54 protein-coding genes (2 of these 54 cut by a window edge) are annotated in these 55420 nt (G+C 63.2%); 26 read left to right on the top strand and 28 right to left on the bottom strand.

The window, feature by feature from the left end:
* On the bottom strand, positions 1–1300 hold the 5' portion of the coding sequence (locus tag NKH52_RS12120) for an anthranilate synthase (protein ID WP_352730091.1). Its footprint begins 890 nt before the window's first position; 1300 of the gene's 2190 nt are visible here — the first part of the coding sequence; the start codon lies at positions 1298–1300; its stop codon lies off the left edge, out of view.
* A 316-nt stretch (positions 1301–1616) separates the two neighbouring features.
* Here NKH52_RS12120 and NKH52_RS12115 point away from each other — a divergent pair, with 316 nt between their 5' ends.
* Complete coding sequence (locus NKH52_RS12115; protein WP_352730089.1) at positions 1617–2387, top strand: isocitrate lyase/PEP mutase family protein; 771 nt, start codon at positions 1617–1619, stop codon at positions 2385–2387.
* Between the two features lie 273 nt (positions 2388–2660).
* Here NKH52_RS12115 and NKH52_RS12110 read toward each other — a convergent pair whose 3' ends face one another.
* From NKH52_RS12110 to NKH52_RS12100, 3 genes are all read right to left on the bottom strand, one after another.
* Positions 2661–3716: a succinylglutamate desuccinylase/aspartoacylase family protein gene (locus tag NKH52_RS12110; protein WP_352730087.1), complete on the bottom strand. Its 1056-nt coding sequence runs from the start codon at positions 3714–3716 to the stop codon at positions 2661–2663.
* Between the two features lie 87 nt (positions 3717–3803).
* The gene (locus NKH52_RS12105; RefSeq protein ID WP_352553386.1) at positions 3804–4976 is read right to left on the bottom strand and encodes an MFS transporter; all 1173 of its coding nucleotides are present in this window, start codon (positions 4974–4976) and stop codon (positions 3804–3806) included.
* Between the two features lie 170 nt (positions 4977–5146).
* The gene (locus NKH52_RS12100) at positions 5147–7513 is read right to left on the bottom strand and encodes a membrane-bound PQQ-dependent dehydrogenase, glucose/quinate/shikimate family (protein ID WP_352730085.1); all 2367 of its coding nucleotides are present in this window, start codon (positions 7511–7513) and stop codon (positions 5147–5149) included.
* A gap of 160 nt (positions 7514–7673) precedes the next feature.
* Here NKH52_RS12100 and NKH52_RS12095 point away from each other — a divergent pair, with 160 nt between their 5' ends.
* Positions 7674–8117 (top strand): MarR family winged helix-turn-helix transcriptional regulator, encoded by a 444-nt coding sequence (locus tag NKH52_RS12095; RefSeq protein WP_352730083.1) that lies wholly within the window; start codon positions 7674–7676, stop codon positions 8115–8117.
* Positions 8118–8137: 20 nt separating this feature from the next.
* Here the strand turns inward: NKH52_RS12095 and NKH52_RS12090 are convergent, their stop codons facing one another.
* Together NKH52_RS12090 and NKH52_RS12085 are read right to left on the bottom strand one after the other, a co-directional pair.
* Positions 8138–9514, bottom strand: coding sequence for an FAD-containing oxidoreductase (locus NKH52_RS12090; protein WP_352730081.1), 1377 nt, complete (start codon positions 9512–9514; stop codon positions 8138–8140).
* The gene (locus tag NKH52_RS12085) at positions 9511–9972 is read right to left on the bottom strand and encodes a membrane protein (protein WP_023809876.1); all 462 of its coding nucleotides are present in this window, start codon (positions 9970–9972) and stop codon (positions 9511–9513) included. The genes NKH52_RS12090 and NKH52_RS12085 overlap by 4 nt, the downstream gene beginning before the upstream one ends.
* A gap of 142 nt (positions 9973–10114) precedes the next feature.
* Here NKH52_RS12085 and NKH52_RS12080 point away from each other — a divergent pair, with 142 nt between their 5' ends.
* Complete coding sequence (locus tag NKH52_RS12080) at positions 10115–10672, top strand: sugar O-acetyltransferase (RefSeq protein ID WP_352730079.1); 558 nt, start codon at positions 10115–10117, stop codon at positions 10670–10672.
* A gap of 5 nt (positions 10673–10677) precedes the next feature.
* Here the strand turns inward: NKH52_RS12080 and NKH52_RS12075 are convergent, their stop codons facing one another.
* The gene (locus NKH52_RS12075) at positions 10678–11673 is read right to left on the bottom strand and encodes a GlxA family transcriptional regulator (RefSeq protein WP_352730077.1); all 996 of its coding nucleotides are present in this window, start codon (positions 11671–11673) and stop codon (positions 10678–10680) included.
* Between the two features lie 127 nt (positions 11674–11800).
* On the opposite strand from NKH52_RS12075, the gene NKH52_RS12070 reads away from it, so the two are divergent.
* Entirely contained in the window at positions 11801–12445 is a 645-nt protein-coding gene (locus tag NKH52_RS12070) for a cysteine hydrolase family protein (protein WP_352730075.1), read from the top strand.
* A gap of 65 nt (positions 12446–12510) precedes the next feature.
* Here the strand turns inward: NKH52_RS12070 and NKH52_RS12065 are convergent, their stop codons facing one another.
* The 8 genes from NKH52_RS12065 to NKH52_RS12030 form a co-directional block, all read right to left on the bottom strand.
* Complete coding sequence (locus tag NKH52_RS12065) at positions 12511–14190, bottom strand: formate--tetrahydrofolate ligase (protein WP_352730073.1); 1680 nt, start codon at positions 14188–14190, stop codon at positions 12511–12513.
* A 312-nt stretch (positions 14191–14502) separates the two neighbouring features.
* On the bottom strand, positions 14503–15627 hold the full coding sequence (locus NKH52_RS12060; RefSeq protein ID WP_013529949.1) for a DUF2333 family protein: 1125 nt from the start codon (positions 15625–15627) through the stop codon (positions 14503–14505).
* Positions 15628–15834: 207 nt separating this feature from the next.
* The gene (locus NKH52_RS12055) at positions 15835–17145 is read right to left on the bottom strand and encodes a DUF6638 family protein (protein ID WP_352730071.1); all 1311 of its coding nucleotides are present in this window, start codon (positions 17143–17145) and stop codon (positions 15835–15837) included.
* A gap of 195 nt (positions 17146–17340) precedes the next feature.
* Positions 17341–19251 carry an AAA family ATPase gene (locus tag NKH52_RS12050; protein ID WP_352730069.1) on the bottom strand — a complete coding sequence of 637 codons (1911 nt, stop codon included), beginning with the start codon at positions 19249–19251 and terminating at the stop codon, positions 17341–17343.
* 24 nt (positions 19252–19275) lie between these two features.
* Positions 19276–20421 carry a hypothetical protein gene (locus NKH52_RS12045; protein ID WP_352730067.1) on the bottom strand — a complete coding sequence of 382 codons (1146 nt, stop codon included), beginning with the start codon at positions 20419–20421 and terminating at the stop codon, positions 19276–19278.
* 31 nt (positions 20422–20452) lie between these two features.
* On the bottom strand, positions 20453–21541 hold the full coding sequence (locus NKH52_RS12040) for a hypothetical protein (protein ID WP_127266549.1): 1089 nt from the start codon (positions 21539–21541) through the stop codon (positions 20453–20455).
* Positions 21542–21852: 311 nt separating this feature from the next.
* Positions 21853–22242, bottom strand: coding sequence for a c-type cytochrome (locus tag NKH52_RS12035; protein WP_352730065.1), 390 nt, complete (start codon positions 22240–22242; stop codon positions 21853–21855).
* Between the two features lie 89 nt (positions 22243–22331).
* Complete coding sequence (locus NKH52_RS12030) at positions 22332–22943, bottom strand: thymidine kinase (protein WP_024504537.1); 612 nt, start codon at positions 22941–22943, stop codon at positions 22332–22334.
* A gap of 258 nt (positions 22944–23201) precedes the next feature.
* On the opposite strand from NKH52_RS12030, the gene NKH52_RS12025 reads away from it, so the two are divergent.
* The 3 genes from NKH52_RS12025 (at position 23202) to choV (ending at position 26293) form a co-directional block, all read left to right on the top strand.
* Entirely contained in the window at positions 23202–24137 is a 936-nt protein-coding gene (locus tag NKH52_RS12025) for a choline ABC transporter substrate-binding protein (protein WP_023809863.1), read from the top strand.
* A gap of 123 nt (positions 24138–24260) precedes the next feature.
* On the top strand, positions 24261–25115 hold the full coding sequence (gene choW / locus NKH52_RS12020) for a choline ABC transporter permease subunit (protein WP_127266555.1): 855 nt from the start codon (positions 24261–24263) through the stop codon (positions 25113–25115).
* The gene (choV, locus tag NKH52_RS12015; protein ID WP_352730062.1) at positions 25112–26293 is read left to right on the top strand and encodes a choline ABC transporter ATP-binding protein; all 1182 of its coding nucleotides are present in this window, start codon (positions 25112–25114) and stop codon (positions 26291–26293) included. Before choW ends, choV begins: the two co-directional genes overlap by 4 nt.
* A 51-nt stretch (positions 26294–26344) precedes the next feature.
* On the opposite strand, the gene NKH52_RS12010 is transcribed toward choV, so the two are convergent.
* A complete protein-coding gene (locus NKH52_RS12010) occupies positions 26345–27751 on the bottom strand; it encodes an ATP-binding protein (RefSeq protein ID WP_352730060.1) in 1407 nt (468 codons plus the stop codon).
* Positions 27748–28464: a response regulator gene (locus NKH52_RS12005; protein WP_013529960.1), complete on the bottom strand. Its 717-nt coding sequence runs from the start codon at positions 28462–28464 to the stop codon at positions 27748–27750. Before NKH52_RS12005 ends, NKH52_RS12010 begins: the two co-directional genes overlap by 4 nt.
* A 252-nt stretch (positions 28465–28716) precedes the next feature.
* Here NKH52_RS12005 and NKH52_RS12000 point away from each other — a divergent pair, with 252 nt between their 5' ends.
* The 4 genes from NKH52_RS12000 (at position 28717) to clpS (ending at position 30305) form a co-directional block, all read left to right on the top strand.
* Positions 28717–29019, top strand: a complete 303-nt coding sequence (locus NKH52_RS12000; protein WP_023809859.1) for a hypothetical protein — start codon at positions 28717–28719, stop codon at positions 29017–29019.
* A gap of 38 nt (positions 29020–29057) precedes the next feature.
* Positions 29058–29291, top strand: a complete 234-nt coding sequence (locus tag NKH52_RS11995; protein WP_013529962.1) for a hypothetical protein — start codon at positions 29058–29060, stop codon at positions 29289–29291.
* Positions 29292–29506: 215 nt separating this feature from the next.
* Positions 29507–29872, top strand: a complete 366-nt coding sequence (locus tag NKH52_RS11990) for a hypothetical protein (RefSeq protein ID WP_352730058.1) — start codon at positions 29507–29509, stop codon at positions 29870–29872.
* A gap of 127 nt (positions 29873–29999) precedes the next feature.
* Positions 30000–30305, top strand: coding sequence for an ATP-dependent Clp protease adapter ClpS (gene clpS, locus NKH52_RS11985; RefSeq protein ID WP_023809857.1), 306 nt, complete (start codon positions 30000–30002; stop codon positions 30303–30305).
* Between the two features lie 2 nt (positions 30306–30307).
* Here the strand turns inward: clpS and NKH52_RS11980 are convergent, their stop codons facing one another.
* From NKH52_RS11980 to NKH52_RS11965, 4 genes are read right to left on the bottom strand one after another with little or no spacing between them, the layout of a single operon-like run.
* Positions 30308–32386, bottom strand: a complete 2079-nt coding sequence (locus NKH52_RS11980; protein WP_352730056.1) for a hypothetical protein — start codon at positions 32384–32386, stop codon at positions 30308–30310.
* A gap of 57 nt (positions 32387–32443) precedes the next feature.
* On the bottom strand, positions 32444–35266 hold the full coding sequence (locus NKH52_RS11975; RefSeq protein WP_352730054.1) for a DUF4159 domain-containing protein: 2823 nt from the start codon (positions 35264–35266) through the stop codon (positions 32444–32446).
* Positions 35263–36228 (bottom strand): DUF58 domain-containing protein, encoded by a 966-nt coding sequence (locus NKH52_RS11970; RefSeq protein ID WP_352730052.1) that lies wholly within the window; start codon positions 36226–36228, stop codon positions 35263–35265. Before NKH52_RS11970 ends, NKH52_RS11975 begins: the two co-directional genes overlap by 4 nt.
* Positions 36228–37232, bottom strand: coding sequence for an AAA family ATPase (locus tag NKH52_RS11965; protein WP_013529968.1), 1005 nt, complete (start codon positions 37230–37232; stop codon positions 36228–36230). Before NKH52_RS11965 ends, NKH52_RS11970 begins: the two co-directional genes overlap by 1 nt.
* A 154-nt stretch (positions 37233–37386) precedes the next feature.
* Here NKH52_RS11965 and NKH52_RS11960 point away from each other — a divergent pair, with 154 nt between their 5' ends.
* From NKH52_RS11960 to NKH52_RS11950, 3 genes are read left to right on the top strand one after another with little or no spacing between them, the layout of a single operon-like run.
* Entirely contained in the window at positions 37387–38016 is a 630-nt protein-coding gene (locus tag NKH52_RS11960) for a DUF1285 domain-containing protein (RefSeq protein WP_127290168.1), read from the top strand.
* Positions 38016–38648 (top strand): CoA pyrophosphatase, encoded by a 633-nt coding sequence (locus tag NKH52_RS11955; protein ID WP_352730050.1) that lies wholly within the window; start codon positions 38016–38018, stop codon positions 38646–38648. Before NKH52_RS11960 ends, NKH52_RS11955 begins: the two co-directional genes overlap by 1 nt.
* Positions 38645–39910 (top strand): CCA tRNA nucleotidyltransferase, encoded by a 1266-nt coding sequence (locus NKH52_RS11950; RefSeq protein WP_352730049.1) that lies wholly within the window; start codon positions 38645–38647, stop codon positions 39908–39910. The genes NKH52_RS11955 and NKH52_RS11950 overlap by 4 nt, the downstream gene beginning before the upstream one ends.
* Before the next feature lies 1 nt (position 39911).
* On the opposite strand, the gene NKH52_RS11945 is transcribed toward NKH52_RS11950, so the two are convergent.
* From NKH52_RS11945 to hemF, 3 genes are all read right to left on the bottom strand, one after another.
* Positions 39912–40097: a DUF1059 domain-containing protein gene (locus NKH52_RS11945; RefSeq protein ID WP_013529972.1), complete on the bottom strand. Its 186-nt coding sequence runs from the start codon at positions 40095–40097 to the stop codon at positions 39912–39914.
* Positions 40098–40324: 227 nt separating this feature from the next.
* The gene (locus tag NKH52_RS11940; protein WP_352730047.1) at positions 40325–40876 is read right to left on the bottom strand and encodes a DUF1344 domain-containing protein; all 552 of its coding nucleotides are present in this window, start codon (positions 40874–40876) and stop codon (positions 40325–40327) included.
* Between the two features lie 18 nt (positions 40877–40894).
* Positions 40895–41809, bottom strand: a complete 915-nt coding sequence (gene hemF, locus NKH52_RS11935; RefSeq protein WP_352730045.1) for an oxygen-dependent coproporphyrinogen oxidase — start codon at positions 41807–41809, stop codon at positions 40895–40897.
* 166 nt (positions 41810–41975) lie between these two features.
* On the opposite strand from hemF, the gene NKH52_RS11930 reads away from it, so the two are divergent.
* A complete protein-coding gene (locus NKH52_RS11930; RefSeq protein WP_127414312.1) occupies positions 41976–42233 on the top strand; it encodes a hypothetical protein in 258 nt (85 codons plus the stop codon).
* A gap of 12 nt (positions 42234–42245) precedes the next feature.
* On the opposite strand, the gene soxR is transcribed toward NKH52_RS11930, so the two are convergent.
* Both soxR and NKH52_RS11920 read right to left on the bottom strand, forming a co-directional pair.
* Complete coding sequence (gene soxR, locus NKH52_RS11925) at positions 42246–42689, bottom strand: redox-sensitive transcriptional activator SoxR (RefSeq protein WP_352627586.1); 444 nt, start codon at positions 42687–42689, stop codon at positions 42246–42248.
* Positions 42690–42829: 140 nt separating this feature from the next.
* The gene (locus NKH52_RS11920; protein ID WP_127290158.1) at positions 42830–43288 is read right to left on the bottom strand and encodes a tRNA (cytidine(34)-2'-O)-methyltransferase; all 459 of its coding nucleotides are present in this window, start codon (positions 43286–43288) and stop codon (positions 42830–42832) included.
* Positions 43289–43752: 464 nt separating this feature from the next.
* On the opposite strand from NKH52_RS11920, the gene NKH52_RS11915 reads away from it, so the two are divergent.
* From NKH52_RS11915 to NKH52_RS11895, 5 genes are read left to right on the top strand one after another with little or no spacing between them, the layout of a single operon-like run.
* Positions 43753–44148, top strand: a complete 396-nt coding sequence (locus NKH52_RS11915; RefSeq protein WP_352730042.1) for a hypothetical protein — start codon at positions 43753–43755, stop codon at positions 44146–44148.
* Between the two features lie 29 nt (positions 44149–44177).
* Positions 44178–46064 (top strand): ABC transporter ATP-binding protein, encoded by a 1887-nt coding sequence (locus NKH52_RS11910; RefSeq protein WP_352730040.1) that lies wholly within the window; start codon positions 44178–44180, stop codon positions 46062–46064.
* Between the two features lie 10 nt (positions 46065–46074).
* On the top strand, positions 46075–47958 hold the full coding sequence (locus NKH52_RS11905; protein ID WP_352730038.1) for an ABC transporter ATP-binding protein: 1884 nt from the start codon (positions 46075–46077) through the stop codon (positions 47956–47958).
* A 5-nt stretch (positions 47959–47963) separates the two neighbouring features.
* Positions 47964–48305 carry a DUF6984 family protein gene (locus NKH52_RS11900; RefSeq protein ID WP_128307478.1) on the top strand — a complete coding sequence of 114 codons (342 nt, stop codon included), beginning with the start codon at positions 47964–47966 and terminating at the stop codon, positions 48303–48305.
* Entirely contained in the window at positions 48306–48617 is a 312-nt protein-coding gene (locus tag NKH52_RS11895; protein ID WP_352730036.1) for a DUF6665 family protein, read from the top strand.
* Between the two features lie 62 nt (positions 48618–48679).
* On the opposite strand, the gene NKH52_RS11890 is transcribed toward NKH52_RS11895, so the two are convergent.
* Positions 48680–49024, bottom strand: coding sequence for a cupin domain-containing protein (locus tag NKH52_RS11890; RefSeq protein WP_127290148.1), 345 nt, complete (start codon positions 49022–49024; stop codon positions 48680–48682).
* Positions 49025–49338: 314 nt separating this feature from the next.
* On the opposite strand from NKH52_RS11890, the gene petA reads away from it, so the two are divergent.
* The 6 genes from petA (at position 49339) to NKH52_RS11860 (ending at position 54934) form a co-directional block, all read left to right on the top strand.
* Entirely contained in the window at positions 49339–49899 is a 561-nt protein-coding gene (gene petA, locus NKH52_RS11885) for a ubiquinol-cytochrome c reductase iron-sulfur subunit (RefSeq protein ID WP_023809838.1), read from the top strand.
* A 16-nt stretch (positions 49900–49915) separates the two neighbouring features.
* Positions 49916–51217, top strand: a complete 1302-nt coding sequence (locus tag NKH52_RS11880; RefSeq protein WP_013529985.1) for a cytochrome b — start codon at positions 49916–49918, stop codon at positions 51215–51217.
* Between the two features lie 28 nt (positions 51218–51245).
* Positions 51246–52118, top strand: a complete 873-nt coding sequence (locus NKH52_RS11875) for a cytochrome c1 (RefSeq protein ID WP_023809837.1) — start codon at positions 51246–51248, stop codon at positions 52116–52118.
* Positions 52119–52347: 229 nt separating this feature from the next.
* Positions 52348–53043, top strand: a complete 696-nt coding sequence (locus tag NKH52_RS11870) for an acid phosphatase (RefSeq protein ID WP_023809836.1) — start codon at positions 52348–52350, stop codon at positions 53041–53043.
* A 190-nt stretch (positions 53044–53233) separates the two neighbouring features.
* Positions 53234–54379 carry an alpha-hydroxy acid oxidase gene (locus NKH52_RS11865; protein ID WP_352730159.1) on the top strand — a complete coding sequence of 382 codons (1146 nt, stop codon included), beginning with the start codon at positions 53234–53236 and terminating at the stop codon, positions 54377–54379.
* Positions 54380–54388: 9 nt separating this feature from the next.
* Positions 54389–54934 (top strand): adenine phosphoribosyltransferase, encoded by a 546-nt coding sequence (locus tag NKH52_RS11860; RefSeq protein WP_013529989.1) that lies wholly within the window; start codon positions 54389–54391, stop codon positions 54932–54934.
* A gap of 45 nt (positions 54935–54979) precedes the next feature.
* Here the strand turns inward: NKH52_RS11860 and NKH52_RS11855 are convergent, their stop codons facing one another.
* Positions 54980–55420: the 3' portion of a MaoC family dehydratase gene (locus NKH52_RS11855; RefSeq protein WP_352730034.1), read on the bottom strand. It continues 30 nt past the right edge of the window; the window shows 441 of its 471 coding nt (coding positions 31–471); its start codon lies beyond the right edge, outside the window; the stop codon is at positions 54980–54982.

Here is a 55420-nt window from a genome sequence, read left to right as displayed (position 1 = left end):
AGCGCATGGCCCACAATTTCGGGGCGCCGGTCACGGTGACCGCCCAGGCGTGCGACAGGAAGGCATCGAAAGCATCCATGCCTTCGCGCAGCCGGCCTTCGATGTGGTCGACCGTGTGGATCAGACGCGAATACATTTCGATCTGCCGGCGGCCGATGACGCGCACCGAACCCGGCTCGCAGACCCGCGATTTGTCGTTGCGGTCGACGTCCGAGCACATGGTCAGCTCGGATTCGTCCTTCTTCGAGTTGAGCAGTTTCAGGATCTGCTCGGAGTCCGAAATGGCATCGTCGCCGCGCTTGATGGTGCCCGAGATCGGGCAGGTCTCGACGCGGCGGCCGTTGACGCGCACGAACATTTCCGGCGAGGCCCCGATCAGATATTCGCCTTCGCCCAGATTGATGAAGAAGGAATAGGGCGAGGGGTTGATTGCCTTCAGCTTGCGCGAAATCTCGGATGGCTGCGTTTCGCAGCGCTCGTAGAACATCTGGCCGGGCACGACCTCGAACAGGTCGCCGCGCTTGAACGAATCCATCGCCTTGCGCACCAGATCGGCGTATTCGCCGGGTTCATGATCGCCGCGCGGCGGGATGCGGTCGGGGCTCTTGAACGGCTCGGCGATTTCGTCGCGCGGCAGCCCTTCAGTCGAAAAACCCTCGCCGGCATAGTCATAGCGGTCAGTCCAGGCCTTGGCCGAATAATGGTCGACGACCAGGATCTCGTCGGGCAGGAAAAGCACCAGGTCGCGCTGACTCTCTTTGCGCTCGAGAGTGTGTTCGACCGGATCGAACTGGAAGGCGAGGTCGTAGCCGAAGGCGCCGTAGAGACCAAGATTGGCGTCTTCCTCGGTCTTGAACAGAGCGGTGATGGCGCGCAGTACGGTGAAGACTGAAGGGACGCGGCTGCGCTCCTCCTCGGTGAAGACACGGCCGGGCTTGGCGACATCGAGGCGGATGAGTGTCTTCGACGTCTCGGCGATGGTGACATCCGCCTGGCTGGCGAGCGCCTTGCCGATGACCGGCAGCAGCGCCTCGCCACGGCGGTTCAGCGCCTCGATGCGCATGGCACGGCCGCGCGCCGAGACGACCAGCGGCGGATCGATGATAGCGGTGTCCCAGCGCGTGTAGCGGCCGGGATATTCATAATTGGAGGAAAACACCGCACCGCGGCGCGAATTCAGGCCGTCGACATAGGCGTCAATCGCACCTGCATAGGGCCGGTCGTGGCGCGCGCGCGTGATGGTTATGCCACCCGCGGTCACGAAACTTTCCGCGCCGTTTTCCAGAACCTTCATCGTCATTGCCGTCTCCATCAGCTTCTTGGGCAACGGACCCGGGAATGGCTTGGAAAAAACAAATGGCCGCCCGGACTTTCCGTTGCGGCCACCCTCTCTTTTCACGCGCACGTGTTCGAACAGGCCGCTGTCAGCAGGCCCACCACCAAATGGTCTTGATCGAACGCATGTTCATGGCGAAATCCATAGCCGCGAAAAACCGGATGCGCAACTGATTTGAAAAGCCTGCGGTGGCTGTCGCTTCTGCGCCTCATGGTACATCGCCAGAGCCGGCTATGGCGCGTAGAATGTTCATCAACAGCAGGAAGACGAGAAAACAATCATGACCGAGCAGATCGAGCGTGCGCGGACGTTCCATTCCCTCCACGTCAAGGGAAACCCGATCGTTCTCTACAACGTCTGGGATCCGGGTTCGGCCAAGATCGTCGAGAAAGCGGGCGCCAAGGCGATCGCCACCGGAAGCTGGCCGGTGGCGGCCGCCTTCGGCTATGCCGATGGCGAGAAAATCCCGCTGGAGCTGGCGCTCGACAACATCAAGCGCATCGTCACTGCCGTCGACCTGCCGGTGACCATGGACCTCGAGGGCGGCTACGGCGTCGACCCGGAAATTGTTGCTCGCACGGTAACGTCGGCGCTGCAGGCCGGCGCTGTTGGGTTCAATTTCGAAGACCAGGTTGTCGGTGGCAGCGGCCTGCACGACATCGCTGTTCAGGTAAAACGCATCGAAGCCGCGGCGGCGGCCGTTAAGGAATCGGGTATACCGGCTTTTCTCAACGCCCGGACCGACATCTTTCTCAAGGCGAAGCCGGATGCGCATGACAAGGCGCTGCTCGATCAGGCGATCGAACGGGCGCAGGCCTATGAAAAGGCCGGAGCGAGCGGCTTTTTCGCGCCGGGTCTTGGCGATGAGGACCTGATCGAGACGCTTTGCAAGGCAATCGCGTTGCCGGTCAATATCATCGCGCTGGCGCATGTGCCGCCGCGTCAGCGACTGGCGGAACTGGGTGTCGCCCGCATCAGCCACGGCCCGGTGCCTTACCGGCAGATGGCCGAATGGCTGGAGGCGAAGGCTAGGCAGGCCATTTCGGGCTAGGCGGTGATGCTGCATGCAACGGGTTTGGGATTGGCCGAAGCCTCGCAACTTCGTCATCCACGGGCGGAGCAGGAGCGAAGCGACGTCGCGGAGACCCGAGGATCCATGCCGCGACCTCAGTTGAAGGGCGCAGCGGAACAGAATTCTGAACGTAGCGACGCTTTGAAGTCGCGGCATGGATTCTAGGGTCTGCGCCGCGTCGCTTCGCTCCTTGCTTCGCCCTAGAATGACGAAGCTATTGAGTGCTTCGGCAAACTACGAGGCAAAGCTTTCTCAATCTTCCAGCGTCCCCGACCGGGCGTCGGTGCTCTTCCTGTCGCCGACCAGCTTCAAGAGATCCTCGCCGGCGCGGATGATGCGGCGCGAGCGGCGGGTCAGGATGATGCCATCCTGCGGCGCAAACACTTCGGTGCGGCCATCGGTTTCACCCGGTGCATGGACGATGGTGGCTAGGCGCGCGCCCTTGGCGACGCGGTCGCCGGGTTTCACGTCGTAGAGCACGGCACCCGCCCGAGACGCCGGCATCATGTCGATGTTCTCCAATGGCGCCACGACGCCGGTGAAGGGGCCAGGTGCAGGCAGGGCGCTATCGGCGATCACGCCGCGTGCCGCCAGCAGCCGGTAGAGCCCGTCGGCGTCAGAGGCGGCAAGGGCGCCGTCGACATCGAGGATGCCGCGATATTCGACCGTGGTGGCGACGCGGCGGTCGAGCTTGGCTACATCAGCTGGGACATTCTGGTAGGGCATGATCGAGGCGCCCTCGAAGGTGCCGTCGGTGTCCTCGCTCCATAGCACGACCGCGTCGACGCCCATGGCCGCGGCGCAATCGGCCATATCAGGCCACAGGCTGGTGTGGACGTAGAGATAGGCGAGGCCCTCGTCATCGCAGTGCAGGTCGAGCACGATGTCATGGCCGAGCGACAGCTGCACCAGCCGCGTCTTCAGCCGCTGGTCGACGCTGCCAAGGGTGGTGTCGGGCAAGAGCGCTGTGTCGGGCGCGGCGAGCAGTGGAAAGCCGCGGTTGAAATTGGTGCGCGTGCCCAGATGGAAGCGGCCCTGATGCTCGCCGAAATGATATTGCGCCCGGCCGACAGGGTTGGCCCAGGGCACGACGGTGAGGTTGCCCTTGATGCGGCCTTCGGCCTCCGCCCTGGCAAGCATCGGCATCAGCGCGTCGATGGCGACGACGCCCGGCAACTCACCGGCATGGAGCGCCGCCTGCAGATAGGCCGAAGGAGCAGCCTTGTCGAAACCAGTGAAGCGGAACAGCGGGAATTCGTAGGAAACCCCTTCGCTTTCGCCGGCGATGCGCTCGATCGATTTCTGCATGACTTCCTCCATCAAGAACCAGAAGACATGCGATTTGAAAGCGCCTATGTCGATTGGTCCAGCCCGCCGCGCTATGGGCGCAAGAGGCTATTCAGCCGGAAGCGGGATGACCGGCGCGCGCCGGTCCAGCGCCTGCGACAGCACGGCGACGGTGACCGCCAACAAAGCGAGTGCTGCGCCGACCAGCGGCAAATTGGCATAGGAAACACCGGCGGAAAGGGCCACGCCGCCGATCCAGGCGCCGCTGGCATTGCCGACATTGAAGGCGCCCTGGTTCAGCGTGGCGGCGAGGTTCGGTCCCTCGGAGGCCGCCTCGACGACCCGGATCTGCAGCGGCGGCACGACGACGAAGATGAGCAGGCCCCACAGGAAGACGATGCCGACGGCAACGCTGGCGATTGCGCCGAACTGCCTGAAGCCAACGAAAAGCAGGGCCATCAGCAGCAGCGTGCCGATCACTGTCGGCATCAGTTTCCAGTCGGCCAGTCTGCCGCCGATAATGTTGCCGATGGTCATGCCCGCGCCGAACAGCAGCAGAACCCACGTGACTGCGGAGGTCGACAAGCCCGATACCTCGGTGAGGTAGGGCTTGATGTAGGTGAAGACGGTGAACAGGCTTGCGGAAGTCAGCGCCGCGATCAGCATGGCCAGCCAGACCTGTAGCTTGCCCAGCACGCGCAGCTCGCCGCGTAGGCCGCCACCGCTTGGCTGGGCGACATCGGACGGCACCAGCCAGGCGATCGCTGCCACCGAGATCAGGCCGATACCGACCACGGCAACGAAGGTGGAGCGCCAGCCGAATGCTTCGCCAAGTGCGGTTCCGGCGGGAACACCCAGGATGTTGGACAGCGTCAGCCCGGCGAACATCAGCGCGATGGCGCTGGCGCGTTTGTTGCGCGGCACCAGGCTGGCGGCAACGACCGAGCCGATGCCGAAGAAGGCGCCATGGCCGAACGCGGTGAAAACGCGCGCGGCCATCAGCGTCCAGTAGTTGGGCGAGATGGCGCAAAACAGATTGCCGACGACGAACAGCACGGCCAGCCCGACCAGCACCGGCTTGCGCGGCAAATGCGCGGTGGCCATGGCGATGATCGGGGCGCCGAAGACGACACCCAGCGCATAGCCGGTGACCAGCAGACCCGCCGAAGGGATCGACACGCCGAGGTCGGCCGCGACCTCGGGCAGCAGGCCCATGATGACGAATTCGGTGGTGCCGATGCAGAAGGACGCAATGGCAAGCGCAAGGATCGGCAAGGGCATGGGGCGTCCAGACTGAATCGGTTCAAATTGAGACTGCGCGAGGAGCTATCCCGCGCGCAACACACATTGCTGCAACGCAGCAATGCAGAAACCGTAGATCAATGGAAAACGGAGCACTCAAGCGCCCCGTTCTGCTGATCATCCGTCGAGGAAGAACAAATCTTCCAGGATCATGGCGCCTTCGGCAAGGCATAAGCGACGATGTAGTCGCCGCGATCGGGTGACTGGCGCGCCCCTCCGGCCGAGACGACGACGAACTGACGGCCGCTTTCGGGCGAAGTGTAGGTGATCGGCGTCGCCTGCGCGCCGACCGGCAGGCGGCCCTTCCACAGCTCCTCGCCGGTGGCGACGTCGATGGCGCGCAGATAATAGTCCTGCGTGCCGGCATAGAAGACGAGACCGCCCGCCGTCGTCACCGGACCGCCGAGCGACGGCATGCCGACCGGGATCTGCAGGCCGGTCTTCATGCCAAGTGGGCCTGTATCCTGCAGCGTGCCGGCCGGAACCTGCCAGACGAGCTGGCGCGACTTCAGGTCGATGGCGCTGATCGTGCCATAGGGCGGCTGATGGCAGGGCACGCCCAAAGGCGACATGAAGCCGTTCTTGAGCGCACCATAGGGCGTGCCGAGCTGAGTGCCGAGACCATCATGCGCCGCCGAGGGTCCGTAATTGTCGGCCTCGGCGCGCGGCAGCAGGACTACGAATTGCGGCATGCGGATGTCGTTGACGACCAGGTAGCCATTGGCCTCGTCGATCGAGGCGCTGCCCCAGTTCATGCCGCCATAATAGCCGGGAAATTGCAGCGAGCGCGTCAAGCCGGGAGGTGTGAATTCGCCCTCGTAGCGCAGCTTCTTGAATCCGATACGGCAAAAGAGCTGGTCGAGCGGGGTGGCACCCCACATGCTTGCCTCGGTGAACGGCTTGTCGCCGATCGAAGGCATGCCGACCGAATAGGGCTGGGTCGGCGACAGGAAGTCCTCCTTGGCACCGCCGTCCTGTGGCACCGGCTTTTCCTGCACCTCGGCGATCGGCTTGCCGTCGCGGCGGTCGAGCATGAAGATCTGGCCGCGCTTGGTCACCTGGATCAGCGCCGGCACCTTGCCGCCCTTGCCGTCCGGCACATCATAGAGCGCCGGCTGCGAGGGAAGGTCGTAGTCCCAGAGGTCGTGATGCACGGTCTGGAACTTCCAGCGCTCGCGGCCGGTGGCGATGTCGAGCGCCACGACCGAAGCGGTGTAGTCTTCCGCCGCCTTGCTGCGTTCGGCGCCGAAGAAGTCCGGCGTGGCGTTGCCGGTCGGCAGATAGACGAGACCGAGCGCGTTGTCATAGCTCGGCGTCGACCAGACGTTGGGCGTGCCGCGCGTATAGCTCTGGCCTTCGGGCGGCAGCTTGGTGATATCAGGATTGCCGAGGTCCCATGCCCACATCAACTCGCCTGTCTTGGCGCTGAACGCACGAACGGCGCCGGAAGGCTCGCCAGTCTCGACATTGTCCCAGACCCAGCCGCCGATCATGATCAGATCGCGCATGACGGTCGGAGCCGAGGTCTGGAAATAGAAGCCGGGCTTGACCTCGCCCATGCCTTGCTTGAGGTCGACGGTGCCGCCCTGGCCGAAATCCGCGCAGGGTTGGCCGGTCCTGGCGTCGATCTCGATCAGCCGCGCGTCGATGGTGGTCATGACGATGCGCCCGGCGCAGGCAGCCGCGTTGACACCAGCCGCTGGCGCGGTGGCGTCGGCCGTGGGCTCGTAGTAGCTGACGCCACGGCAGCGCTGCCACAGCGGCGCCGAGGCTTTCGGGTCGAATTTCCAGCGCGGCTCGCCGGTCTCGGCGTTGAGCGCGTTGATGACATTTGTCGACGAGCAGGTGTAGACCGTGTCGCCGACCTGCAGCGGCGTGTTCTGGTCCTCGGCGCCCTTGACCGGGACATCGCCGGTGCGGAAGGTCCAGGCGACTTTCAAATCCTTGACATTGTCCCTGGTGATCTGGTCGATCGGCGCATAGCGCGTGCCGGCCGGCGTGCGGCCATAGTGGCGCCAGTCGGTGCTGGAGGCTGCCGCGGCCGGCGTCGGCGCTTCAGTGGCGGCGACCGTGTTGCGGATCACACCATGCGGCTGGAAGGCATAGGCGGCGGTGGCGATCAGGCCGATCACGAGAACACCGGCAAGGGCGAAGGGCCCCCGCTTGCTACTGCGCGATGACGGGAACAGCGGCGCCAGCAGAAGAGCGATCACGGCGAGCACTGCCGGGGCCACCAGTCTCGGCACCAGCGGCCAGAAATTGAGGCCGGCCTCCCAGAGTGCCCATGGAACCGTGGCGACGAAAATGAGAATGTACAGCCAGAAACCCGCGCGCCGACGCAAGGCAAAGAGGAAGCCGGAAACGATGATGCCGGCACCGGCGAGCGCGTAATACCAGGAGCCGCCGAGGCCGATAAGCTGGACGCCGCCATAGAGCAGCGGCAGGCCTATGACCATCAGCACCAGGCCGAAAAGAACGAGCAGCCAGACGCCGCCGGAGGTGTTGGTATCTGACATGTTGATCCTCACACTTGCCCGGATGGCGAGGTCTCGTGGTCGCGGTGGCCAGAAGGCCGTAGGGCGATCAATGGAGGCCGGCTTCCGGTTCGGCGACGGGGGCTTCGCCAGGGAAAAGAATTTATCGCATCCTAATAGATAGCATGTTATCTTTTTCGCCATGCCCAGGCAAGACCCGGATCGCGCCAGATTTGGCCAACTCGTTATATCAGTCGCGAGGCTGTGGCGGCGCGCAGCCGACAAGGCGTTGGACGACTGCGGCCTGTCGCACGCCACCGCCATGCCGCTGGTGATGCTGTCGCGGCTCGGCGACAATCTCCGCCAGGGCGTGCTTGCCGATCATCTCGGCTTCGAGGGGCCGTCGCTGGTCCGCATCGTCGACCTGCTGGTCGAAGAGGGTCTGGTGACGCGTGCCGAGGACGCCGCCGACAGGCGGGCGAAAATCCTGTCGCTGACCGATGCCGGGCGAAAGCGGGTGACCGAGATCGAGCGCCTGCTGTCGGTGCTGCGGGCCGATCTGCTCAAGGACGTTGGCGAGAGCGAATTGAAAGGGGCCGTGCTTTTGCTGAGCCGGCTGGAGACGAAATTGACCGGGCTCGGTTGATCGGGGCCGGAAGCTGGGTCTCAAGCCAGCGGCTTCAGTTCCTGGGCGATCGTGGGCAGCAGTTCCGAGACATTCGGGTGGATATGCACGGCACGCGCGAGCGTGTCGACGGGCGCCTTGGCGTACATCAGGTCGAGCACGCAATGGATAGCCTCGTCGCCGCCGGGGCCGAGCACCGAGCAGCCGAGGATCTCCCTCGTGTCAGCGTCGACCAGGATCTTCATGAAGCCCTGCGTCTCGCCTTTTTCGATAGCGCGGCCGACGCGGGTCATCGGCCGCTGGCCGACCAGCGCGCGACGGCCGGATTTCTTCACCGCGGCCTCGGTCATGCCGCAGCGGCCAAGTGGCGGGTCGATGTAGAGCGCATAGGCCTCGATACGGTCGCTGACCTTGCGCGGATCATTGTCCAGCAGGTTGGCGGCGACGATCTCGTAGTCGTTATAGGAGGTGTGGGTGAAGGCGCCCCTGCCGTTGCAGTCGCCCATCGCCCAGATGCCGGGCACGCTGCTGTGCAACTGGTCGTCTACAGAGACGAAGCCGCGCTTGTCGACCTCGACGCCGGCCTTTTCCAGGCCGAGGTCATCGGTGTTGGGCGTCCGCCCCAGAGCCAGCAGCACGTGCGATCCGACCGCCGGCGGTTTGCCGGCGGAGAAGGTCACGGCAATGTCCTGGCCCTGTCTGGCGAAAGCGATGTCGTCGGCGCCGAGATGGACCGTGATGCCTTCGTTTTCGAGGATCGACAGGATGGCGGCAGAGACGTCCTCGTCCTCGCGGCCGGTCAGGCGTGGGCTCTTTTCGATGACTGTGACCTCCGAGCCGAAGCGGCGGAACATCTGTGCGAATTCGAGCGAGATGTAACTGCCACCGACGACGATGAGATGGCGCGGCAGCACGTCGAGATTCATCATCGAGGAATTGGTCAGATAGTCGATGTCGTGGATGCCGGGCAGGTCTGGGACCGAGGCGCGGCCGCCGGTGTTGAGGAAGATATTTTCGGCGGTCAGCAGATCGTCGCCGACGCGCACCGTGTTGGCGGATTCGAAACGCGCATGGCCGCGATAGAGGGTGCATTTGTCCATGCCGGCAATCCAGGTCTCGAGATTGGTGCGAGCGTCGATCGTCACCTTGTCCTTGCGCGCCTTGATCCTGGCATAGTCGACTCCGACGGGGCCACTGAGCGTCACGCCGTAGTCGGCGGCGCGGCGCGCCAGATGCGCGGCATAGGCGCTGGCGACCATGGTCTTGGTCGGCATGCAGCCGGTGTTGACGCAAGTGCCGCCGACCAGCTTGCGCTCGATCAGTGCGACGCTCCTGCCGGCGGCCGTCAGCCGGCCGGCCAGCGGAGGGCCAGCCTGTCCGGCACCGATGATGATGGCGTCGAAGGTTTTCGTCGTCATGCCACCGCAGCCACGATCAGCAGACCGCCGATGATCGCCACCGCGTCCTCGATGAAGGCGGCGGGCGGATCCTTGCCGAAGGCGGCTGCGAGCCGGCCGCGAGCTTCAGCGCCGCCCAGCGTGCCGATGACAGCGCCGATGGCGCCGGCAATCAAGCCGCCGATGGTGGCACCGCCTGTCGCGCCGATCACCGCGCCGGTGAAGGCGCCCATGACGATGCGGGCGCCGAATTGCTGCGGCACTTTACGGCTCGGCGTCGACGGCAACTGGTCGGTGACCAGTTCGACGATGGCCAGGATGGTGAAGATGCCGACAGCCGCCCAGTGACTCATGAAGCTCGCCCAGGTGCCGGCAACCGGCAGCCAGCCGAGATAAGCGCCCCAGGCAACGGCAGCCGGCGCCGTCATGGCGCGAAGACCGGCAATGACGCCGATCAGCAGTGCGAGAATGTAGAGCATGGTCGATCCCCCTCGATGACCGGGCCAGGACGGCCTTTGAGACGGCAGGCTACCATAGGTCCAATATTTGACCAGTACTTGCATCGGCGCTTTTCTGTTGGCCGCACTTGTGCTTTGCAAGGACGTGAACTGGAGACGCGTCATGGTCGAAAGCGAGCGCGTGAAGATGGCGGCCGGCGAATGGTACACCTGCCTCGATGATGAGCTGGAGTCCTTGCGTGTTGTCGCGCGTGACGCGGTGTTCGAGCACAATTGCCTGCCGCCGCGGCAGCGCGGCAATCTCGGGCCGGGCTTGAAAACTTTGCTCGGCAACGCCGGTGAGGGCGCCCGCATCGAGGCGCCGTTCCACTGCGCCTATGGCTTCAACATCTTTCTCGGCGACGGCGTCTTTCTCAATGCCGGCTGCACCATCCTCGACACAGCGAGTGTGCGCATCGGCAAGGGAACGCTGCTCGGTCCCAATGTGCAGATCTATTGCGCCGAGCATCACAAGGAGGCCAGTGGGCGGCAAGCTGGACTGGAGATCGCCAAGCTAGTCGAGATCGGCGCCAATGCCTGGATCGGCGGCAGCGCAATCATCCTTGGCGGCGTCAGCATCGGTGAGGGCGCCATAGTCGGCGCCGGTGCGGTGGTGACGCGCGACGTGGCGGCGAACACCACGGTGCTCGGCAATCCGGCGCGGGCGATCAAGCGAGGCTGAACAGATCAGGACGATAGGACGTACGCCATGCGCTCGTCCTGACCGGCCCGCCTGGAGAATTCGCGCCGATATTGCGCCGGCGATGTTCTAAGTCTTGCGGCGAAATGCTGGCGCAGCGAGGTGGCGCTGCCGAAGCCGGCTTCGAACGCCACCATGTCCATCGATTTCTCCGTCGCCTCCAGCAGCCGTTGAGCCAGTTCTATCCGTTGGCTGGTCAGCCAATCGCCGAAACTGGTGCCGATCGATTTCTGGAAGCGGCGGGTAAAGGTGCGCCGGGTCAGGCCGGCGGCCTCGGCGACGCTGTCGAGGCTATGCGTCTCGCCAAGCGTCGCGCGAACCAAGTCCAGGGCCTGGGTGAAGCGGTCAGCATCGGCGCTTCTTGCCACCGGATGCTCGATGAATTGCGCCTGCCCGCCTTGCCGATGCGGAGACAGCACGATCTGGCGGGCGAGTCGGAGTGCCGCTTCCGCGCCATAGCGGGCGCGCACGATGTGGAGACAGCAGTCCAGACCGGCGGCGACGCCGGCCGAAGTCACGATGTCGCCATTGTCGACATAGAGCACCGAAGCGTCGACGGCGACGTCGGGATGGAGTTTCTGCAACTGTTCGGAATAGGCCCAGTGCGTCGCGGCACGACGGCCCGAAAGCAGCCCGGCCGCGGCAATGGCGAAGGTTCCAAGGCACAGGCCGACGATCAAGGCGCCGCGTTGGTGCGCCCGGCGCAGCGCCTCCATCAGAGGCGGCGATGCCGGCTCGCCGAGATGATGCCAGCTCGGAATGATGACGATATCGGCGCCGTCGAGGCCTTCGAGTCCATGCGGCGCGGCAATTGTCAGTCCGGCCTCGATGTGGATCGGGCCGGGCTTGACCGCGCAGATGCGGAAGTCGAAGCGCGGCAGGCCAAGCGCCGTCCTGTCCTCTGCGAAGACCAGGCACGGTACGGAAAGGTGGAACGGGCTGATGCCGTCGAAGGCGAGTACGGCAATGATCGGGTCGGTCATGGGTGCTTCCGGCAGTTGAATTCGGATTGTCCCAATTCTTTCGAATGATGTCAATCGGGCCACTTTCGACTGGCGGGGAGTCCGCCTATTTTCGGTCCATCGCATTCAAGCCGGAAAGGAAAACACCATGTCTGACCCAGCCCACGCCACGCCACGCCGGGCGCTGATCGTCGTCGATGTGCAGAACGACTATGATGGCGGCAGTCTTGCCATCCAGCATCCGCCGTTCCGCGACAGCGTCGTCCATGTGGCGCGGGCGATGGATGCAGCGACTGCTGCTGGCATCAAGGTGGTGGTCGTCAAGCAGATGGCGCCCGAGACATCGCCGATCTTCGCCAGGGGAAGCCATGGCGGCGAACTGCATCCCGAAATCGCCAAGCGTGAGCGCGACCATTATGTCGAAAAGAACCTGCCCTCCGCCTTCACCGGCACCGACCTCGAGGACTGGCTGCGCGCCAACGCCATCGATACGATCACGGTGGTCGGCTACATGACGCATAATTGCGACCTGTCGACCATTATCCACGCCGTGCATATGGGCTTTGCCGTCGAGTTCCTGTCGGATGCGACCGGCTCGGTGCCTTACGCCAACAGCGCCGGCTACGCCTCGGCCGAGGAGATCCACCGCGTGGTCACGATCATCCTGCAGTCGCGCTTCGCCGCCGTGCTCAAGACCGCCGAATGGGTCGAGTGCCTGAAGACCGGCGCGCTGCCGGAACGCGACACCATCTTCGGCTCCAACCAGCGGGCGCTGTCGCGCAGCGCTGCTTAGGGCTATCCGAAAACAGAAGGGCGCCGCATCGCTGCGGCGCCCTTTGCGGTTTGAACTGAAGGATTTTAGAACAGGCCTTCGATCTGGCCCATCTCGTTGAGGAAGATCTTTTCCGAGGACGGCGCCTTGGGCAGGCCGGGCATGGTCATGACCTCGCCGCAGATGATGACGACGAAGCCGGCACCGGCCGACAGCCTGACCTCGCGCACCGGCACCGTGTGGCCGGTCGGCGCGCCGCGCAGGTTCGGGTCGGTCGAGAACGAGTACTGCGTCTTGGCCATGCACACCGGCAAGTGGCCGTATCCGGCGTCTTCCCAGGCCTTGAGCTGGTCGCGCACCGACTTGTCGGCGATCGCTTCCGAGCCGCGATAGATGCGCTGGACGATGGTGTTGATCTTCTCGAACAGCGGCATGGCATCGGGATAGAGCGGCGCGAACTGCGAAGCACCGGATTCGGCCAGTGCCACCACCTTGTTGGCGAGATCCTCGATGCCGGCCGAGCCGTGCGCCCAGTGCTTGCACAGGATCGCCTCTTCGCCCATCGAGGCGACATAGCCCTTCATCGCCTGGATCTCGGCGTCGGTGTCGGAGTAGAAGTGGTTGATGGCAACCACCGCCGGCACGCCGAACTGGCGGATGTTCTCGATGTGGCGGCCGAGATTGGCGCAGCCCTTCTTCACCGCTTCGACGTTTTCCTTGCCGAGGTCTTCCTTCTTGACGCCGCCATTCATTTTCATGGCGCGCACGGTGGCGACAATGACGGCCGCCGCCGGCTTGAGGCCCGCCTTGCGGCACTTGATGTCGAAGAACTTTTCAGCACCGAGGTCGGCGCCGAAGCCGGCTTCGGTGACGACGTAGTCGGCGAGCTTGAGCGCCGTCGTGGTGGCGACGACCGAGTTGCAGCCATGCGCGATGTTGGCGAACGGGCCGCCATGCACGAAGGCCGGGTTGTTCTCCAGCGTCTGCACCAGGTTCGGCTGCATGGCGTCCTTCAACAGCACGGCCATGGCGCCGTCGGCCTTGAGGTCGCGGGCATAGACCGGCGACTTGTCGCGGCGATAGGCGACGATGATGTCGCCGAGGCGCTTTTCGAGGTCCTTCAGGTCGGTCGACAGGCACAGGATGGCCATGACTTCCGAGGCGACGGTGATATCGAAACCGCCCTCGCGCGGGAATCCGTTGGCGACGCCGCCGAGCGAGCAGATGATTTCGCGCAGCGCGCGGTCGTTCATGTCCATGACGCGGCGCCAGACGACGCGGCGGGTGTCGATGCCGAGCTCATTGCCCCAGTAGATGTGGTTGTCGATCAGCGCCGAAAGCAGGTTGTGCGCCGTGGTGATGGCATGGAAGTCGCCGGTGAAGTGGAGGTTCATGTCCTCCATCGGCACGACTTGCGCATAGCCGCCGCCGGCGGCACCGCCCTTGACGCCGAAGTTCGGGCCCAGCGAGGCCTCGCGGATGCAGATGATCGCCTTCTTGCCGATGCGGTTCAGGCCGTCGCCGAGACCGACCGTGGTCGTGGTCTTGCCTTCGCCGGCCGGCGTCGGGTTGATGGCGGTGACGAGGATCAGCTTACCGTCCTTGTTGCCCTTCACCGATTTGATGAATTCAGCTGAGATCTTGGCCTTGTCGTGGCCATAGGGCAGCAAATGTTCGGTCGGGATACCGATCTTCTGGCCGATCTCCTGGATCTGCTTTTTCCTGGCGCCGCGCGCGATCTCGATGTCGGACTTCACTTCGGCCATGACGGCTTTCCTCTGGATTGGACGATGGAGGGGACGGGTTGATCTTACTCGCAGGCAGGTTGGACCCGGGCGCGGGCATGTTCTAACCCTGTCGCTGCCGCGGCGTCAACTTTCATGCAACTATGTTTCCTATAGAGAAAATTCCTCTGCGGACCGGCCGACCTGTCATCGGTTCTTCCTGGCTCCGTTGCCGCGCCGTATAGAAGCCAGAGGACACGCCGCGCCGCCGTCTCAAAACAGCCGCACAATGCACGGAATGCGACAGAGGCGACGGCGCAAATTCGCCATCGCCTGGGCCCTAATGGAACAGCGCTACTGCGTCAGAACGTTGCTGATTTCGACCATGTTGGAGCGCACCCGGAGCACATAGAAGCCCATCGTCGTCAGATGCGTCGGCAACAGCCAGCCATCCTCGCGGCCATTGGCGATGATGAAAGGCTGGATCTTCAGCGCCGAAACGAACTGCGAGTCCATTGTGTCCCACAGGTTCTGCAGATGCTTTTCCTTGATGACGTCCTCGAAGTCGGCCTGGGCGCCCTTCATCAGGCCGTAATAGCCATAGAGCTGGCCATAGGCGAACCAGTAGCGGTCGTCGGCGCGGAAGTCGAACCAGCCATTGTTGTGGTTCTCGGCGCGTTCCTTGAGGATCGCCGAGGTCGAGCCGATGTCGGACGAGATGCGGTCGATATACTGTTTCAGATTGTCGGCGCGGGCGTCGAATGTCGCCTGGCAGGTGGCAAGGCGGGCGTTGAAGGAACGCAGCATGCGCACGGCGTCGCGATAGTAGCTCGGTGTCGGCGTCTTGGGGCCGAACGGGTTCAGGCCGAAATACCAGGTCTCCTCGTCGAACTGCAGGTTGCCGCGGGCATTCTGCAGATCGCTGTCGATCTGCGAGGTGGTGCGGACTCGGCCGAGATTGTCAGCGAGTTCGGTCGCGGTGCGCCGCACCGCCTGGTTGATGCCGCGCTGGAAGGAGGCCTTGTTGTCCATCCACGGCGTGTTGTCCCAGTCGATGCCGAACAGGCCAAGCTTGTAGAGGATCATCGACGAGATCCAGGCATTCTGGTTGACGTTGAAGTCGGTCAGGTCGGCGGCGATCTGGGCAATGCCGGAGTTGCCGCAGGTCTTGGCGGTGTCGGTGCCGGCGCCGGCGGAGACCTGTTCGCCGGCGGAGACATTGCGCTTCTCGAACGTGTAGGTGTCGGGATAGTTCGGGTTGAAATTGTTCCACCATTGGGTGGCGTAGAAGAAATTGGCGTAGAGGCCGATCAGCACCAGCAGGGCAAGGCCGACCGCCGCCTTGAGGATCCAGCCGCGCTGCGTGTACCAGCGTCCGGCCCACAGGAAGGGCCACAGGATGACGCCGATCAAAAGGCCGATGCCGCGGCCAATCCACTGGAAAATGCGGGTGAAGAAATTCACGATCGGATCGAGCATGGCTGTGTCACCCCCTCAAAGCATGATGCCAAAAATTGCAGACTTTTTGGATAGCACCATGCGCTAAAAACAATAGGTTAGAACGAAATGACGGTTCATTTCGTTTTAAAGCGCGTCGCGTCGAAACGGATTCATGCGACGCGCTTTAGGTCTGTGGTTTATGCATGTCCTTCTCCCAAAACCGAGGTCACTTTTGGGCGACATGCATTAGTCAGTCAGGCCGTAGAGGCGTGTGCGAAACGCCACCTTGTCCTTCAAATATGTGGTTTTGAGAACGTCCACAACATGCGATCGCCACGCGTCGCTGAAGCCGCCATAGTCCTCATAAAAGCCGTCCTTGTTGAAGATGTAGCGCGAGACGAAGTCCGACGGTACGAAATCCGAGATCAGCCGGTTGGTCAGCCAGGCGTCGGGGTGGTCAGGCTTGGCGCGGATGACAAGGAAACGTTGCTGCGGGAAGACATCCTCGATCTTGAGGTGGCCGAGTTGGGCGATCTCGCGCTTGGCGGCGTTGAGGAACGGAAAATTGCCGTCTCTGGTGATCAGGTCGGCATGGCTCTGGATCCAGGTCTGCAGCCAGACCTTGTCGACATCGGTCAAATTGCGGTTCGGCTCGGCATCGCGGATCAGCGCGCGCACCACCATCTCGGCGCGGTGCTCGAGATAGCCCGAGGTCTCCACCCAGGAGGCACGCGGCAGCTCGATGCGGCCGGTGGTGGCGAGGAACTTGAACACCTTGTCGGCGTCGTTGATGGAGAGATAGCTGACCTGCCACGGCCGCGAGCGGCGGAAACCGGGGGCGGCCGGATCGCTGATCACCGTCGTTATATCCGGATCGACGAACACGTAGAGGCCGCCGAAGTGGCTGGTCCAGTAGGCGTTGTGGCGGAAGATGACCTGGTCGGGCACCAGCGCGTTCTCGCGGATGTCGCCGCAGATCTTGGCGAGCTCCACCATGCGGTTCAGCATGGCGCTGTCGCGCCAGGCATCTGGCTCCTGCTTCAGCCGGTCGACGAGCTTGCCGAGTTCGGCGGCCTTGCCCAGCACATCCTCAGCCGACAGCACCTTGAATTCGACCTGGCTGATCGACAGCAAATCCTCGATGTCGTTGACCTTGGGAATGGAATCCTCGATCTCGCCGTAGATGACGTCCTTGATCGTCAGCGCATCGATGGCGCGCCGGTTCCTGGACATGAACTCGAACATGAGTTGCGAGGTGTTGGAGAAGGCGGTGTGCACCACCGGCAGGTCGATCTGCGACGGCGTCAGGATGATGAAACGGCGGTTGACCTCATTGGGATCGAGATAGTCATAATCGTCGCATTCCTCGGCCACTTCGGGCGAGAAGCCGGTGCGGTCGATCTGGAAGCTCTTCAGTTTGGTCGGCTTCAAGCCGAATGCGGCCAGCGCCTTGTTGTAGCGCTGGATCAAATGCGGCTCGTCGACCGTCAGCAGCCGGCCATAGATCAGCTCGTTGTCGCGCAGGAGATCGGGTTTCTTGGCGGGTTTTGTGGTCAAGGTGCATCGCTCCCGAGGAGCGCGCCAGCACCCCCCTCTGGCCTGCCGGCAATCTCCCCCTCAAGGGGGGAGATTGGCAGCGTCGTCCATGCCGCTCTTCCAGATACGTTGAAGATTGGCGAAAGCGATGGTGAAAGTCGATCTCCCCCCTTGAGGGGGAGATGGCCGGCAGGCCAGAGGGGGGTAGGCGCGCACTCACGCATTCCACAGCCCCTTCTTCTTCATCTCCTCCATCTCGCGCGCGGCCCGCTCGCGCAGACGGGCGTCGCGCAGCAGTTTTTCCACCGCGGAGTCGTCGGACTTGTCGGAATAGCGGAACTCCGAGTCGGCGTAGCGGTTGATCTCCTGCATGACCATGTCCATCGAAAAGGGGCCGCGCAGTTCCTCGATCATCGCTTTCTTCTCGTCATAACCCTTGTGCATGAAGACTTCCGGCTTCTCGAACCAGTCGTCGGGAAGCTCGATGTCCATGGCGCGCATCTTGATGGCGTCGGTGACGTTCTTGATGGCGCGGCCGGTGAAGCGGGGTTCGGCATCCTTGATCAGGTGCAGATAGGTGCCGATGTCGGCCATCGTTTTCGGCGCGCCGTTCTCCTTCATGTAGCGCTCGTAGACCTTCATCAGCCCGTCTTCTTGCGGCCTCTCGTGCTCCTCATAGGCTTCGGTCACGGCGCGCTGGATTTCCTGCGCGGCGTAGAGATCGTGGTCGCCGAGCGGGATCTTGTGGTTTTTTCCCGCCAGCAGGACAAAAATGTCGATGTAGTCGTCGCGGCTCTGCGGCCCGTCGACCAGCCAGCGGGCGCCGGCGCGCTGGCGCAGCGCATCGTCGACATTTTCGGGGTAGTTGGAGAACATGCCGAACGAGCAATTGCCGCGCACCACGGTGGCGGCACCGGCGAAGGCGTCCATCAACACGCCGGTGATTTCCTGCTGGCCGGCCGAGGCGCGGTCGTCTGAGCGGCGCGCAGCCACCTGGTCGATGTCGTCGATGGTGCCGAATCCGATGACGCGCGGGTTCAGCACATTGTTGATGAACTGGCGGCAGTTCTGGCCTGATTTGCCCTGATAGGACGAGATCTGGTCGACGCCGAAATTCTCGTAGGCGAAGGGATAGCCGGCGACCTGGCAGTAGCCGTTGACGAGGCCGGCGATCATCTGGATCAGGGTCGTCTTGCCGGTGCCGGGGGCGCCGTCGCCGATGAAGGTGAACAGGAAGCCGCCGAGTTCGACGAACGGATTGAGTTCGCGCTCGAAGTCGTAGGCCATCAGCATCTTGGCGAGCTTGACCGACTGGTATTTGGCGATGTGATTGCCGACGACCTCTTCCGGCTTCTTGAATGTCATCACCAGCGGTTTTGAACGCTTGCCCGGCGCGACGTCGAAACCATCGAGGGTGAAATCGTCGGCATCGATACGGATATGGGCGTTCTCGAAGGGGCCGATGCCGTCGAAGCGGCCCTTGCGGGCCAGAAGCCCGTCGATGGCGACGCGGGCGAAGGCACGCGCCCTTGTCATCAGGTCGGCGTCGTTGGACGATCCCGAGATCGCTTTGTCGAGGCCGGCCAGGATAGACTTCACTGCATCCTGCGGCGTGTCGAACAGGAAGTCCGGTTCGGGACTGTCGTTGGGCGCCTCGCCGTCGCTGTCGATCAGCTGGAACAGGTAGGAGGCGAGGCTGAAGGCCGAAATGTAAGCCGAGGCCGACAGAAGCTTCTTGAAGGTAGACGCCTCGTCGCCTTCGAGCGGCGCGCGGGTGTTCTTGGCCTGCAGACTTTCAAGGTCCGAGCCCTCGGCAAAGACGTCCGATATTGCCAGCGCGATCGCCGTGCCGCGCCGGGCGCGAAACAGGAGCGTGTGCTGCGGGATGGTCAGCAGCTGATCATCGGGATGAACGGCGCCGACGGTCTTCGACAGCTCGACCTCGCGCGTGCGGCGCACCGAACCGACCGAGACGGTCGAGACGAAGCGGCGGTTGGTGCCGGCAAGTGCTGTGCCGGACTCGCGTGACGGGTCCTCCAGCACGACGACACGGGTGATGAAGCTCTGCGCGGTAGCGCGGTGCTTCTCGATGGCGGCTTCCGGGATGGTGGTCAGGCCGGTATCCATGAAGGGTGCTCCGTGGTGTGACGGTCAGACGTCTGAGATGACCTGTCCGTTGGACAGGATGTGAACCTTGTAGCCGGCAAAGACCTTTTGCGCCTCGCCGGCGGCGTAGAGCGCCTGATAGGCCTCGTGCGGGATCAGCGCGTGGTTTTCATAGCTCGACACGCCCTGGCGCGCGGCTTCCAGATCGTCGGTGTTGATGAAGAATTCCTGCGTCGTCTTCTCGCTGGAAAACAGGCCCTTGCGGCCGGGCTTTTCGGCCTTGGAATAGACCTCCTGGATGGTCCAGGTCAAAAGCCAGGCATTTTCGGGCTTGCGCACCTTGGCCAAAACCTCGGTCACCGTCGAATTGTTGTCGGTGATGCCAGCCGAATAGAACGGGCCGAGCACAACGCGGCGCAGCTGCTTGGGGTGCAGCGGCTCGAAATCCTTGTCGAGATTGACCGCGATGGTCGCCGGCGACAGCGTGTAGGCGGAGTTCTTCTCGGTGAAATCGTCGAAACGGTGGGCAAGCTCGGGATTGAGCAGGCCATCGATAGGCAGCGGAATATCGATCGTCTCGTTCAGCTTGCCGTTTCTGTCGACGAGCTGGCGGATCATCGTTTCGGACGAATCTTCCACCGTCACCATGTAGACCAGAGGCAGGTTGGCGCTGCCGTCGAACGTCGCCCAGTGGACGAGATAATAAGGCCGCCCCGTCTTCGGATTGACCGAGACCTTGGCCGTTTGCGCCAGGGTGAACGGGCCGAAAGTGTTCTCGCTTTTCACGTCCTCGAGATAAAGCCGCTCGGCCATCGACTTCTGCAGCGCCTCGGGGAATTCCTTGTGGCGCAGGATGAAGTCGGCCATTTCCTCGCGCAACTCGCCGGCGAGCGGGATGTTGGCAAGCCGCGCGTCGGCCTGGCGGCGGTCGTTTTCCAGTTCGAGCAGGTTCTGGAACACCGGAAATCCGCTTTCGGCGCGCGAAATACGGAACGTGTCCATGAAGCCCAGCCGGTTGCGCCAGCAGGAAAACGACTTGTCGAGCCGGGCGATATATTCGGCGACGATCTTGGCGACGATGCCATGCCGGTAAAGCGGCGAGCGATCGTCGCGCATGAACACTTCAAGGCCGCTCAGCGCGGCCGTGATGGCGGAGAAATATCGTGCAGCCGCTTCGTTTTCGGGGGTCATGCCTGTGCGCTCGCGGGCAGTCCTGTCACCCCTAAGACTGCACGTAGTTTGCCGAATTGTGCTTCTTCAGCACCTCGTCGAAGCGGCGGGCAAAGGCATCGTCGGCCAGCTTCTTGCGGCGCTGGATGTCTGCGGTGGCGACCATGTTCTTCTCGTGCATCTCGAGCAGGTCGCCGATGTGCTTTTGCGAAGCGGCACCGATGCCGGCCATGGTTTCCTCGGCGGTGTTGTCGACCTGGCTGCCCAGCGTGTTGATCTTGTGGGCGACGTCCTGTTGGGCGGCGGTCTTCAGCGAATCCTCCAGCGCCTTGTAGAGCACGATGCGCTGCTCGGTATCGATGGTCAGCTTGTTGATCAGCGTCGATTGCGCGGCTATCTGGTTGTTGAGCGAATCGACGAAGGTCTGGAACATTGAGGTGTAGCGCTCGAGCGTCTGGCTCTCGGCCAGCAGCTCCTGCTCCTTGGCCTGCTTTTCGTTGTATTCCGTCGCCAGCTTGGAGCGTTCGCCTTCGAGCTGCGTGCGATCCTTCTGGCTGGTCGAAGCGGCGATCTTGTTTTCGATGTCGAGCAGCATCGGGTTGAGCTCCTCGATGCGCTTCTGCACGGCTTCGAGGTTGGTCATGGTGGTCTTACGGCGCTCGATCACCTGCGACAGGCTGGTTTCCGAGGTCTTGTAGCGTTGGTCGAGGACCTCTTTCTGCGCCTTCAATATGCCGACGATGGTGTCGGATTTGACCAGCAGTTCCTGCAGATTGCCGGCCAGCGACATGTTGCGGACGCGGTCGGTGCGCATGCGCTGCTTGCTCTGGCTGGAGAAGATGCCGATGAATTTTTCCCAGCCGGTGTAGTTCTTCATGCTCTCGAACTCGGCGCCGAAGACGTTGGTGGCGTCCTCCAGTCCGATGATCAGGTCGGCAATGTTGCCTTCCATCACCTTCTGCTGCTTCAGCACATCCTCGATGCGGGCGTTCTCGAGGTCGAAATTGGCGTCGCCGATCTTCTTGTCTGATGTGGCGAGCGTATCAAGCATGGTGCCGGACTGCTCGATCTTGGAGCGCATGTCCTGCACGACCTGCTTGGTCTTGGCAATTTCGGCGTCGAAATTCTGCAATGTCGCCATTGGGGCCTCCCGCTTCGGCATGACGTCGCTGGTCGCGAACAGCGGCGAATATATGTGGGGCATCAGGGGATTGAAAGACGTGAAGATAAGGGCGGCGTGAAAACAAAAAAATTCGTCAGGATCTTGAAAGCCAGTGAAGGCGTGGGCTTAGCGTGATTAGCTTCCCGACCAGCCATAGTTCAGCTGTCATTGAACTTTCATGCGGCAAGGCGAAGGCGCACGGATGCCTTTGTATTGGGCAAACCACCGAAGCAATCGCGGCCGCGATATGCGAGGAGAAAGCCGGCTTTACAGAGCTGACGAACAGCGGATCAGGGCTTGGGATCGGCCTTCAGATAGGCAATGACGTTGGCGATGTCGTCGTCTTTGGCCAGGCCGGCAAACGCCATCTTGTTGCCGGGCACTTTCAGCTTGGGTGCTCTGAGATACTCGGCGAGATTGGCTTCATCCCAGACCAGGCCGGCGGCGCCGGCACTCTTCATCGCCTCGGAATAGCGGCCAAGAAAACTCTCCGCACTTCCGGCGGTGCGACCAACGACGCCCAACAGATGCGGACCGACCTTGTCGCGGTCGGTGGCTGGTTCATGGCAGGCCATGCACCGGTTGAAGGCCTTCTTGCCCAGGGCCGGGTCGCCGCCGGCATGGGCCACAAGCGAGCTGGCAAGGAGAAGGATGCTGGCGGACGAAGCGGCTCGAAACATGCTGCCCCCGGAGAGTTCTGGCTGGCGGCCTTATAGTACCGAGGCTTTAACAAACGCTGCATCGGCCAAGGTCAAGGCCGCCGGGGCCGTCAGCCCTTGATAAAACCGATGAAGTCGTCGGGTGCGGCGCGGCCCATTTCTTCTTCCCAATGACGGCGGCAGAGCGAGACATAGACGTCCTTGCCGATCGCCACCTGCTCGCCCTGGCGCGCCACTTTGCCATCGGGGCCGAGGCGCACGACCATCGTCGCCTTGCGGCCGCAGCGGCAGATGGTGCGCACTTCGCGCAAATCGTCGGCGATGGCCAGCAGCGCGCGCGAGCCGGAAAACAGCTTGCCCTGGAAATCGGTGCGCAGGCCGTAGCACATGACCGGAATGTTCAGGCGGTCGGCGATGCGGGCGAGCTGCCAGACCTGCTCCTCCTCGAGGAACTGCGCCTCGTCGACGAAGACGCAATGCACCGATGTATGCGCGTGGTGATCGGCGACGCGGGCGAACAGATCGTCACCGTCGCGGAACATCTCGGCTTCCGTCTCCAGGCCGATGCGCGACGAGATCAGGCCGGTGTCGCCCTTGCGGTAGTGGCCGGCGACGAACAGCATCGTGCCCATGCCGCGCTCGCGATAATTGTAAGAGGCCTGCAAGAGCATTGTCGTCTTGCCGGCGTTCATAGTCGCGTAGTGGAAGTAAAGCTTGGCCATGCCGCTCTTTTAAGCCGACTTGCCCTGATACGGGGAGGGGCGGTCGCCCGCATTCCCCTGAAAAAGCCGGCCCGTCTTCGAAAAAACCGTCAGGCATGGCAAAAGCGCCTGATGTGTCGCTGATTGGCCAGCCCGCGCCGTTGATCGTGATTGTCTTAATGCTTGAAACCACACCAGAATGGTGTTTGGCTGACGAAACAAGGCGGGCAGAGAAACCGTAACTACGCTTCGCCCAAGAATCACAATGGGAGACTGTCTATGTCGCGCATGAACTCTTTCGTCGCCGGCCTCGGCCTGGCGGCTTTTCTGTCCACGAGCGCTGCCTTCGCCGGCGATCCGGCGAGCTGCAAGGCGGTGCGCCTTTCTGATGTCGGCTGGACCGACATCCAGGCGACGACCGGCGTCGCATCGGTACTGCTCACCGCGCTCGGCTACGAACCGCAGACGATCCAGCTGTCGGTGCCGGTGACCATGGCGTCGCTGAAGAACAAGGATCTTGATGTCTTCCTCGGCAACTGGATGCCGTCGATGACCAACGACATCAAGGACTATACCGCCGATGGTTCGGTCGAGACCATCAGCGAAAACCTCAGTGGCGCCGGCTACGGTATCGTCGTGCCGACCTATGTCGCGGACGCCGGCGTCAAGACGCTGACCGACCTCGGCAAGTTCAAGGACAAGTTCGACGGCAAGATCTACGGCATCGAGGCCGGCAATGATGGTAACCGCATCATCCTCGACATGATCAAGAACCCGAAGGACAATCTCGAAGGCTTCGAGCTGGTCGAATCCTCGGAGGCTGGCATGCTCACGCAGGCCGAGCAGTCGATCAAGAGCAATGAGTGGATCGCGTTCCTCGGCTGGACGCCGCATCCGGTGATGGGTGCCATGAAGATCACCTATCTCGATGGCATGGGCGACAGCGGCTTTGGCGCAGCCACCGTGCATACCAATGTGCGCAAGGGTTACACCACCGAGTGCCCGAATGCCGGCAAATTCATCGCCAACCTGAAGTTCAATCTCGACATGGAAGGCGAGATAATGGACGCGATCCTCAAGGGCGCCGATGCCAATACGGCTGCGACCGACTGGCTCAAGAAGCATCCGGACGCGGTTGCTCCATGGATTGCCGGCGTGACCACTTTCGATGGCGGCGACGCGGCTGCAGCCGTGAAGACTGCGCTCGGAAGCTGAGCAGGTCTTGCGTTCGGCGTGACCGATCAAGAAGGGCAGTCACTGTAGAAAGGGCTGCCCTTTTTCATATCCTGTGACAAGATGACCGTCCGGCAAGGACGGCGACTGTCAAAGAGGGGCAAGATGGATCCGATTTCAAAATTCTTTGTCAGTTATAAGATCCCCATAGGCGAATGGGGCAAAGCGTTCTTCACCTTCCTTACCGACAATTTCAACACCTTCTTCCGCGGTCTCTCCGGCGGTTTGAATTTCCTGCTCGACGGAGTGGTCGACACGCTGCTGCTGGTACCGCCGGTCCTTCTCATCGCGCTGATTGCACTGCTTGCCTATTATCTGCAGCGATCGAGAGGCTTGGCCGTGGCTGTCTTTCTCGGGTTGCTGTTCATCCTTAACCAGAACCTCTGGAAGCAGACGGTAGAGACGCTGGTGCTGGTGGTTGCCGCCGCCGCCGCCTCGATGGCCATCGGTGTGCCACTCGGTATCTGGGCGGCGCACAAGCCGAAGGTCTATCGCGTCATGCTGCCGGTGCTCGATTTGATGCAGACGCTGCCGACCTTCGTCTACCTGATCCCGGTGCTGACGCTGTTCGGCCTCGGCAATGCGCCCGGCCTCATCGTCACCATCATCTTCGTCATCCCGACCGCGGTTCGTCTCACGCATCTCGGCGTCGTCTCGGTGCCGAAGTCGATCGTCGAGGCCGGCGAGGCGTTCGGCGCCACCAAGAGCCAGTTGCTGTGGAAGGTGGAGCTGCCCTCGGCGCTGCCCACCATCATGGCCGGTCTGACGCAGTGCATCATGCTGTCGCTGTCGATGGTGGTGTTTGCCGCACTGATCGGCGCCGGCGGCCTCGGCACCGAAATCAACCGGGCGCTGGGTTCGCGCAAGATCGACCTCGGGCTTGAGGCGGGCCTCGCCATCGTCGTCTTGGCCATCGTGCTCGACCGGATGACCCGCATCGCCGTTGGAGGCAAGAAATGACCGTCGCCGTCGATTTCCGGAACGTCGATATCGTCTTCGGCGCCGACCAGGCCGGATCGCTGAAGATGATCGACGCCGGAGCCAGCCGCGCCGAGATCCTCGACAAGACCGGCAATGTACTGGGTTGCGCCGGCGCCAGCCTGACCGTGAACGAGGGCGAAATCTCCGTGCTGATGGGTCTCTCCGGTTCGGGCAAGTCGACATTGCTGCGGGCGGTCAACCGGCTCAACGTGGTGTCGCGCGGCCAGGTGCTGGTCAAGGATGGCGACAAAACCGTCGACGTCGTCACCTGCGACGAGGCGACCCTGCGGCGCCTGCGCCAGAAACAGGTGGCGATGGTGTTCCAGCAGTTCGGCCTTTTGCCCTGGCGTACGGTGGAGGAGAATGTCGGTCTCGGCCTCGAACTCGCCGGCGTACCGGAAGCCGAGCGCAAGGAGCGCGTGCAACGCCAGCTCAAGCTGGTCAATCTCGACCAGTGGTCGAAGAAATACGCGCATGAGCTGTCGGGCGGCATGCAGCAGCGCGTCGGCCTGGCGCGGGCCTTCGCCACCGAGGCGCCGATCCTGCTGATGGACGAGCCGTTCTCGGCGCTCGACCCGCTGATCCGCACCAAGCTGCAGGACGAATTGCTGCAACTGCAGGCCGAGTTGAAGAAGACCATCATCTTCGTCAGCCACGACCTCGAGGAGGCGCTGAAGATTGGCTCCCACATCACCATCATGGAGGGTGGGCGCATCGTGCAAACCGGCGCGCCGGAGGACATCGTGCTGCGGCCCGCCAACGACTATGTCCGCGACTTCATCGCTAATGTGAACCCGCTGTCGGTGCTGACCGCCTGGAACGTGATGCGCGACCGCCGCGATCTGGAGCATGGCGACAATGGCTGGGTGTGGCTCGACCGCCGCAAGACGACGCGCTTCAAGATCGATGATCACGGGCTGGTGGCGGCGGCCGAGCGCGACGGCAAGCCGGCGGTGTGGGTGTCGTGCGCCGACGTCGAAGGCCAGCCCGAGGAAGTAGCGCAGGTGTTCTGGGCCAATCCGGGCACCTCGCTGAAAACCGTCATGCTGGCCATGCACCGCTCGCAGACAGCACCCGTGGCGCTGTTCGACGACCAGTCGCGCTTCGTCGGCGCCATCGGCATCCGCGATGTGCTGAGCGCGGTGCTGCGGCGGTAACGCCAAATTCGTGAACGCCGCCGCGGGCAGCGGAGGCTGCTTGAATGCTTTTTAAGCCGCCAGCGGCAGGCGCAGTTGGGTCAGCAGGCCACCGCCCGGGTTGTTGGACAGTCGGATCTCGCCACCTGCGGCGCGCGCGATGTTGCGGGCAATGGTCAGGCCGAGGCCCAGACCGCCGGTCTGGCGGTTGCGCGATTGTTCGAGGCGCACGAACGAGCCGAACACGGCGTCGATCTGGGCCTGCGGTATCCCAGGCCCTTCATCGCGGATGGTGAGCAGGATCATGTCTTCCGACCGGCGCAGCGAAAGATGCGCCTTCTTGCCGTAGGTGACCGCGTTCTGCACCAGATTGGTGACGCAGCGCTTGAGCGCGACCGGCCGCGCCATGCAGATCAGCCCGCGCGAACGGGTCTCGTCGTCGAACGACACGTCGTCATAGCCGTCGGCGATCGATTCCACGAGCGACCAGAAATCGATGCGTTCGTTCTTCTCCTCCGTTACCTCGAAGGTGGCGAAGTCGATCACCGAGCTGGCGATGCTCTCGACATCGGCGAGGTCGTGCGCCAGCGCCTCGCGAACCGCCGATTTGCGCAACAGCTCCAGGCGCAGGCGCATCCTGGTCATCGGCGTGCGCAGATCATGCGCCAGTGCCGCCGCCAGATGTTCGCGGTCCTCGACATATTCGCGCAACCTTGCCTGCATGGCATTGATCGCCTTGGCGGCGGCTCGCACTTCGCGGCTGCCGCTCTCGGCGATCGGCGGGCTCTTCAGATCCTTGCCGATCCGGTTCACGGCGGTCTCCATCATCCGGTAGGGCGCCGTCAGCCGGCGCAGCGACCAGATCGACATGATCACCACCAGCCCTGCGATCAGCGAATAAAGCGGCAGGCTGTCGAAGCTCAGGATCGGGCCGACGGGCGTGATCGGTTCGGTGAAGTTCAGCCATTGGCCGTCGGCGAAGCGCAGCGAGGCCGTCAGCTTGTCGCTCTGGGCAAAGTCGGCGGCCAATACCAGAAGGTCGCGCTCCACCTGGCCGATGTCGGCCCCCGGCGTCGTGCCGTCCGCGTCGTCGGCCTCGCGCGTCGCCGGATCGCGGCGTACGCGTGCATCGGTGATGCCGAATTTCGACAGCCGGCCGACGAGGATGTCTTCGAGTTCGGCCAGTTCGTCGTCGCCGGCGATCGACGAAGTGACCGCCGGCGTGTCCGAAACGGTGAGCGCGTAGGTGGAGTTGAAGAGGCCGGTCGCCGTCGCCTTGCGCTCGTCCGGACTGGCGTCATGCATGAGCTGAACCAGCGAGAAGGCACGGTCGTTGAGCCGGTAGAGGTCGACGACGTCGTTGGCGGCGGCGCGGTCGCGCGATACGATGTAAAGGGTCGCGACCTGGCTGATCAGCAGGCCGGCAATGACGATCAGCAGCACCCAGACAGGCAAGGTCTGCGGCAGGAAACGTCTCATTCGGAGGTCGTCTCGGGCAGGAACTGGTAGCCGCCGCTGCGCACGGTCAGGATCAGCTTGGGCGTCTTGGGGTCGTCTTCCATCTTGCGCCGCAGCCGGCTGACCAGGATGTCGATGCTGCGGTCGAAGGAATAGTCGCTGTCGCCGCCGGACAGCTCGATGAGCTGGTCGCGGGTCAGCACGCGCTGCGCGCTCTTGACGAAGGTCTGCAGCAGGTTGAATTCGGCCATGGTCAGTTCGACCCTGACATCGTCGGGTGCGATCAGCCGGCGCCGAGCACAATCCATCGTCCAGCCGGCGAAGCGGTAGATCTGCTTGGTTGTGGCGCGCTTCGGCTCGGCGGCGCCATTGCGCCTGAGCACGGCGCGGATACGCGCCAAAAGCTCGCGCGGGTCGAAGGGTTTGGGCACATAGTCGTCGGCGCCCATTTCCAGGCCGACGACGCGGTCGGTCGTCTCGGTGACGGCGGTCAGCATGATGATCGGCGTCGAATACTGGGCGCGCAGGTCGCGGCACAGCTCCAGCCCGCTTTTGCCGGGCAGCATCACGTCGAGGACGATGAGGTCCACCTGGACGCGCCGCAGGATGGTCTCCATCTCGATGCCGTCGGCGGCAACCGAGGTGTGCAGGCCCCGCTTCTGGAAGAATTCCTGCAGCAGGTCGCGGATACCCTTGTCGTCGTCGACGATCAGTATGTGTGCGTCGGATTTCACAGCAGCCCTGTCATTGTTGCCAAGCCCTTCTGTCTTTGATTGCCAAGCCCTTCTGTCGCAACCCACACGATAGAATTCAGGCCATATGTTGGCCAGTGGCTATGACGGGTTCACACCGGCTTTCTCAGACACAATCCAGAAACAAAATTCTACAGTTCAGAAAAACTCCTGAAAAATTTCAAGGGCATAACTGATCTCGTGGCGGTCAGGTCATCGGCTGCGACGCTAGTCTCCGGGTTTACGGGTAAACCAATGCCAAGATTGTCGATCAGTTTGTTGGGTGCGTTGCTGGGCTTCTGCCTGGTCACTGCCGCTGTCGGACAATCGGACGCAAAGGTGACGCTCACAACCCGGAGCGAACGGTGCGCCAATCTTAGCCACCAATTTGATGAAGCCCTCGAAACCCATGCCACGGCAACGCAGGTCACCGCGGCAAAGGCTCTTCAGAGAAAGGGCAACCGGTACTGCGCCGCCAAGAAACAGGCGCAGGGCATCCGGATGCTCGCCAGTGCTTTGAAGCTGCTTGGAGTGACGCCGAACGACCCGGTTCAGTAACACTCCGAACTTGACCCGCATAAAAAGGAAACGAAGCCATGAAAAAGTCCATCCTCTCCGCAACCGGTCTCGCCGTCGCTCTCGCCTTCGCGATGCCGGCTCTCGGCAACGCCGCCGCCACCACGACCGCTGCTCCGGCTGCTTCGACGACCACCGCTCCGGCTACTGCCGCTCCTGCCAAGGCTGCTCCGAAGAAGGTCGTGAAGAAGACCGTCAAGAAGCACAAGAAGGCTGCGGAGAAGGCCGTCAAGAAGGACGCCCCGAAGACGTAATCAGGTCCGGCATAAAATGCCAGCCTGTTGACCAAGGCCGCTCCAGCTGGTTTCGGCTGGAGCGGCCTTCTTCCTGTCCGAACGCTGAAGGCCTGACGTTGGCGATGAAGCGGGTCGATGGGTTCAACTGATCTTTGGCGAAGTCTGGCACCGGCAGCTTCCGCCTCGACTGACACTTAACCCGTTTGCAACGCCGGCCGTGTAGGACAATCCGCATGAAGAAGCGGCTTTCGTCCATTGTGCGCTCGATGGTGATCGGCGGCCTGGTTGCCACCGGCGTCGCCAGGGTGCTGATCCTGTTCACCGCCAGCCCGGTGCCCGATCCGGCCAGCGGACGCACCGAGCCTTCGTTGTTCGCGCCGGCGATTTCCACCAACTGGGACTACATCACGCCGGCACAGACCTGGCTGCTGGTCGTGCTGACAGGCGCGACGCTGATCTGCGTCGCCGCGTGGCCGATCACGGCGTGGATGGAACGCCGGGCGGATGCCGGTGGAAACCGCTTTCGCCCCGATATACCGTCCGCCACGACCGCGCGGCAGATTCCCAGCCGTCGCATGTTCGGCCGCCAGGACCGTTGAACGGCAACCGACATTTTCCCACATAGGTGTGAATAGCCGCGCCCGGCTTGCGGCGTTGATCAAAATAGACGGCTGCTTTCGCTGGTGCCAGAATGGCGAAGGTCGCTTACGCAAATGGTCGGTTCTGATGCCTGAAATCACCACAAAACCGCGCGTCCAGGTCAAGCCGCAGGTCGAACGGCCAAAGCTCTACAAGGTCATCCTCATCAATGACGATTTCACGCCGCGCGAATTCGTGGTGACGGTGCTGAAGGGCGAGTTCAAGCTCAGCGAAGACCAGGCGCACCGGGTGATGATCACCGCGCATCGGCGTGGCGTCTGCGTCGTCGCCGTGTTCACCAGGGATGTCGCCGAGACCAAGGCGACGCGTGCCACCGATGCCGGCAAGGCCAAGGGCTATCCGCTGATGTTCACGACGGAGCCGGAAGAGTAGCCCTACCGTCCTTCGCGGTACCACATCGAACCCATTGCCAAAAGCAGCAGGCCGAGGCCGAGGAAGCCGCCGAACAGCGGCACGCGCGAGACGGCCTTGAGCACGCTGTCGTCCGTGGTGCGCAGTCCGATCCAGTCGTTGCCGGACGCGGCACCAGCCGAGCGCACCGGCACGATGGAGGGCAGCGTCACGTCGTTGCCAAGGGCTGTGGACGACGCCAGCCGGCGCACGCTGCCGCCGGTTGCTTCCGCCGGCGCCTTCAGCCGGTTTTCGGTGGAAATAACGTCGGCGAATTCCGGTGCGTTGACCGGCCCGACATGGGCGAGCGCGGTGAGGTCGCCATTGGCGACCTGATAGAGGCCGATCTCGCTGGTCTCGACGCTGCCGAGGAAGACGCCGGGCTCGGATTTCTCGAGCTTGACGGTCAAGGTCTTGCCGGACGGGGTGATGATCTGCGCGGGGCCGGGATCGTCGGCCATCGTCTGGCGGCGGATTTCCAGCACCATGCCGCGGCCGTCGGCGGTCAGCCGCTCTTCCTCGAGCTCAGGCTCCTTCATCAGCCAGTGGGCGATGCGCCGGTAGAGCTGGACATGCGGGCCGCCGCCCTCGAAGCCGCGCGCCCACAGCCAGCCCTGATCGGACAGCAGCATGCCGACGCGGCCTTCGCCCTTGCGGTCGAGCAACAGCAGCGGCCGGTTGTCGGCGCCCTTCATCACCACTGCGCCTTCGGGATTCTGCACGCCGATGGTGCGGAACCAGCGGCTCCAGTGCGGCGGCTCGGTGGCAGAGCCATCCAGCCCACGCGTCACCGGGTGGCGCTGGCCGAGTTCGGTGAGGCGCGGATAGAAGGCCTTGTCGACCACCTCGCCGGTCGGCATCGCCGGCAGGGCGGACATCAGCGGCGTGCGCGCGATCGAGCTTTCGCCGGCATATTCGGGGCCGGCCGCGATCAGCAGCGCGCCGCCCTTTTCGACATATTCGGAGATGTAGTCGTAATAGAGGATCGGCAGCACGTCGCGGTGCTGGTAGCGGTCGAAAATGATGAGGTCGAAATCCTTGATCTTCTCGACGAACAGTTCGCGGGTCGGGAAGGCGATCAGCGACAATTCGTTGATCGGCGTGCCGTCCTGCTTTTCCGGCGGCCGCAGGATGGTGAAATGGACGAGATCGACCGAAGCGTCGGATTTCAGCAGGTTGCGCCAGGTGCGTTCGCCGGCATGCGGCTCGCCGGAGACGAGCAGCACGCGCAAGTTCTCGCGAATGCCGTCTATGAGCGCGATGGCGCGGTTGTTGGTGTCGGTCAGTTCGCCCGGTTCGCGGTCGATGGCGAGTTCGACGATGTTGCGCCCGGCACCCGGAATGGTCACCTGCAGCGGCATCGCCTGGCCAACGGTGGCGTGCTCGACCGCGACCTGTTCGCCATTGACCGAGACGCGCACATCGACCGGGCCGGTCTCGTTTTCGGTCGAGATGACGCGGTAGGTCATGTCGAGCGGCTTGCCGACAAGGCCGAAGCGCGGCGCGTTCTCGAAACGTATGCGGCGATCCTTTTCGTGGTCGTTGCCGGTGATCAAAGCATGCAGTGGGGCGTTGAAATCGGGCGCACCGGGGGGCGCGTCATGGACCTCGCCATCGGTGATCATGATGGCGCCGCCGATGCGTGACGGCGGCACGTCGCGGAAGGCGCCTTCAAGCGCGCCGAACAGCCGTGTCTCGGTGCGCTCTTCGGCGGCCTCGGATTTCCCGGCCTCGACGACGCGCACGTCGAACTGCTTGAATCGGCCAAGCCGCTGCTGCAGCCCGGCCAGCGCTTCGTCGGTCTGTTTGGTGCGGTCGCCGATATCCTGGCTCTGGCTGCGGTCGACAATGAGAGCAACGACGCTTTTCAGCGGCTCACGCTCCTCGTTGAGGAACACCGGGTTGAACAAAGCGGCGGCGAGCGCCAGAAGGGCGATGAAGCGGAAAACCGAACCGCGCTGGCGAAACCACAGGCCGACCAGCGCAAGCAGCGCCAGCGGCACCAGCGCCAAGGCCAGCAGTGGCCAGGAGATCAGCGGTTCGAAGGAGATCGACCAGTTCATTCCTTACCCTCCCATTTGGGAGGGTCGATCCGCGGAGGTGCAATAAAAGACATCATCTTACTGCCCCAGCCGTTCGAGCAGTATGGGCACGTGCACCTGGTCGGATTTGTAATTGCCGGTCAGCATGTACATCATGATGTTGACGCCGGCGCGCAGCGCGTAGATGCGCTGCATCGGGTCTGCCGGCACGGTCGGAAGCAGCGCATCGCCGTTCTCGTCGACCGCCCAGGCGCCAGCGAAATCATTGGCGGTGATCATGATCGGCGAGACGCCGTCGCCGGTGCGCACCGGCCGGTTCTCGGCATTGCTGGCGTCGAGCGACGCCTCGACCCACAGTGGGCTGCCGGCGAAGCGGCCGGGGAATTCGGGCAGGATGAAGAAGGATTTGGTCAGCACGTGGTCGGAGGGCACCGGCTCCAGCGGCGGCACGTTGAGGTTGCCCAGGATGTCGCGCAGCCGCTCCGTCGCCGGACTGGTCGAATCGGCGCCGATACCGTTGGCGAACTGGTCGCGGGTGTCGAACAGCACCGTGCCGCCCTGCTGCATATAGGCGTCGATGCGGGCGATGGCGGCCTGGCTCGGCATCGGGGCGGCCGGATCGATCGGCCAATAGATCAAGGGATAGAACGACAGCTCGTCCTTCGAAATGTCGACGCCGGCCGGCGCGCCCGGTTCTAGTGCCGTCTTTTCGACCAGGAAGCGGGTCAGGCCCTCGAGCCCGGCGCGGCTGATCGAATCGTCGCCCGGCACGCCGGTCAGCACATAGGCGATGCGGGTCTTCGAAATCGCCTCTATTGCCACCTCGTCACCCGGCTTGGCGTCGTCGGCGCGGGCAAGGTCGGCATGACCGAACAGGCTACCCAGCGCAATAAGGACCGCGGCGGTGGTTGCCACGGCACCGGCGCGACGCGGCCGGCGTGAAAACAGGCCGCCCATCCAGAACACCGCCAGCGTATCAAGCAGCATCAGCACCAGGGCGGCCGCGACCAGCGCGCCTTTCAAATTGCGCGATTCGTCAAAGGCATACTGGATCGAGGTGATGGGAACAGTGATTTGCGGGCGCGCCAGCGGAGCCAGCGTGCTGTCGGCTTCAAGCAAATTATGGGCAAATACACCTGTCTCGGAACCATAGAGACCGGGCGGGTTTTCAAAAGTCACCGGCAGCGCGCCGGCGCCCGGTACAAGCGGCCGCGCGTCCGGCGTCGGCGGCACCAGCGAGCCGTCGGCTGCAATCATGCGATAGGGCGCCAGCGACGCCGCGGCGGCTTCGGCATTGGCGATGGCCGCGCCCTGGTTGCGCGACAGCTGCACGATGCGGCGCAGCATCTCGACGAAGCTGCCAGAGATCGGCAGGTTCGACCAGGTTGCCTCAGGGGTGACGTGGAACAGCACCAGCGTGCCCTTGCCTTTCTTCAGTCCGGTGACCAGCGGCGTGCCGTCGGCAAGGGCCGCCCAGGTGCGCTCGACGATATCGGGTGTCGGCTCGGCCAGCACCTGCCTGCTGACGGTGACCTCGGTCGGGGGCGCCAGATCGGCGAACGGGCCGGCCTTGGGGAATTCGGTGACAGGCTGCGGCGACGTCCATGACAACGCGCCGCCGAGCGAACGCTCGCCGGTGCGAAGGCGGACCGGCAGCAGATCGTCGTCATCGCCCGCAGTAGCCAGCCGCGAACCGGCGAAACGTACCAGCGTGCCGCCATTGTCGACCCAATCGACGAGCCTCTGCCGGACCTGTCCGGGAATGGTGCCGATATCGGCCATGACGATCATCGCGGGCTTCTGGTCGAGGATCTGCGGGATGGCGTCGGCGAGGTCGGCGCTGGAGGGTTCGACCAGATCGGCGAAGGGCTGCAGCGCCCGCCTGATGTAGTAGAGCGGCGACAACAGCGGCTGCGCCTGGTCGGCCTCCGCCTGCGACAGCAGCCCGACGCGGCGGCGCTTGGAGCTTTCGTCGAGCACGCGGACCGCACCGGCCTGGCGCTCGCCGTCGAGCGCGATCGAAGCGAAGTCGTTGCGCAGCTCGAACGGCACCGCCATGGTGCCGATGGCGGTGGTTTCGCCAGGCGAAAAGGTCAGCGTCGCATCGGCGATGCGGCGGCCCTTGTCATCGAAGGCGCCGGCGGTGACCTGAGCCGGGGCAGGGTCGCCCGGCGCGCGGATGGCGGTCAGTGCAAAGCCGTCGACCTGGTTGTCGGCGGCGGTCAGGCCGGTCAGCGACAGCCTGTCGGAACTTGCCCAGACGACACGCGCAGCATTTTTCGACAAAAGTGTGTTGAAGGCGGCTTCATCGCCTTTTGCCGCCAGGCCGTCGGCAAGCACGGCGACACTGGCCCCGGGCAGGGTCTCCAGCACGCCGGCGACGCGGGCATAGACGGCGGGCCGGTCGGTCGGGATCGGCCGCGGCTTGGCGGCGCGCAGCCGGTCAAGGGCGGTGGCGGCATCGAACGGGCCGATCTCGGCATTAGCCTTTTCGGCGGTGAAGGCGATGACGACCGGCACGCCGTTGGAGCCGGCGTCGTTGATCAGCCGCTCGGCGGTGGCGACGCGTTTGCCCCAGTCGGCGGCACTTGCCCAGTCATTGTCGATGACCAGGGCAAGCGCTGCACCCTCGGCCGGCAGCTTTTCGCGCGGATTGAAGACCGGGTCGGCCAATGCGGCGACGATGAGGGCCGCCATCAAGAGCCTGAGCAGCGTCAGCCACCACGGACTCTGCTGCGGCGTCTCCTCGCGCTTCAGCACGCGGGCCAGGATCTTCAGCGGCGGGAAGATTTCGGTCTGCGGCTTGGGCGGCGTCAGCCTGAGCAGCCACCAGATCACCGGCAGTGCCAGGAGGCCCCACAGCACCATGGGGGCGCCAAAGGAAAGCGGCAGCCAACTCATGCGACAGCCTTTCCTGGCCGATCGCCACCGGCGATCGTGCCGGCACGACCGTCAGCGGTCGGCCTGACCGAGGGGCCATCAGTGGTCATCGCCATGTGCAGCCGCACCAGCGCGTCGGAGGCAAGCCGATCGGTGTGGTTGACGGTAAAGCTCCAGCCAAGCCGCTTGCACCAGGCCGCCAGTTCGTGGCGGCGGGCGGTGTAGAGCAGGCGATACTCATCTCCGAGCATTTCGGCGCGGCCGGCGGTCAGCTTGTCGCCGGTCTCGGGATCGGTGAACTCGGTTCGGCCGGCATAGGGGAAGGTCTCCTCGGCCGGGTCCGCGACCTCGATCAGGTGGGCACGTACGCCGTGGCGGGCCAGCACGTCGAGCCAGGCCATCGTCTCTTCGACAGGATCGAGGAAATCGCTGACGATGACGATGTCGCAGAAGCGCCTGATGTCGGACAAATCGGGTTTTGCCGGCAAATCGCCGGCATGCATCAACTGGGCGGCGATGCGTTCAGCGCCGTTGCGGGCGGTGAACGGGTCGGTGAGGCCCGGCCAGGCGATGCGCTCGCCGCTGCGCGACAACAGCTCGGCCATGGCCAGCGCCAGCACCAGCGCGCGCGATTGCTTGGAAACGCTGGCGCCGGTCGATTTATAGAGCATCGACGGCGAGGGGTCGGCCCACAGCCAGACGGTATGGGCGGCTTCCCATTCGCGGTCGCGTACATAGGTGTGGTCGTCGCGGGCCGAGCGGCGCCAGTCGATGCGCGAGGAATCACCCTCGACATAGGGCCGGAACTGCCAGAAATTCTCACCGATGCCGCGCTTACGGCGGCCATGCCAGCCGGCGATCACGGTGTTGACGATGCGGCGCGCCTCGACCAGCAGGTCTGGCACAAGCGAGGCCCGCAACCGGCCACGGGCGAGCGCGTCGCGCGTCGCTGCCGGAGCCTGGACCTCGCCGATGCGCGGCATCAAATCCCTTTCACGAGTTTCGCCACCACGTCACGCACGCTGGTGCCTTCGGCGCGGGCGGCGAAGGTCAGCGCCATGCGATGCTGCAGCACCGGCTCGGCCAGCGCACGCACGTCGTCGACCGAGGGCGCCAGCCGTCCGTCGTAAAGCGCGCGCGCCCTTGTGCACAGCATCAGCGCCTGGCTGGCGCGCGGGCCGGGCCCCCACGCGACGTTCTTATCGGTTTCGGCGTTGCCTTGGCCGGGACGCGCCGAGCGCACCAGCGTCAGGATCGCCTCGACGACGCTTTCAGGCACCGGCATGCGGCGGATCAGCGTCTGGATCTCCTTCAGCCGCACCGGCTGCAGGACGTTCTGCGCTTTCGCGTCCTCGATGCCCGTGGTTTCCAGAAGGATGCGGCGCTCTGCCTCGATTTCGGGATAGAGGATATCCACCTGCATCAGGAAGCGGTCAAGCTGGGCCTCGGGCAACGGATAGGTGCCTTCCTGCTCCAGCGGGTTCTGCGTTGCCAGCACGTGGAAGGGGGCCGGCAGGTCATGGCGGGCGCCGGCAATGGTGACGTGGTATTCCTGCATGGCCTGCAGCAGCGCCGACTGGGTGCGCGGCGAGGCGCGGTTGATCTCGTCGGCCATCAGCAACTGGGCGAAGATCGGCCCGGAAATGAAGCGGAAGGAGCGTTTGCCGGTCTCGTCCTGCTCCATCACTTCGGAGCCGAGGATATCGGACGGCATCAGGTCCGGCGTGAACTGGATGCGACGCGAATCGAGGCCGAGCACGATGCCAAGTGTTTCGACCAGCTTGGTCTTGGCGAGGCCCGGCACGCCGACCAGAAGCGCATGTCCACCGGCCAGCAGCGCCACCAACGTACGCTCGACGACGCTTTCCTGTCCGAAGATGACCCGGCCGACCCCGTCGCGGATACGGGAGATGTCGGCAAGCGCCTTTTCGGCCTCGGCGATCATGTCCTTTTCGCTGATCGGGCTTTCCTTGACCATCACGCTCATGCCGCATCGATCCTTGTGGTTGGAATACCATGGCTGGAACAACGGCTGCACCATACCATAAGTTGCCGCGATTCGGCCTCGCGTGGCGCCTATGTCGAAACTTAAATCACAGACTTAGGCTGACAAGCGGAACAACAGTGACTATTTCGTGACCATGACGGGACCCTTGGGACATCGTGAAGAAAGCCTGACTGGTGCCACCGAGGCGCGTGGTCTCGAGGCGCTCATCTCGCGCGCCGCCCGTGCCGGCAAGGGCGCGGCACCCGTCGAACGCTGGAATCCCGACTTCTGCGGCGATCTGGACATGGAGATCAAGTCCGACGGCACCTGGTTCTATCTGGGCACGCCGATCGGGCGCATGCCGCTGGTGCAGCTGTTTTCCTCGGTGCTGCGCAAGGACGCCGATGGCAGGACCTATCTGGTGACACCCGTGGAAAAGGTCGGCATCCGCGTCGCCGATGCGCCGTTCATCGCCGTCGAGATGGACGTTTCGGGTAGCGGCGAAGCGCAGACTATCACCTTCCGCACCAATGTCGGCGATGTCGTCGAGGCCGGGCCGGAGCGCCCGCTGCGCTTTGTCGACGAGAACGAGACCGGCGGGCTGAAGCCCTATGTGCTGGTGCGCGGCCGTCTGGAGGCGCTGGTGGCGCGGCCGGTGATGTATGAACTGGTCGGGCATGGCGAGGAGATCGAGATCGGCGGCAAGACGATGTTCGCGGTGCGCTCCAAGGGAGCCGTGTTCCCGATCATGCCGGCGGACCAGTTGAAGCGGCTGAGTGTGTGATGGACCAGGTGACGCCGGCGCCGTTTTCATCCGCGGATTTTCGCGCGCGCTTTGCCGTGCAGCCCGATGCGCATGCCGGCGACGATTATGGCGATCATCGCTTTAACCCCGGCCATCCGCGCCTCAATCAGGGCATGGCGCTGCGCAATGCCGCGGTGCTGATCCCAGTGGTCGATCATGAGGGCGATGCGACGGTTCTCCTGACCAAACGGGCCGAAAAGCTGCGCAGCCATTCGGGGCAGGTGGCCTTTCCGGGCGGCACCATAGACCCGACCGATGCCAGTCCGGAGGCGGCGGCGCTGCGCGAGACCTTCGAGGAGATCGGGCTTGGCCGAGACCGCATCGAGATCATCGGCCGCATGCCCGACTATGTGGCCGGCAGCGGCTACCGCATCGCGCCGGTGCTGGGCATCGTGCTGCCCGGTTTCCAACTGACGCTCAACGCCGACGAGGTCGATGCCGCTTTCGAAGTGCCGCTGCGCTTCCTGTTGGACCCGACCAACCACAAGCGCGACAGCCGTATGTGGAACGATCTCGAATGGTTCTTCTACGACATGCCTTACGGCGAACGGCGCATCTGGGGCGTCACCGCCGGCATCATCCGTACCCTCTATGAAAGGCTTTATGCGTGAGTGTCTCGATCGCGGACAGGGCCGACTGGCTCGGCGACAAGCATCTGCAGCGCCTGCTGTTCGCACTGGCCGAAGACGGTGAAGAGGCGCGAGTCGCAGGCGGCGCGGTGCGCAACACGCTGATGGGCCAGCCGGTCGCCGACATCGACATCGCCACCACCTGCCTGCCGGAGGAAACCCTCCGCCGCGCCGAAGCGGAAGGGTTCAAGGCGGTGCCAACCGGCATCGAGCATGGGACAATCACCGTGGTTGCCGGCGGAAAACCTTATGAAATCACCACCTTGCGCGCTGATATCGAGACCGACGGGCGGCGCGCGAAAGTGTCGTTCGGGCGCGACTGGAAGCTCGATGCCGAGCGGCGCGACTTCACCATCAACGCGCTCTATGCCGGGGCCGATGGCAAGGTGGTCGACCTGGTCGGCGGCATTTCCGACATCGAGGCGCGCCGGCTGCGATTCATCGGCGACCCGGAAGCGCGCATTCGCGAAGACTACCTGCGCATCCTGCGCTTCTTCCGCTTCTTCGCCTGGTACGGCGACGGGCGGCCGGACGCCGAAGGGCTGAAAGCCTGTGCCCGGCTTAAGGAAGGGCTGGCCCAGCTTTCGTCCGAGCGAATCTGGTCGGAACTGAAGAAACTTTTGTCGGCGCCCGATCCGTCACGGGCGCTGCTCTGGATGCGGCAGGCAGGTGTCTTGACCGCAGCGCTGCCGGAAAGCGAGAAATGGGGCATCGATGCCATCCATGGGTTGGCCAAGGCCGGGAAGGATCTGGGCTGGGCACCCGACCCGCTGCTCAGACTGGAAGCGATCGTGCCGCCGGATGCCGCGCGCATGAAGACGCTTGCCGATCGGCTCAAATTTTCGGCCGCTGAAGCGGATCGCCTGCGCCACTGGGCGCTTGCCACCGCCGTCGAGCCGAAGACGACCGAGGGCGAACTGGCGAAAAGGCTCTATCGCGGTGACCGGCAGGGGTTTGTCGACCGTCTGCGGCTGTCGCTTGCGGCAGCAAGGGTGCGCGCCTTCGAGGACAATGAGGCGCTGCTCGAAGCCGGTGGCTTTTCGCGCCTGCTTGCCTTCGCCACCAAATGGGAAAAGCCGTTGTTTCCGCTGAAAGGTGCCGATCTGACGGCGCTCGGCGCAACTCCGGGGCCGAAACTGGGCGAAATCCTCAGGAATCTTGAAGCGGAATGGGTCGAAGCCGGGTTTACCCCTGATCGCGACGCGCTCCTCAAGCGCGCCGCCGAAGCCTTGAAGGCCGGGTAGATCAGGCCGCGTCGCGGGTCTTTTCGATGCGCGAGCGGATCGCCTCGATCATCGTCTCGCGGATGACCGTCTCGCCATGCGTCTCGCGCATGTGCTCGACGGCACGGCGCATGACCTCGGCCTCCTCGTCGGCACGCGTGTGCCAGTCACAGCCGGGCACGAGCGACCCGCAGTGAAATTCCTTCATGAGATTTCTCCTTTTCCTCCGTGGAGCCCGAGGCTCCGGCACTTTTTTGGCTGACGGTCCAAATCCGAGATCGGATCCTGGGGCCGCGAGCGGGAGAAGCATAACACAGATGGGGTGGCATTGGTTGCAGTCAACGGCGAAAAGGCGGAGCAGGCGCTGCTCCGCCCTCTTACGCTATCCCCAAACAGGACTGGATATCGTCTCATCCTGCTTTGGCGGGCAAGCCATCATTTTGCAACCTTGACGGCCTCGGCGACCTTGTTCTTGCCCTTCATATCCCATGAGACGCGGACCTTTTCACCGACCGTCAGGCCAGGATCCTTGAAGGTCTTGGGAAGCGTAAAAGACGATCCATCATCAAGGACCAGGCTCATGGCCGTCGTGTCAAAGGTCTTGATCGTCCCGGTGGTGTGTTTGACGGCGGCGAATGCCACTGAACCGGAAGCGAGAAGGGCAGCGGCGGCAGCCGAAACAATGATCTTGCGCATTGCGAAGTACTCCTGGAAGGCGGGTATCTTTTTGACGAAGATGCCTCGCATCGTCTTGGGCCGTCCGGTCGCGTCGGGTCGCGGCTCGCTTGTCTTGACGCAATTCCGGTCGGAAAGCCGTTTCGCACTTTCCTGGAATTGCGCGCAGGCGAGCCGCCGGCGCTTCCCGACCCGGGGCCACAAATAGACCAGTCTTTTCAACAGCCTATTAGACGAAAAAGAAATTTGTTGCCGCACCGTGTGCCACATTCCATGCCCATTTCGAGCGAATGGGACATCAATGCGGCTCACGCCGGGCTCACCATTTTGTTACGGCCAGCGGACCTCGGGCGGCAGGCTGGAGAGAATGGACGCGACATTGCCGCCGGTCTTCAGTCCGAAGATGGTGCCGCGATCGTGAAGCAGATTGAATTCGACATAGCGGCCGCGGCGGATGAGCTGTTCGTCACGGTCGCCATCGGTCCAGTTCTCGTTGAAGTTGGCGCGCACGAGGTGACCGTAGACGACGAGAAAGGAGCGGCCGACATCCTGGACGAAGTTGAAATCGGCATTCCAGCCGCCTTTATCCTCACCCGAATGGAGCCAGTCGAAGAAGATGCCGCCGGTGCCGCGCGGCTCGTTGCGGTGCGACAGATAGAAGTACTCGTCGCACCAGGCCTTGAATTTCGGGTAATCGGCGACCGCGGCATTCTTCTCGCAAGCGAATTGCATGGCGCGGTGGAAGGCGACGGTATCAGGGTCGTCCTGGGTGCGGCGGCGATCGAGCACCGGTGTCAGATCGGCGCCGCCGCCGAACCATTGGCGCGATGTTACCACCATGCGCGTGTTCATGTGCACGGCCGGAACGTTGGGATTCCACGGGTGCGCGATCAGCGAAATGCCGGATGCCCAGAAGCGCGGGTCTTCCTCGGCGCCGGGCATCTGCTTCCTGAATTCCGGCGAGAACTTGCCATGGACGGTCGAAGTGTGGACGCCGACCTTTTCGAAGACGCGGCCGTGCATCATCGACATGGTACCGCCGCCGCCACGGCCCTCGTCTCGTTCCCACGGCGTCTTTTCGAAACGGCCCGGCGACCACGAGGCCAGCGGCCCGCCAAGGTCTTGCTCGATCTGCTCGAAAGTGGCGCAGATGCGTTCGCGCAGCGCCTCGAACCACAGCCGTGCCTTCATCTTCTTTTGTTCGATGTCGGCGGGCAGGCCTGCCGGTATTTCTGGTCGTTCCAAGTGCCGTCTCCGGTTGGGGAGGCGAGTCCCACAAATGACTCGTCTTTTGCCGGCGCGATCCCTAATCTCTTAAGGGCAAGGGTCAAGTCACTTTGGTTTTGCGCATGATCCTTTCCGAAGCTCGATTCGATTTCGGGGTCATGCGCCAGGTGCAAGGAGTTGTTTCGTGCGCACCCCGGCAAGACCGCCGCTGGATGGCCTGAAGAAAAGGCTCGACCAAAGCCGTGCCGAACACGCGCGCATGCCGCGCGATGGTTTCCTGCGCGAGACCTTCGTGCTGCCGCGCTCCGATGCGCGGCTCAAGGCCAAGGAATGGTTCGAGCGCTTTCCCAAGCAGGCCTATTGGACCGAGATCGAAAGCTGGTTCGAGCGGCCGGGCGACTTGATCGAGTTCACCATCAGGCGGTTGCCGGTAGCTGATTGAAGCGCGGCTTGCTCAGCCGGCCACCAGCCGCCTGGCGCCTGTGCCTTCCCTCGCCAGCCGGTCGCCCTTGTTGCGCAGCGGGCATTTGTCGATCGACATGCAGCCGCAGCCGATGCAGTCGGTCAGCCCGTCGCGCAGTTTCTTCAGCTGGGCGATCTTGTGATCGAGCCCGTCACGCCAGGCGGTCGACAGCAGGTTCCAGTCATCGCGCGTCGGCGTGCGGCCCTCGGGCAGCGATGCCAGGGCCGTGCCGATCTCGGCCAGCGAGATGCCGACCTCTTGCGCCACCTTGATAATCGCCACGCGCCGCAGCACGTCACGGCCGTAGCGGCGCTGGTTGCCCGACGTGCGGTGGCTGCGGATCAGGCCGCGGGCCTCATAGAAATGCAGCGCCGATACCGCGACACCGCTGCGCATGGCCACCTGGCCGACCGTCAATTCCGTTACCGGTGCCATCTCTGTTTTTCGTCCCGATTTTTCCGCTTGACCTCAAGTTAAGTTGAGCTTGTAGCGAAGAAACCCAGGATCTGCAAACGAAGGAGAAGGCGATGTGCGCCTGGGTCAAGATGACGGGAGACGGGCTTGCCGGCGAACCCCTATCCCAGTTGCCGGATGGCTTCGCCCGCCACCATGGCGACGGAAAGCGCGACATTGATGCTGCGCGCCGCGCCCTGCATGGGGATGGTCAGCCGCGCATCCGCCGCCTGATGAACAGGATCCGGAACGCCTGCGGATTCGCGGCCGAACAGGAGGATGTCGCCATCGGCGAAGGTGAAGCTGGTGTAAGCGGTCGTGGCTTTGGTCGACAGCAGCACCAGCCGGTGCGCGCCGGCTTTGCGCCAGTCCTCGAAGGCGTGCCAGTCGACATGCCGGATCAGGGCAGCCATTTCGAGGTAGTCCATGCCGGCTCGCTTGAGTGCTTTGTCGGAGAGCGGAAAGCCGGCCGGTTCAATGATATCTACGCCGAGCCCGAGGCAAGCGGCGAAGCGCAGGATTGTCCCGGTGTTGCCGGCGATATCCGGCTGGTAGAGCGCGATGCGGAGACGACAGTTCACTTCCGCATCCTTCTAATAAGTGGCGGATCGGCCACAGCGGGCTCGCGGTTTTGGAAATTTCTGGACCCGCGGGTGGCCATTTTCTGCGAAGTCGGGTATGTCAGTTCCATTGTCAACCCGAACCGATGGAGGGGTAATTCATGATGACCATGCACATCCAGCGCCCCTCTCGTGGGCTTACCTGCCTGCCGGCGGTTTCGGTACGACGATTCTCCTGACTCTCTAAGACTTGATCGCACCGATTCCCGCCGAAACGATTTTTCGGCTCTCGAAGGAATCCTGCGATGTTTTTCAAAAAGTCAAAAGGGCTAAACGCCCCAACTGAAGCTGTCCGGACCGATGCTTATCGTGCCCGGACCGATGCTTATCGTGTCCAGACCGACGCAATGCGTGCCTCCGGCCGAATGCCGGCGGACGATGTTGCTTCGCCTTTTTATCTCTATTTTCACACGGAGGACGGACCGATGTTCGATCCCTACAGAATACCCGGCTCAAGGAGCCTGCATATCCACCGACTGCCGACTTGGGCGCTGCTGATCGGCGACACCTATTCGTCGGCGGTTCACGCCGAGGTTCGCCGCCGGCCGCATCGCGGCATGCTGCCGGATGTCGATTTTTCGCGCGCGGTTCCCGATCCGAGCCGGCCGTCGCTGGTGCGCCGGATCATCCGGCTGGTCAGGCCGGGCGCGAAAAACCGGGCTGGCGGCACCGTGTCGTCAGGATCGTCTGGCGCAGCTGTCGGCGAAAAGCCCGCGAGCCCCTATATTGCGCGAAGCAGGGCCGACGGTCCGGGTGATTCTGGACCGTCGGCCCTTGATGCCATGGGTACCGGGGATTTCGTACGCTCACGTGCCGCGTAAGCGGCAAACACATTTCACAGGCATAACCTATGTTGTTGTTTAGCTGGTTTGAAAAAAGGCTCGATCCGTTCCCCGCGGCGGAACCGGTCGAGCCGCCCAAGACGCTGGTTGCCTTCTGCCTGCATTATACGCGCGGCGCCTGGCCCTATATCCTTTTCGACGCGGTGCTGGTGACGGCCATCGCGATCGCCGAAGTATGGATGTTCGGCTTCCTCGGCCGCATCGTTGACTGGCTGTCGGGGCAGAATCGCGAAACCTTCCTGCAGACGGAAGCCTGGAAGCTCGCCGGCATGGCCTTCATCGTGCTGTTTGCGCTGCCGGGCACGGTATGGCTGCATTCGTTTCTCAACCAGCAGACGCTGATGGGCAATTATCCCATGCGCATCCGCTGGCAGGTGCACCGCTATCTGCTCAAGCAGTCGATGAGTTTCTACCAGGACGAGTTCGCCGGCCGCATCGCGACAAAGCTGATGCAGACCGCTCTCGCCGTGCGCGAATGCGTCATCAAGGTGATCGACGTCCTGAACTACGTTATCGTCTATTTCCTCGGCATGCTGCTCATCGTCGGCTCGGCCGACTGGCGGCTGGCCGCGCCGCTCGGCGTCTGGCTGGTCGGCTATATCCTTTTGCTGCGGTTTTTCATTCCCCGGCTGGGCAAGGTTGGCGAGGAACAGGCCAATGCGCGCTCGATCATGACGGGCCGGGTCGTCGACAGCTACTCCAACATCCAGACGGTCAAGCTGTTCAGCCATGCACGCCGCGAAGCGTCATTCGCCAAAGACGGCATGTCCGGCTTTCTCGAAACGGTCTACCGGTCGATGCGGCTGGTGACAGTGCTTTTTGGCTCGCTTTACATCCTGAATGCATTGCTCTTGTTCTCTGTCACCGCGATGGCGTTGTGGCTGTGGCTGGGGCAAGCAGTGACGATCGGCGCGGTCGCCGTGGTCATCGGCCTTGTGCTCAGGATGTGGGGGATGTCGCAATGGATCATGTGGGAAATGTCGGGCCTGTTCGAGAACATCGGCACGGTGCAGGACGGCATCGCCTCGATCTCGCTGCCGCGCCTTGTCGAGGACAGGCCGGACGCGAAGGAGATCAGCGTTTCCAGGGGTGAGATCCGCTTCGAGGACATCCGCTTCCACTACGGCAAGCAGAAGGGTGTGATCGAAGGCCTGTCGCTGGCGGTGAATCCGGGCGAAAAAGTCGGCATCGTCGGCCGTTCCGGCGCCGGCAAGTCGACGCTGGTCAACCTGTTGCTGCGCTTCTACGACCTCGAAGCCGGCCGGATTCTGATCGATGGCCAGGAGATCGCCGGTGTGAAGCAGGATTCGCTGCGTGCGCAGATCGGCATGGTCACGCAGGACACCTCGCTGCTGCATCGTTCGGTGCGCGAGAACATCCTCTATGGCCGGCCCGATGCCACCGACGAGATGCTTGTCGAGGCGGCGCGCCGCGCCGAAGCGCTGGATTTCATCGGCGGGCTTTCGGATGCCAGCGGCCGCAAGGGCTTCGATGCCCATGTCGGTGACCGCGGCGTCAAATTGTCCGGTGGCCAGCGGCAACGCGTCGCCATTGCTCGCGTTATGTTGAAGGACGCACCTATACTTATCCTTGACGAAGCGACCTCGGCGCTTGATTCCGAAGCCGAGGCGGCGATCCAGGAGAACCTCTACAAGCTCATGCAAGGCAAAACCGTCATCGCTATAGCGCACCGGCTGTCGACCATCGCGGCGATGGACAGGCTGGTGGTGATGGACAAGGGTCGTGTCATCGAGGAAGGTTCGCACGAGGAACTCGTCGCCAAGGGCGGGCTCTACGCGCAGCTCTGGCAGCGCCAGTCGGGCGGGTTCCTGCTTGAGGACGGTCCCGCCGACGCCGCCAACGACGCACTTGCAAAGGGGCAAGCCGCAGAATGATGGCCGCCGCATGATGACAGCCGTCTATCGCTGGTTCGAGAACTGGGTCTATCCGTTCAGGGAGCCAGCGAATCTTCGGCCACCGACCAGCGTCGGCGGCTTTCTCTGGCACTATGTCGGCCAGGCGAAGTTCGCCTTCTTCGCCATGCTGGTCATCGGCGGCATCGCGCCGCTGGTCGAGGCCGGCCTGTTCTACTTCGTCGGGCGGCTGGTCGATATTCTCGACCAGCTTCCCGCCGAGCGCAGTTGGCACGCACTGTGGGCTGCCGCCGGCCCTGAACTGGTTTTCATGGCCGTGGTGGTGCTGGTCATCCGCACCGTCGTCGTCGGCCTTTCGGCGCTGGTCGACGAACAGACGATCACGCCCGGCTTCTACAATCTGGTGCGCTGGCAGGCGCACCGGCATGTCTCGCGCCAGTCCTACGCCTTCTTCCAGAACGATTTCGCCGGCCGCATCGCGACAAAAGTCTGGCAGGCGGGGCAGGCCACCGGCGACCTGATGGAAAGCTTCATCGAGGTCGTCTGGTTCATGATCGTCTACACGGTGACGACGCTGGCGCTGGTCGCAGGCCTCGATCTCAGGCTGGCGGTGCTGGTGGTGATCTGGATTTCCGCTTTCGCTTGGCTGGCCAAGCTCTATCTGCCGGCAATCCGCAAGCATGCCGAGGAAACCGCCGAGGCCGGCTCGATGATCACCGGCCGCATCGTCGATTCCTATTCCAACGTGCAGACGCTGAAACTGTTCTCGGCCGACGGCGACGACCGCTACATCAGGAACGGTTTCGACATCTACCTCGACGCATTGCGCCCGTTCACCCGCCGGCTGACCGGCGTGCGCATGGCGCTGACGACGCTGTCGGGCATCATGATCACGGCGATCGGCTGTTTTGCCGTCTATCTCTGGGTCGAGGGCTCGATCACCGTCGGCGCTGTCGCCTTCACCCTGTCGCTGGTGCTGCGGCTCAACATGCTGCTTGGCCGGCTGATGATGCAGCTCAACAGCATCTTGCGAAACCTCGGCGTGCTGGAGAACTCCAAGGCGCTGATTTCGCAGCCGCTCGGCCTCACCGATGCGCCCGACGCCAAGGAACTCGTGGTGGCAGGCGGGCGTATCGAGGTGAAGAACGTCGAGTTCCATTACGGCAAAGGTTTCGGCGTGCTGAACGGCATCGACCTTGTCGTCAAGCCGGGCGAGAAGGTCGGGCTGGTCGGACCGTCTGGCGCGGGCAAGACGACCCTCGCCAATCTGATCCTGCGGCTCTACGATCTGGAGAGCGGGTCGATCACCATCGATGGCCAGGATGTCGCCAAAGTCACGCAAAATTCGCTGCGCGCCAATATCGGCGTCGTCAGCCAGGACACGGCGCTGTTCCACCGTTCGCTGCGCGACAACATCAAGCTCGGCATGCCTGACGCGACCGATGCGGAGGTGATCGCGGCGGCGAAAAAGGCCGAGGCGCACGAGTTCATCCTGACCTTGCGCGACAATAGGGACCGCGCCGGCTACGAGGCCTTTGTCGGCGAGCGCGGCGTCAAATTGTCGGGCGGCCAGCGCCAGCGCGTGGCGATCGCCCGCGTCTTTCTCAAGGATGCGCCGATCCTGATCCTCGACGAAGCGACCTCGGCACTCGATTCCGACATCGAGGCGGCAATCCAGGAGAATCTGACGCGGCTGATGGAAAACAAGACGGTCATCGCCATCGCCCACCGGCTGTCGACGATTGCAGCACTCGACCGGCTGGTGGTGCTCGATGGCGGCCGCATCGTCGAGCAAGGCACGCATGACGAGTTGGTGGCACTTGACGGGCTCTATGCGCGGCTGTGGAAGCGGCAGTCCGGCGGTTTTCTCTACCACGAGGACAGCGTGCTCGAAGAGACACGCCCGGCGGAGTAGCTTTTATGACTGCTGTCTTGCCGCTTCAGACTGAAGTGCTCAATGAGTTACGGTTTGGCTTGCTTACATTCCTCTCCGACTGTTCGGGGCTTTCCACGCCGGTCGCCGTCTCGTTTACAACACTGGACGATGGGGGCATGGGAAGCTTCGAAGTCGTAACTGTTGGATATTCTTTGGCGGCCAAGCCGCGACTCATCTCTGATTTCACCTACACGGATATCGACGGTATGGGCGTTTTGGTGTCCGCGTTTTCGGATGGACACATTATTTCCGTTGTGGATTTTTGGAGATACGATTTCGCTCCTATTTTGTCTTTTCCTGAAGCTAAGGACTTGGAGGCCCGCTGAATGTCTCTGCGATCCCCTCACGGTCCAACGAGTGCTACCGCCGCTGAAGCCGCCTTCGACGCGCTCGGCCATGAAATATTGGCGGAAAAGGCGGCAGCACTTGGCCGCGCCGGCCAGCGGGTAGACGAAACGCTGGCCAGGCTGCGCGACAATGCCGACGAGCAACTGCGCCCCCGGCTGCTCAAGGATGCCGCCGAGGCGGTGCATGGCTATTTCATCCAGCGCGACTTGTGTGGCTTGCGCAAGCACGATGCCGTCATTCGTGAATACAACATCCCGAAAACGGTGCTGGCCAGGCTCGGCGCGAAATAACTCTCTTTTGTTGGACCATGATCTTATTCCGAAAACCGGTTCCCACTTTTCGGGATCATGGTCTACTCAAGCCATTCGGTGATGAAGCTGCCATTCTCGTGGATATCGGTCGTTTCCAGCGGGCCTGGGCCGAGATTGGTGAATTTGTGTGGCGTATTGGGCGGCACGATCAGGATCTGGCCGGCGGATGCCTCGATCTCCTGGTCGCCGACAGTGAACAGGCCGGTGCCCTGGCGGATGATGAAGATCTCCGCGTAGGGATGTGTATGCAGGCGGGGGCCGCCGCCGACGCCAGGCAGATAGTTGAAGATCAGGCAGGAGTTGGAGTTGTAGGCGCCACATTGCAACTCGCCCTTCCAATGGTCGGAGCGAACGGCCCAGGTATCGCGGTCTATGACATGCGCCATGATGGCAAGGATAGACCCGGCTGGCGCCTTGTGTCGAGGCGAACAAGGGCGTCGGATTTGCGGTTGTTTCCCGGTTGTTTAGCGATGTTTGGCGGCTATCCGGCGTCGCGTTGACCGGTGGCGGATTTTGTCCCCGCGACAATCTGCCCTTGTGCCTTCACCCGTCTGGACAAAAACGGGCTTCACGCATAAACCGAAGTCCAAATGCCGGAGGAATTCGCAAGCCTGTTCGCCATGCGCTGTCGGGTTGGCGTAATTGAGCGGGGAACAAGGCTCAGCCACCGGCACGGAAGAGGCGAAAGGATCAGGCACCCGTGAGCGCAACCGACACCCAGGATCCCAACCGTCGTGATTTTCTCTACGTCGCCACCGGCATGGCCGCAGTGGTCGGCGCGGGTGCTTTCGCGTGGCCGTTCATCGACCAGATGCGCCCCGATGCCTCGACGCTGGCGCTCGCTTCCGTCGAAGTCGACGTCGCCTCGCTGACGCCGGGCATGTCGCTGATCGTCAAGTGGCGCGGCAAGCCGGTCGTGGTCCGCAACCGCACCGAACAGGAAATGAAGGACGGCGAGGCCGTCAATCTCGCCGATCTCAAGGATCCGATCGCCCGCAACGCCAATCTGCCGTCCGATGCGCCGGCGACCGACGCCAATCGCACCACGCCCGGCAAGGAGGCCTGGATGGTGATGGTTCAGGTCTGCACGCATCTCGGCTGCATTCCGCTTGGCCAGGAAGGCGATTTCGGCGGCTGGTTCTGCCCGTGCCACGGTTCGCAATACGATACGGCCGGCCGCATCCGCAAAGGCCCGGCGCCTGAGAACATGGCGGTTCCGGTATTCAAGTTCATTTCCGATACCAAGATCCTTATCGGTTGAGGCAGGGGATATTTCGATGAGCGAGGGACACTCGACCTATACGCCCAAAACCGGTCTCGGACGCTGGTTCGACGCCCGCATGCCGCTGCCGCGGCTGGTCTATGACAGCTTCGTCGCCTATCCGGTGCCGCGCAACCTCAACTATGCGTGGACCTTTGGCGGCATCCTTTCGATCATGCTGGTGGCGCAGATCCTGACCGGCATCGTGCTGGCCATGCATTACACGGCTGATACCAATCTGGCCTTCGGCTCGGTCGAGAAGATCATGCGCGACGTGAATTCCGGCTGGCTGCTGCGCTACATGCATTCGAACGGCGCCTCGTTCTTCTTCGTCGCCGTCTACATCCACATCTTCCGTGGCCTCTATTACGGCTCCTACAAGGCGCCGCGCGAGCTGCTGTGGATCCTCGGCTGCATTATCTATCTCCTGATGATGGCGACCGGCTTCATGGGCTACGTGCTGCCATGGGGCCAGATGAGCTTCTGGGGCGCCACCGTCATCACCGGCTTCTTCAGCGCCATTCCGCTGGTCGGCGACTGGATCCAGCAGCTGCTGCTCGGCGGCTTTGCCGTCGACAACCCGACGCTGAACCGCTTCTTTGCGCTGCACTATCTGTTGCCGTTCATGATTGCCGGCGTCGTCGTTTTGCACATCTGGGCGCTGCATGTCGTCGGCCAGTCGAACCCGACGGGTATCGAGGTCAAGTCGAAGACCGACACTGTCGCCTTCACCCCCTACGCGACCATCAAGGACGCGTTCGGCATGATCGTGTTCCTGTTCTTCTTCGCTTATTTCGTCTTCTACCTGCCGAACTATCTCGGCCATCCCGACAACTACATCGTCGCCAACCCGCTGAAGACGCCGGCCCACATCGTGCCCGAATGGTACTTCCTGCCGTTCTACGCGATCCTGCGCGCCATCACCTTCAATGTCGGGCCGATCAACTCCAAGCTAGGCGGCGTGCTGTGCATGTTCGGCGCCATCGTCATGTTGTTCCTGGTGCCGTGGCTCGACACTTCGAAGGTACGCTCGGCCGTTTACCGGCCCTGGTACAAGCTGTTCTTCTGGTTGTTCGTGGCCGATGCCATCCTGCTTGGCTGGCTGGGCTCGCAGCCGGCGGAGGGCAGCTACGTGTTCATGGCGCAGATGGCGACGTTGTTCTACTTCGCCTTCTTCCTGATCGCGCTGCCGGTGCTCGGCCTGATTGAGACGCCGCGACGGCTGCCGAACTCGATCACCGAGGCGGTGCTCGAGAAGAACAAGGGCGGCAGCGGACATCCGGCGGGCGCTACGGCGGCTCCGGAAACCAAAGGCTGAGCGGGTAGAGAATCTAAGGGGATTTGGCATGAAGAAGATTCTCACCTCGCTGGCGCTGATCGGCCTTGTGGCCGTCGCCGCTGGGGCCGCGGGCACTCGGGCGATCGCCGCCGAAGAGGCACACAATGTGGCCAATCCGACGCATTTCCCGATCGACGAGCCGAAGGAAATGGACTGGAGTTTCACCGGCCCATTCGGCACTTACGACAAGGCGCAGCTGCAGCGCGGCCTCAAGGTCTACAAGGAAGTCTGCTCGGCCTGCCATTCGATGAACCTGGTGGCGTTCCGCACGCTGTCGGACCTCGGCTATTCCGATGCGCAGATCAAGACGCTGTCGGCCGAGTACACGATCCATGACGGCCCCAACGATGCCGGCGACATGTTCGACCGTCCCGGCAAGCCGTCCGACCATTTCCCGCCGCCCTTCGCCAATGAGGAAGCGGCTGCTGCTTCCAATGGCGGCGCTGCCCCGCCCGACATGTCGCTGCTGGCCAAGGCTCGCGGCGTGGAGCGCGGCTTTCCGCAATTCGTCTTCGACATCTTCACACAATACGATGCCGGCGGTCCCGACTATATCCACTCGCTGCTGACCGGCTACGACCAGACGCCGCCGGCCGGCATGGTGATCCCGGAAGGCACCCACTACAATCCGTACTTCATGTCCGGCGTGTCGCTGAAAATGCCCAAGCCGCTCTCCGACGGCCAGGTGACCTATGATGACGGTGCGCCGCAGACCGTCGACCAGTATTCCCGCGACGTCTCCGCCTTCCTGGCGTGGGCGGCCGAGCCGCATATGGAAGACCGCAAGAAGACCGGGTTTCGCGTTCTGGTGTTCCTGCTTTTGTTCGGCGCGCTGGTCTATCTCACCAAGCGCAAGGTGTGGGAAGGCGTGGCCCACTAGAGCAGTTCACCGTTTCACGGAAACGGGGAACCGCTCCAGCTCCTTGTTTTGGCGCAATTCCGGACGGAAAACCGTTTCACACTTTTCCTGGAATTTCTCTACGCCATACAATCAAGTGAACGCAAAGGGCGCCGAGAGGCGCCCTTTTGCATTTCCGGAGGCTGGTCATGTCACATGGCCGTCATCGCATCCGGCGATCCTGTGCTGCTCTCATCAAAGGATCGCATTCATGAAAAGATACGCATCGCTCGCGGCAGGCCTGTTGCTGCTCATCCTCGGCTCGGCCGCGCAAGCGGAAGACGCCCAGCCCTTCGTCACCAACAAGGACGTCGACCTGACGATGATCCTGCCGCCGCCGCCGGCAAACGATTCGGCACAGACCAAGGCCGAACTCGGCGAGGTGCTGACGCTGCAGGTGACGCGCACCCCAGAGATGGTCGCCAGCGCGGTGGCCGATGCCGAGGAGAATGTCTGGCGCTTCGCCGACGTCATGGGGCCGAAATTCAACAAGGAAACGCTGCCGAAATTCAGCGCTTTCTTCGATCGCGTGGTGGCTACCGAAGGGGCTGTCGTCGACCCGGCCAAGGATGTCTGGAAGCGCCCGCGCCCGCACCAGCTCAGCGACCTCGTCAAGCCGGCGGTCAAGCTGTCGAGTTCCGGTTCCTGGCCGTCCGGCCACGCCACCGTCGGCACCATGATGGGCATCATCCTGTCCGATATGGTTCCGGAAAAGCGCGCCGAGATCATGGCGCGAGCGGCCGAATACGCCCACAACCGCGAGGTCGGCGGCATCCACTATGCGTCCGACGTCGAGATGGGCAAGATTTCCGGCAGCGTTATTGCCGCGGTCCTGCTCAACCGGGACGACTTCAAGGCTGAATATGAAGTGGCCAGGGCCGAGCTTCGTTCCGATCTCGGCATGTAATCCTCGTCAGCTAATCCTCGTCAGCCGGATTTAGACGGGAAGGGGCGCTTAAGGCGCTCCTTTTTTGTTAACGCTCGTGCTCAAGCGAAAGTTCGGCAATTAGTCCGTTGGCATGGCGGTATCAGGTTGATATTCGACGCATCGAACGGTGGCGAGAAGCTCGTCCCGCCATGGCCTTTGGAATTCGATGATGCGGCTCAGCGACTGTCACAACTTTTCCGACTTCCGGCGGATGGCACAGCAGCGGCTGCCCGGGCCGATCTTCAACTACATCGACGGCGCGGCCGACGATGAGGTCACCTATCGCCGCAACACCGAAAGCTTCGAGACCTGCGACCTTGTTCCCAACGTGCTGCGCGGAGTGAGCGAGGTCGACATGTCGGTGACGGTCATGGGCCAGAAGCTGGCGATGCCGTTCTATTGCTCGCCGACCGCCTTGCAGCGCCTGTTCCACCATCAGGGTGAGCGCGCGGTCGCCAGGGCCGCCGCCAAATACGGCACCATGTTCGGCGTCTCCTCGCTTGGCACCGTCAGCCTTGAGGAGGCGCGCGGCATCAGCAGCAGCCCACAGGTCTACCAGTTCTATTTCCACCGGGATCGCGGCCTCAACCGGGCGATGATGCAGCGCGCAAAGTCGGTTGGCGTCGAGGTGATGATGCTGACCGTCGACAGCATCACCGGGGGAAACCGCGAGCGCGACAAACGCACCGGCTTTGCCATTCCCTTCAAGCTCAATCTCGCCGGAATGGCACAGTTCGCGCTCAAGCCGGCCTGGGCGATCAACTATTTCACCCATGAGGGGTTCAAGCTGCCGCAGCTCGACGAGCATGTCGACATGGGCGGCGGCACGATGTCGATCAGCCGCTACTTCACCGAGATGCTAGACCCGTCGATGACGTGGGACGACGTGGCCGAGATGGTCAAGCTTTGGTCGGGTCCGTTCTGCCTCAAGGGCGTCATGTCGGTGGAGGATGCAAGACGCGCCGTCGACATCGGCTGCAGCGGCATCGTGCTGTCGAACCATGGCGGGCGGCAGCTGGATGGCTCGCGGGCGGCGTTCGATCAGCTTGCCGAGATCGTCGACGCCGTTGGCGACAGGATCGACGTCATCATGGATGGCGGCGTGCAGCGCGGCACCCATGTGCTGAAGGCGCTGTCGCTCGGTGCCAAGGCCGTCGGCGTCGGACGCTATTATCTGTTTCCGCTCGCGGCGGCCGGCCAGCCCGGCGTCGAACGGGCGCTTGAACAGATGCGGGTCGAGATCGAACGCGGCATGAAGCTGATGGGCTGCAGTTCGATCGAACAATTGTCGCGCAACAACCTCCGTTTCAGGTAATCTCGACCCATGAAATCCTCCCTCGAAGACACATTGCTCGCCGCGATCCGCACCATTCCGGATTATCCCAAGCCCGGCATCCTGTTTCGCGACATCACCACGCTGCTCGGCAATGCGCGCGCCTTCCGCCGCGCCATCGACGAACTGGTGCATCCCTATGCCGGCCAGAAGATCGACAAGATCGCCGGCATCGAGGCACGTGGATTCATCCTTGGCGGCGCCGTCGCCCATCAGCTCTCGGCCGGTTTCGTGCCGATCCGCAAGAAAGGCAAGCTGCCCTACGAAACGGTGCGCGTCGCCTACAGCCTGGAATACGGACTGGACGAAATGGAGATGCACAAGGACGGCGTTGCTCCGGGCGAGAAGGTGATCCTGGTCGACGATCTGATCGCCACCGGCGGCACGGCTGAAGCCGCGGTCAAGCTGCTGCGCCAGATCGGCGCCGACATCCTCGCCGCCTGCTTCGTCATCGACCTGCCGGACCTCGGCGGCCGCGCCAAGCTCGAAGCGCTCGGTGTGCCGGTCAGGACGCTGATTGGGTTCGAAGGACATTGAGGAGTGCTCTCCCTTCTCCTACAAGAAGGGAGAGGGAAAGTGGTGTTACTCGGCCTTCACCAGAACGGCGCTTTCGAACTCGAGCACCTTGTCGCCGGTGGAATCGAAAGCTTCCGAACGCAGCGCCAGCAGCCGCCAACCGGGGCGTGAGGCGATTGGGCGGTGCGACAGCGCGGTGCGCGTGAAGGTGATGGTTTGCCCGGCATAGACCGGCTTCAGCCATTTCAGATTCTTGAAGCCGGGCGAGGGGCCGAATTCCGGCACTGGACCGGGACCGCTCCACGCAGCGACCTCGGCGTCCATACGGTTTTCCAGATTGAGTTTCATCCAGGTCGCGGCCGTGTGCCAGCCAGACGCGCAGAGGCCGTCGAGCACGCTTTTCTTCGCGGCCTCCTCGTCGATGTGGAAGATTTGCGGGTCGTACTTACGGGCGAAGGCCTTGATCGCCTCGGGCTCGAATGTGTGCGAGCCGAGCGTGACGGTGGT

Origin of the sequence: Mesorhizobium sp. M1066, assembly GCF_040318635.1 — a bacterium.
Classification (GTDB): Bacteria; Pseudomonadota; Alphaproteobacteria; order Rhizobiales; family Rhizobiaceae; genus Mesorhizobium.
The sequence above is the reverse complement of the archived record's forward strand: the minus strand, read 5'-3'. Positions and strand labels throughout refer to the sequence as shown.

What these genes read in the sequence shown, in the direction of transcription:
- NKH52_RS12115 (WP_352730089.1), top strand. Translation starts at nt 1,617, where the DNA reads ATGACCGAGCAGATCGAGCGTGCGCGGACGTTCCATTCCCTCCACGTC.
- NKH52_RS12110 (WP_352730087.1), bottom strand. Translation starts at nt 3,716, where the DNA reads ATGCAGAAATCGATCGAGCGCATCGCCGGCGAAAGCGAAGGGGTTTCC.
- NKH52_RS12105 (WP_352553386.1), bottom strand. Translation starts at nt 4,976, where the DNA reads ATGCCCTTGCCGATCCTTGCGCTTGCCATTGCGTCCTTCTGCATCGGC.
- NKH52_RS12100 (WP_352730085.1), bottom strand. Translation starts at nt 7,513, where the DNA reads ATGTCAGATACCAACACCTCCGGCGGCGTCTGGCTGCTCGTTCTTTTC.
- NKH52_RS12095 (WP_352730083.1), top strand. Translation starts at nt 7,674, where the DNA reads ATGCCCAGGCAAGACCCGGATCGCGCCAGATTTGGCCAACTCGTTATA.
- NKH52_RS12090 (WP_352730081.1), bottom strand. Translation starts at nt 9,514, where the DNA reads ATGACGACGAAAACCTTCGACGCCATCATCATCGGTGCCGGACAGGCT.
- NKH52_RS12085 (WP_023809876.1), bottom strand. Translation starts at nt 9,972, where the DNA reads ATGCTCTACATTCTCGCACTGCTGATCGGCGTCATTGCCGGTCTTCGC.
- NKH52_RS12080 (WP_352730079.1), top strand. Translation starts at nt 10,115, where the DNA reads ATGGTCGAAAGCGAGCGCGTGAAGATGGCGGCCGGCGAATGGTACACC.
- NKH52_RS12075 (WP_352730077.1), bottom strand. Translation starts at nt 11,673, where the DNA reads ATGACCGACCCGATCATTGCCGTACTCGCCTTCGACGGCATCAGCCCG.
- NKH52_RS12070 (WP_352730075.1), top strand. Translation starts at nt 11,801, where the DNA reads ATGTCTGACCCAGCCCACGCCACGCCACGCCGGGCGCTGATCGTCGTC.
- NKH52_RS12065 (WP_352730073.1), bottom strand. Translation starts at nt 14,190, where the DNA reads ATGGCCGAAGTGAAGTCCGACATCGAGATCGCGCGCGGCGCCAGGAAA.
- NKH52_RS12060 (WP_013529949.1), bottom strand. Translation starts at nt 15,627, where the DNA reads ATGCTCGATCCGATCGTGAATTTCTTCACCCGCATTTTCCAGTGGATT.
- NKH52_RS12050 (WP_352730069.1), bottom strand. Translation starts at nt 19,251, where the DNA reads ATGGATACCGGCCTGACCACCATCCCGGAAGCCGCCATCGAGAAGCAC.
- NKH52_RS12045 (WP_352730067.1), bottom strand. Translation starts at nt 20,421, where the DNA reads ATGACCCCCGAAAACGAAGCGGCTGCACGATATTTCTCCGCCATCACG.
- NKH52_RS12040 (WP_127266549.1), bottom strand. Translation starts at nt 21,541, where the DNA reads ATGGCGACATTGCAGAATTTCGACGCCGAAATTGCCAAGACCAAGCAG.
- NKH52_RS12035 (WP_352730065.1), bottom strand. Translation starts at nt 22,242, where the DNA reads ATGTTTCGAGCCGCTTCGTCCGCCAGCATCCTTCTCCTTGCCAGCTCG.
- NKH52_RS12030 (WP_024504537.1), bottom strand. Translation starts at nt 22,943, where the DNA reads ATGGCCAAGCTTTACTTCCACTACGCGACTATGAACGCCGGCAAGACG.
- NKH52_RS12025 (WP_023809863.1), top strand. Translation starts at nt 23,202, where the DNA reads ATGTCGCGCATGAACTCTTTCGTCGCCGGCCTCGGCCTGGCGGCTTTT.
- choW (WP_127266555.1), top strand. Translation starts at nt 24,261, where the DNA reads ATGGATCCGATTTCAAAATTCTTTGTCAGTTATAAGATCCCCATAGGC.
- choV (WP_352730062.1), top strand. Translation starts at nt 25,112, where the DNA reads ATGACCGTCGCCGTCGATTTCCGGAACGTCGATATCGTCTTCGGCGCC.
- NKH52_RS12010 (WP_352730060.1), bottom strand. Translation starts at nt 27,751, where the DNA reads ATGAGACGTTTCCTGCCGCAGACCTTGCCTGTCTGGGTGCTGCTGATC.
- NKH52_RS12000 (WP_023809859.1), top strand. Translation starts at nt 28,717, where the DNA reads ATGCCAAGATTGTCGATCAGTTTGTTGGGTGCGTTGCTGGGCTTCTGC.
- NKH52_RS11995 (WP_013529962.1), top strand. Translation starts at nt 29,058, where the DNA reads ATGAAAAAGTCCATCCTCTCCGCAACCGGTCTCGCCGTCGCTCTCGCC.
- NKH52_RS11990 (WP_352730058.1), top strand. Translation starts at nt 29,507, where the DNA reads ATGAAGAAGCGGCTTTCGTCCATTGTGCGCTCGATGGTGATCGGCGGC.
- clpS (WP_023809857.1), top strand. Translation starts at nt 30,000, where the DNA reads ATGCCTGAAATCACCACAAAACCGCGCGTCCAGGTCAAGCCGCAGGTC.
- NKH52_RS11980 (WP_352730056.1), bottom strand. Translation starts at nt 32,386, where the DNA reads ATGAACTGGTCGATCTCCTTCGAACCGCTGATCTCCTGGCCACTGCTG.
- NKH52_RS11975 (WP_352730054.1), bottom strand. Translation starts at nt 35,266, where the DNA reads ATGAGTTGGCTGCCGCTTTCCTTTGGCGCCCCCATGGTGCTGTGGGGC.
- NKH52_RS11970 (WP_352730052.1), bottom strand. Translation starts at nt 36,228, where the DNA reads ATGCCGCGCATCGGCGAGGTCCAGGCTCCGGCAGCGACGCGCGACGCG.
- NKH52_RS11965 (WP_013529968.1), bottom strand. Translation starts at nt 37,232, where the DNA reads ATGAGCGTGATGGTCAAGGAAAGCCCGATCAGCGAAAAGGACATGATC.
- NKH52_RS11960 (WP_127290168.1), top strand. Translation starts at nt 37,387, where the DNA reads ATGACGGGACCCTTGGGACATCGTGAAGAAAGCCTGACTGGTGCCACC.
- NKH52_RS11955 (WP_352730050.1), top strand. Translation starts at nt 38,016, where the DNA reads ATGGACCAGGTGACGCCGGCGCCGTTTTCATCCGCGGATTTTCGCGCG.
- NKH52_RS11945 (WP_013529972.1), bottom strand. Translation starts at nt 40,097, where the DNA reads ATGAAGGAATTTCACTGCGGGTCGCTCGTGCCCGGCTGTGACTGGCAC.
- soxR (WP_352627586.1), bottom strand. Translation starts at nt 42,689, where the DNA reads ATGGCACCGGTAACGGAATTGACGGTCGGCCAGGTGGCCATGCGCAGC.
- NKH52_RS11915 (WP_352730042.1), top strand. Translation starts at nt 43,753, where the DNA reads ATGTTCGATCCCTACAGAATACCCGGCTCAAGGAGCCTGCATATCCAC.
- NKH52_RS11910 (WP_352730040.1), top strand. Translation starts at nt 44,178, where the DNA reads ATGTTGTTGTTTAGCTGGTTTGAAAAAAGGCTCGATCCGTTCCCCGCG.
- NKH52_RS11905 (WP_352730038.1), top strand. Translation starts at nt 46,075, where the DNA reads ATGATGACAGCCGTCTATCGCTGGTTCGAGAACTGGGTCTATCCGTTC.
- NKH52_RS11900 (WP_128307478.1), top strand. Translation starts at nt 47,964, where the DNA reads ATGACTGCTGTCTTGCCGCTTCAGACTGAAGTGCTCAATGAGTTACGG.
- NKH52_RS11895 (WP_352730036.1), top strand. Translation starts at nt 48,306, where the DNA reads ATGTCTCTGCGATCCCCTCACGGTCCAACGAGTGCTACCGCCGCTGAA.
- NKH52_RS11890 (WP_127290148.1), bottom strand. Translation starts at nt 49,024, where the DNA reads ATGGCGCATGTCATAGACCGCGATACCTGGGCCGTTCGCTCCGACCAT.
- NKH52_RS11880 (WP_013529985.1), top strand. Translation starts at nt 49,916, where the DNA reads ATGAGCGAGGGACACTCGACCTATACGCCCAAAACCGGTCTCGGACGC.
- NKH52_RS11875 (WP_023809837.1), top strand. Translation starts at nt 51,246, where the DNA reads ATGAAGAAGATTCTCACCTCGCTGGCGCTGATCGGCCTTGTGGCCGTC.
- NKH52_RS11870 (WP_023809836.1), top strand. Translation starts at nt 52,348, where the DNA reads ATGAAAAGATACGCATCGCTCGCGGCAGGCCTGTTGCTGCTCATCCTC.
- NKH52_RS11865 (WP_352730159.1), top strand. Translation starts at nt 53,234, where the DNA reads ATGCGGCTCAGCGACTGTCACAACTTTTCCGACTTCCGGCGGATGGCA.
- NKH52_RS11860 (WP_013529989.1), top strand. Translation starts at nt 54,389, where the DNA reads ATGAAATCCTCCCTCGAAGACACATTGCTCGCCGCGATCCGCACCATT.